Source organism: Chromobacterium paludis (genome assembly GCF_008275125.1).
In the GTDB taxonomy this organism is placed as follows: Bacteria; Pseudomonadota; Gammaproteobacteria; order Burkholderiales; family Chromobacteriaceae; genus Chromobacterium; species Chromobacterium paludis.
This window is the reverse complement of the sequence record NZ_CP043473.1, coordinates 1,145,284-1,201,448: the sequence shown is the minus strand read 5'-3', so window position 1 is coordinate 1,201,448 and position 56,165 is coordinate 1,145,284. Positions and strand designations below refer to the sequence as shown.

At 64.3% G+C, this 56,165-nt stretch carries 52 protein-coding genes (1 of these 52 running past the window's edge); 18 read left to right on the top strand and 34 right to left on the bottom strand.

The window, feature by feature from the left end:
- The 7 genes from FYK34_RS05425 to FYK34_RS05395 all read right to left on the bottom strand — a co-directional run.
- A protein-coding gene (locus tag FYK34_RS05425) for an acyl-CoA dehydrogenase (RefSeq protein ID WP_149295414.1) crosses the window boundary here: on the bottom strand, positions 1–2,217 show its 5' portion. Its footprint begins 237 nt before the window's first position; the window shows 2,217 of its 2,454 coding nt (coding positions 1–2,217); it begins with the start codon at positions 2,215–2,217; its stop codon lies off the left edge, out of view.
- Between the two features lie 77 nt (positions 2,218–2,294).
- A complete protein-coding gene (locus FYK34_RS05420) occupies positions 2,295–2,936 on the bottom strand; it encodes a TetR/AcrR family transcriptional regulator (RefSeq protein ID WP_149295413.1) in 642 nt (213 codons plus the stop codon).
- 196 nt (positions 2,937–3,132) lie between these two features.
- A complete protein-coding gene (locus FYK34_RS05415; RefSeq protein ID WP_149295412.1) occupies positions 3,133–4,314 on the bottom strand; it encodes an O-succinylhomoserine sulfhydrylase in 1,182 nt (393 codons plus the stop codon).
- Between the two features lie 124 nt (positions 4,315–4,438).
- Positions 4,439–4,810: a DUF488 domain-containing protein gene (locus FYK34_RS05410; RefSeq protein WP_149295411.1), complete on the bottom strand. Its 372-nt coding sequence runs from the start codon at positions 4,808–4,810 to the stop codon at positions 4,439–4,441.
- 116 nt (positions 4,811–4,926) lie between these two features.
- On the bottom strand, positions 4,927–6,060 hold the full coding sequence (gene yiaY / locus FYK34_RS05405; protein ID WP_149295410.1) for an L-threonine dehydrogenase: 1,134 nt from the start codon (positions 6,058–6,060) through the stop codon (positions 4,927–4,929).
- Positions 6,061–6,188: 128 nt separating this feature from the next.
- On the bottom strand, positions 6,189–6,890 hold the full coding sequence (locus FYK34_RS05400) for a MarC family protein (protein WP_149295409.1): 702 nt from the start codon (positions 6,888–6,890) through the stop codon (positions 6,189–6,191).
- A 105-nt stretch (positions 6,891–6,995) separates the two neighbouring features.
- Positions 6,996–8,522: an amino acid permease gene (locus FYK34_RS05395; protein ID WP_149295408.1), complete on the bottom strand. Its 1,527-nt coding sequence runs from the start codon at positions 8,520–8,522 to the stop codon at positions 6,996–6,998.
- A 606-nt stretch (positions 8,523–9,128) separates the two neighbouring features.
- Here FYK34_RS05395 and FYK34_RS05390 point away from each other — a divergent pair.
- Genes FYK34_RS05390 through FYK34_RS05375 form a run of 4 tightly spaced genes read left to right on the top strand, consistent with a single transcriptional unit; the run spans position 9,129 to position 17,994 of the window.
- Complete coding sequence (locus FYK34_RS05390) at positions 9,129–10,355, top strand: MdtA/MuxA family multidrug efflux RND transporter periplasmic adaptor subunit (RefSeq protein ID WP_149295407.1); 1,227 nt, start codon at positions 9,129–9,131, stop codon at positions 10,353–10,355.
- A gap of 15 nt (positions 10,356–10,370) precedes the next feature.
- Complete coding sequence (locus tag FYK34_RS05385; RefSeq protein WP_149295406.1) at positions 10,371–13,472, top strand: MdtB/MuxB family multidrug efflux RND transporter permease subunit; 3,102 nt, start codon at positions 10,371–10,373, stop codon at positions 13,470–13,472.
- Complete coding sequence (locus tag FYK34_RS05380) at positions 13,469–16,573, top strand: multidrug efflux RND transporter permease subunit (protein ID WP_149295405.1); 3,105 nt, start codon at positions 13,469–13,471, stop codon at positions 16,571–16,573. Before FYK34_RS05385 ends, FYK34_RS05380 begins: the two co-directional genes overlap by 4 nt.
- Before the next feature lie 5 nt (positions 16,574–16,578).
- The gene (locus tag FYK34_RS05375) at positions 16,579–17,994 is read left to right on the top strand and encodes an efflux transporter outer membrane subunit (RefSeq protein WP_149295404.1); all 1,416 of its coding nucleotides are present in this window, start codon (positions 16,579–16,581) and stop codon (positions 17,992–17,994) included.
- Between the two features lie 185 nt (positions 17,995–18,179).
- Here the strand turns inward: FYK34_RS05375 and FYK34_RS05370 are convergent, their stop codons facing one another.
- Positions 18,180–18,884 (bottom strand): glutathione S-transferase C-terminal domain-containing protein, encoded by a 705-nt coding sequence (locus tag FYK34_RS05370; protein WP_149295403.1) that lies wholly within the window; start codon positions 18,882–18,884, stop codon positions 18,180–18,182.
- Between the two features lie 183 nt (positions 18,885–19,067).
- On the opposite strand from FYK34_RS05370, the gene kdsA reads away from it, so the two are divergent.
- On the top strand, positions 19,068–19,916 hold the full coding sequence (kdsA, locus tag FYK34_RS05365; protein WP_149295402.1) for a 3-deoxy-8-phosphooctulonate synthase: 849 nt from the start codon (positions 19,068–19,070) through the stop codon (positions 19,914–19,916).
- Positions 19,917–19,922: 6 nt separating this feature from the next.
- Here the strand turns inward: kdsA and FYK34_RS05360 are convergent, their stop codons facing one another.
- Positions 19,923–20,693, bottom strand: a complete 771-nt coding sequence (locus FYK34_RS05360; RefSeq protein ID WP_149295401.1) for a class I SAM-dependent methyltransferase — start codon at positions 20,691–20,693, stop codon at positions 19,923–19,925.
- Between the two features lie 457 nt (positions 20,694–21,150).
- On the opposite strand from FYK34_RS05360, the gene FYK34_RS05355 reads away from it, so the two are divergent.
- Positions 21,151–22,551, top strand: a complete 1,401-nt coding sequence (locus FYK34_RS05355; RefSeq protein ID WP_149295400.1) for an ABC-F family ATP-binding cassette domain-containing protein — start codon at positions 21,151–21,153, stop codon at positions 22,549–22,551.
- An 11-nt stretch (positions 22,552–22,562) separates the two neighbouring features.
- On the opposite strand, the gene FYK34_RS05350 is transcribed toward FYK34_RS05355, so the two are convergent.
- Positions 22,563–23,189 (bottom strand): 3'-5' exonuclease, encoded by a 627-nt coding sequence (locus FYK34_RS05350; RefSeq protein ID WP_149295399.1) that lies wholly within the window; start codon positions 23,187–23,189, stop codon positions 22,563–22,565.
- On the bottom strand, positions 23,186–23,389 hold the full coding sequence (locus tag FYK34_RS05345; RefSeq protein WP_149295398.1) for a hypothetical protein: 204 nt from the start codon (positions 23,387–23,389) through the stop codon (positions 23,186–23,188). The genes FYK34_RS05350 and FYK34_RS05345 overlap by 4 nt, the downstream gene beginning before the upstream one ends.
- A 336-nt stretch (positions 23,390–23,725) precedes the next feature.
- Between FYK34_RS05345 and FYK34_RS21050 the strand changes: the two genes are divergently transcribed.
- Both FYK34_RS21050 and FYK34_RS21045 read left to right on the top strand, forming a co-directional pair.
- Positions 23,726–24,853 (top strand): methyl-accepting chemotaxis protein, encoded by a 1,128-nt coding sequence (locus tag FYK34_RS21050; RefSeq protein ID WP_168209650.1) that lies wholly within the window; start codon positions 23,726–23,728, stop codon positions 24,851–24,853.
- The gene (locus FYK34_RS21045) at positions 24,813–25,589 is read left to right on the top strand and encodes a PilZ domain-containing protein (protein ID WP_269203863.1); all 777 of its coding nucleotides are present in this window, start codon (positions 24,813–24,815) and stop codon (positions 25,587–25,589) included. The genes FYK34_RS21050 and FYK34_RS21045 overlap by 41 nt, the downstream gene beginning before the upstream one ends.
- Before the next feature lie 53 nt (positions 25,590–25,642).
- Here FYK34_RS21045 and arfB read toward each other — a convergent pair whose 3' ends face one another.
- From arfB to FYK34_RS05315, 3 genes are all read right to left on the bottom strand, one after another.
- Complete coding sequence (gene arfB, locus FYK34_RS05325; RefSeq protein WP_149295397.1) at positions 25,643–26,050, bottom strand: alternative ribosome rescue aminoacyl-tRNA hydrolase ArfB; 408 nt, start codon at positions 26,048–26,050, stop codon at positions 25,643–25,645.
- 100 nt (positions 26,051–26,150) lie between these two features.
- Entirely contained in the window at positions 26,151–27,680 is a 1,530-nt protein-coding gene (locus FYK34_RS05320; protein ID WP_149295396.1) for a thioredoxin family protein, read from the bottom strand.
- Between the two features lie 208 nt (positions 27,681–27,888).
- The gene (locus FYK34_RS05315) at positions 27,889–28,305 is read right to left on the bottom strand and encodes an OsmC family protein (RefSeq protein ID WP_149295395.1); all 417 of its coding nucleotides are present in this window, start codon (positions 28,303–28,305) and stop codon (positions 27,889–27,891) included.
- Between the two features lie 114 nt (positions 28,306–28,419).
- Between FYK34_RS05315 and tsaD the strand changes: the two genes are divergently transcribed.
- Both tsaD and FYK34_RS05305 read left to right on the top strand, forming a co-directional pair.
- Entirely contained in the window at positions 28,420–29,445 is a 1,026-nt protein-coding gene (tsaD, locus tag FYK34_RS05310; protein WP_149295394.1) for a tRNA (adenosine(37)-N6)-threonylcarbamoyltransferase complex transferase subunit TsaD, read from the top strand.
- A 141-nt stretch (positions 29,446–29,586) separates the two neighbouring features.
- A complete protein-coding gene (locus tag FYK34_RS05305; RefSeq protein WP_149295393.1) occupies positions 29,587–31,485 on the top strand; it encodes an ATP-binding cassette domain-containing protein in 1,899 nt (632 codons plus the stop codon).
- Between the two features lie 272 nt (positions 31,486–31,757).
- Here FYK34_RS05305 and FYK34_RS05300 read toward each other — a convergent pair whose 3' ends face one another.
- The 20 genes from FYK34_RS05300 to rpoE form a co-directional block, all read right to left on the bottom strand.
- Positions 31,758–32,279: a 2'-5' RNA ligase family protein gene (locus tag FYK34_RS05300; protein WP_149295392.1), complete on the bottom strand. Its 522-nt coding sequence runs from the start codon at positions 32,277–32,279 to the stop codon at positions 31,758–31,760.
- Entirely contained in the window at positions 32,272–32,415 is a 144-nt protein-coding gene (locus tag FYK34_RS20405; RefSeq protein ID WP_168209830.1) for a VOC family protein, read from the bottom strand. The genes FYK34_RS05300 and FYK34_RS20405 overlap by 8 nt, the downstream gene beginning before the upstream one ends.
- Positions 32,416–32,427: 12 nt before the next feature.
- Positions 32,428–32,736, bottom strand: a complete 309-nt coding sequence (locus FYK34_RS05295; protein ID WP_168209648.1) for a DUF2628 domain-containing protein — start codon at positions 32,734–32,736, stop codon at positions 32,428–32,430.
- Between the two features lie 122 nt (positions 32,737–32,858).
- Positions 32,859–33,608 carry a competence/damage-inducible protein A gene (locus tag FYK34_RS05290; RefSeq protein ID WP_149295390.1) on the bottom strand — a complete coding sequence of 250 codons (750 nt, stop codon included), beginning with the start codon at positions 33,606–33,608 and terminating at the stop codon, positions 32,859–32,861.
- Positions 33,609–33,638: 30 nt separating this feature from the next.
- Complete coding sequence (locus FYK34_RS05285) at positions 33,639–34,142, bottom strand: hypothetical protein (protein WP_149295389.1); 504 nt, start codon at positions 34,140–34,142, stop codon at positions 33,639–33,641.
- Positions 34,142–35,230 carry a beta-N-acetylhexosaminidase gene (gene nagZ, locus FYK34_RS05280; RefSeq protein WP_168209647.1) on the bottom strand — a complete coding sequence of 363 codons (1,089 nt, stop codon included), beginning with the start codon at positions 35,228–35,230 and terminating at the stop codon, positions 34,142–34,144. The genes FYK34_RS05285 and nagZ overlap by 1 nt, the downstream gene beginning before the upstream one ends.
- A gap of 153 nt (positions 35,231–35,383) precedes the next feature.
- Positions 35,384–35,764 carry a holo-ACP synthase gene (gene acpS / locus FYK34_RS05275; protein WP_149295388.1) on the bottom strand — a complete coding sequence of 127 codons (381 nt, stop codon included), beginning with the start codon at positions 35,762–35,764 and terminating at the stop codon, positions 35,384–35,386.
- Positions 35,764–36,495 (bottom strand): pyridoxine 5'-phosphate synthase, encoded by a 732-nt coding sequence (pdxJ, locus tag FYK34_RS05270; protein WP_149295387.1) that lies wholly within the window; start codon positions 36,493–36,495, stop codon positions 35,764–35,766. Before pdxJ ends, acpS begins: the two co-directional genes overlap by 1 nt.
- 25 nt (positions 36,496–36,520) lie before the next feature.
- Positions 36,521–37,258, bottom strand: coding sequence for a DNA repair protein RecO (recO, locus tag FYK34_RS05265; RefSeq protein ID WP_149295386.1), 738 nt, complete (start codon positions 37,256–37,258; stop codon positions 36,521–36,523).
- Positions 37,255–37,542 (bottom strand): hypothetical protein, encoded by a 288-nt coding sequence (locus FYK34_RS05260; RefSeq protein WP_149295385.1) that lies wholly within the window; start codon positions 37,540–37,542, stop codon positions 37,255–37,257. Before FYK34_RS05260 ends, recO begins: the two co-directional genes overlap by 4 nt.
- Complete coding sequence (gene era / locus FYK34_RS05255; protein WP_149295384.1) at positions 37,542–38,432, bottom strand: GTPase Era; 891 nt, start codon at positions 38,430–38,432, stop codon at positions 37,542–37,544. The genes FYK34_RS05260 and era overlap by 1 nt, the downstream gene beginning before the upstream one ends.
- Entirely contained in the window at positions 38,429–39,139 is a 711-nt protein-coding gene (gene rnc, locus FYK34_RS05250) for a ribonuclease III (protein WP_168209646.1), read from the bottom strand. Before rnc ends, era begins: the two co-directional genes overlap by 4 nt.
- A 7-nt stretch (positions 39,140–39,146) precedes the next feature.
- Complete coding sequence (locus FYK34_RS05245; protein WP_149295383.1) at positions 39,147–39,509, bottom strand: DUF4845 domain-containing protein; 363 nt, start codon at positions 39,507–39,509, stop codon at positions 39,147–39,149.
- A gap of 33 nt (positions 39,510–39,542) precedes the next feature.
- Positions 39,543–40,523, bottom strand: a complete 981-nt coding sequence (gene lepB / locus FYK34_RS05240; protein ID WP_149295382.1) for a signal peptidase I — start codon at positions 40,521–40,523, stop codon at positions 39,543–39,545.
- Entirely contained in the window at positions 40,524–42,317 is a 1,794-nt protein-coding gene (lepA, locus tag FYK34_RS05235) for a translation elongation factor 4 (RefSeq protein WP_149295381.1), read from the bottom strand.
- 153 nt (positions 42,318–42,470) lie between these two features.
- Positions 42,471–42,710 carry a glutaredoxin family protein gene (locus tag FYK34_RS05230; protein ID WP_149295380.1) on the bottom strand — a complete coding sequence of 80 codons (240 nt, stop codon included), beginning with the start codon at positions 42,708–42,710 and terminating at the stop codon, positions 42,471–42,473.
- On the bottom strand, positions 42,711–44,120 hold the full coding sequence (locus tag FYK34_RS05225; RefSeq protein WP_149295379.1) for a DegQ family serine endoprotease: 1,410 nt from the start codon (positions 44,118–44,120) through the stop codon (positions 42,711–42,713).
- Positions 44,121–44,310: 190 nt separating this feature from the next.
- Positions 44,311–45,276 (bottom strand): MucB/RseB C-terminal domain-containing protein, encoded by a 966-nt coding sequence (locus FYK34_RS05220; protein WP_149295378.1) that lies wholly within the window; start codon positions 45,274–45,276, stop codon positions 44,311–44,313.
- Positions 45,276–45,758, bottom strand: coding sequence for a sigma-E factor negative regulatory protein (locus FYK34_RS05215; RefSeq protein WP_149295377.1), 483 nt, complete (start codon positions 45,756–45,758; stop codon positions 45,276–45,278). The genes FYK34_RS05220 and FYK34_RS05215 overlap by 1 nt, the downstream gene beginning before the upstream one ends.
- A gap of 2 nt (positions 45,759–45,760) precedes the next feature.
- On the bottom strand, positions 45,761–46,360 hold the full coding sequence (gene rpoE / locus FYK34_RS05210; protein ID WP_149295376.1) for an RNA polymerase sigma factor RpoE: 600 nt from the start codon (positions 46,358–46,360) through the stop codon (positions 45,761–45,763).
- 243 nt (positions 46,361–46,603) lie between these two features.
- Here rpoE and prpB point away from each other — a divergent pair, with 243 nt between their 5' ends.
- The 8 genes from prpB (at position 46,604) to dapA (ending at position 56,140) form a co-directional block, all read left to right on the top strand.
- Complete coding sequence (gene prpB / locus FYK34_RS05205) at positions 46,604–47,482, top strand: methylisocitrate lyase (RefSeq protein WP_149295375.1); 879 nt, start codon at positions 46,604–46,606, stop codon at positions 47,480–47,482.
- Positions 47,483–47,533: 51 nt separating this feature from the next.
- Positions 47,534–48,682 carry a bifunctional 2-methylcitrate synthase/citrate synthase gene (gene prpC, locus FYK34_RS05200; RefSeq protein WP_149295374.1) on the top strand — a complete coding sequence of 383 codons (1,149 nt, stop codon included), beginning with the start codon at positions 47,534–47,536 and terminating at the stop codon, positions 48,680–48,682.
- Between the two features lie 124 nt (positions 48,683–48,806).
- A complete protein-coding gene (gene acnD / locus FYK34_RS05195) occupies positions 48,807–51,410 on the top strand; it encodes a Fe/S-dependent 2-methylisocitrate dehydratase AcnD (RefSeq protein ID WP_149295373.1) in 2,604 nt (867 codons plus the stop codon).
- A 434-nt stretch (positions 51,411–51,844) separates the two neighbouring features.
- Positions 51,845–52,183, top strand: coding sequence for an endonuclease domain-containing protein (locus tag FYK34_RS05190; protein ID WP_149299779.1), 339 nt, complete (start codon positions 51,845–51,847; stop codon positions 52,181–52,183).
- A 52-nt stretch (positions 52,184–52,235) separates the two neighbouring features.
- Entirely contained in the window at positions 52,236–53,420 is a 1,185-nt protein-coding gene (prpF, locus tag FYK34_RS05185) for a 2-methylaconitate cis-trans isomerase PrpF (RefSeq protein ID WP_149295372.1), read from the top strand.
- A gap of 200 nt (positions 53,421–53,620) precedes the next feature.
- Positions 53,621–53,974, top strand: a complete 354-nt coding sequence (locus tag FYK34_RS05180) for a cupin domain-containing protein (RefSeq protein ID WP_149295371.1) — start codon at positions 53,621–53,623, stop codon at positions 53,972–53,974.
- A gap of 173 nt (positions 53,975–54,147) precedes the next feature.
- Positions 54,148–55,017 (top strand): DMT family transporter, encoded by an 870-nt coding sequence (locus FYK34_RS05175; RefSeq protein WP_149295370.1) that lies wholly within the window; start codon positions 54,148–54,150, stop codon positions 55,015–55,017.
- Between the two features lie 220 nt (positions 55,018–55,237).
- Entirely contained in the window at positions 55,238–56,140 is a 903-nt protein-coding gene (gene dapA, locus FYK34_RS05170; protein ID WP_149295369.1) for a 4-hydroxy-tetrahydrodipicolinate synthase, read from the top strand.
- The last annotated feature ends 25 nt before the right edge of the window (positions 56,141–56,165 follow it).

The following is a 56,165-nucleotide window of genomic DNA, read 5'->3' as shown; positions in this document are numbered from 1 at the left end:
GATGGCGTTCAGGGCATGGCCCAACACCCCCACGGCGTCGCTTTCCTCCTGCGGAATGTACATGCCGCGGGTCAGGCGGTCGCGCGTGCCGCCCGGCTCCATCATGGCGCGCGCCACCTTGGTGCCGGTGCGGTCGGACGCCGGTTTCAGCGTCAGGCCCCACGGGAAGATCACGCGGCGCAGCACCCAGGCCAGCGCGCGGCTGGGCAGGTTGGCCAGGAAGCCGTCCATCGCCACCTGCACGTCGTACAGCGCGTTTTCCACAGCCCAGCTCATCACGGCGATGTCTTCCTTCGGCGCGCCATCGCGCTCGAAGCGCTTCAGCGAAGCCGTGGCGATGTACAGGCCGGACAGCATGTCGCCCAGACGGGCCGACAGCTTCTCGCGGAACTTCAGCGAGCCGCCCAGGCTGAACATCGCCATGTCGGACAGCAGCGCGAAGGCGCTGGAGAAACGAGTCACGCGTTTGTAGTACGCCGCAGTGACGCCGCCCTTCGGGCTTTTGGCGAAACGGGAGCAGGTCAGGCCCAGCCACAGCGAGCGCACGAAGTTGCTGATGACGAAGTTGATGTGGCCTGTGATGGCCTTGTCGAACTCGGCGCCGTCATTGGCCATGGCGGCCTTCATCTCGCGCAATACAAACGGATGGCAGCGGATCGCGCCCTGGCCGTAGATGATCATCGAACGGGTCAGGATGTTGGCGCCTTCCACGGTGATGCCGATGGGAATGGCCTGGTAGCCGCGCGCCAGATAGTTGCGCGGGCCCAGCACCACGGCCTTGCCGCCATGCACGTCCATCGCATCGTTCAGCGTTTTGCGCATGCGCTCGGTATTGTGGTACTTCAGGATGGCGGACAATACGGACGGCTTTTCGCCATTGTCCAGGCCGGTCAGGGCCAGATCCTGCGAGGCTTCCATTTGATAGGTGAAGCCGCCGATGCGGGCCATGGCCTCGTCCACGCCCTCGAACTTGCCGATGGGCAGGCCGAACTGGTCGCGCACTCGGGCGTAGGCGCCGGTGGTCCAGGTGGTCAGCTTGCCGCAAGCCACGGACATGGCCGGCAGCGAGATGCAGCGGCCGACGGACAAGCACTCAACCAACATGCGCCAGCCTTGGCCGGCGTATTCGCGGCCGCCGATGATCCATTCCAGCGGAATGAACACATCCTTGCCCCAGGTCGGACCGTTCATGAAGGCGGAACCGCCCGGGAAGTGGCGGCGACCGATTTCGACGCCGACGTGCTCGGTCGGAACCAGCGCGCAAGTGATGCCGATTTCTTCCTTGTCGCCCAGCAGATGGTCCGGGTCATACATCTTGAACGCGAGGCCCAGGATGGTGGCCACCGGCGCCAGGGTGATCCAGCGCTTTTCCCAGCTCACCCGCACGCCCAGCACATTCTCGAAATGCTCGCCGGTGCGCGGATGGGTATAGGAGCCGCGGCAAACCACGCCGAAGTCCGGAATGGCGCCGGCGTCGGAGCCGGCGTAAGGGCTGGTCAGCGCGAAACACGGCACTTCCTTGCCCTTGGCCAGGCGCGGCAGATAGTAGTCCTTCTGCTCTTCCGTGCCGTAGTGCTGCAGCAGCTCGCCCGGGCCGAGCGAGTTCGGCACCATCACCGACACGGCCGCCGTGCCGCCGCGAGTGGCGATCTTGGTCACTACCTTGGCGTGGGCGTAGTTGGAGAACTCCAGGCCGCCGTACTTCTTCTTGACGATCATGCCCAGGAATCCATGATCCTTGATGAACTGCCACACTTCCGGCGGCAGGTCCTTCAGCTCATGGGTGATCTTCCAGTCATCTATCATCGCGCACAGCTGCTCGGTCGGGCCGTCGATGAAGGCCTGTTCTTCGGCCGTCAGCTTCGGGTCCGGAAAGGACAGCAGGCGATTGTAGTCCGGCTTGCCGGAGAACAGGTCGCGGTCCCACCACACCGTGCCGGCGTTGATGGCTTCCTGCTCGGTTTGCGACATGGCCGGCGTGATCTTTTTGAACACGCCGAACACCGGACCGGTGAATACGGCGCGGCGCAGCGGCGCGATGTTCAGCACCGCGGCGACCACGGCCGACACCGCCCAGACGGCGGTGGAGACCTGACAGTGGAAAACGAATTGGAGCGCGGCGAGCCAGGCGGCGAAACCCACGGTCCAGGCCAGAACCGGCGCGGTGCAGTAGGCCAGCGCGACGATCAGCGCGATCAGAATTACGGCAGCAATCATTTTGTGTTTACCCTCGTGTTGACCCCTCAGCTCCGCGCACCGCCTTGCTGTTACTATCCTTGGCGGACGGCGCGGAATCAGCTTTCTATGGGCGAGACCAAACCTGCAATCACGAAAGGCACCAGATACTTGACGATCATGTCCGGATCCCGGGCGGTGACGACTTGACTGCGCGTGAAGATTTTCAGCACGTCGTTGCCGGCAAAGGCGTTGAACATGACGCTGAAGGCGAGGTGCATGCGCCAGGCGAGCTGCTCCTGCTCCAGATGCGGGAGCGCGCGCTGGAAGGCCTGCGTGTAGCGTTGGACGAACACGCTGTACTGCTGCGAGATGGTCTCGCGCAGCAGGCGGTGGTTTTCCACCAGCGTGCGCGACAGCAAGCGCACGAACATGGCCCCGCCGCGGGACGGGTCCTTGGACAACGTCAGGCACGGCCGTATGAACGACAGCACCAGTTGTTCCAGCGGCAAGGGGCCTTCCTGCGCCTCCAGCCTATCCAGCTCCGCCAGGCAGTCTTCCAGCAAGGGCGCCAGCCTGCGCATGAACACGGATTCGAACAACGCGTCCTTGGAACCAAAGTGATAATTCACCGCGGCCAAATTCACCTCGGCCTGCTGGGTAATCATGCGCAGCGAGGTTGCCTCGAAGCCGTGCTCCACGAACAGACGTTCCGCGACGTCCAGGATGCGGGTTGCGGTATCGGGGCGACTTCCCTCCATGATCTCCAGAGCCTTTATTGTATTTTGTGGTTTAGTCTTGCTCATCTCAGCTTTCGAACAAGCGTTTCAAACTTACGTTTTAACTTGATCAATGTCAAGGCGTATCCCGCGCCGTCGGCATCAATCTCTCAGGGCAAACAAAAACGGCAGTCCTCATTTTAGACTGCCGTTTGAATGAAACACGCGTTAAAAGGGCTTAGTCAAGGCCCAAGGCCAGGTCTCGCTGCAAGTCCGACACATTTTCCAGGCCGACACTGACGCGCAACAGCCCTTCGACGATGCCCGCCTTCTCGCGCGCCTCGGCCGTCACGCGGGCATGGGTGGTGCTGGCCGGATGGGTGATGGTGCTCTTCACATCGCCCAGATTGGCCGTGCGCGAGATGATGCGCACGCTGTCCACCACCTTCCAGGCTGCCTCGCGCCCGCCCCGGACCACGAAGGACACCACCGCGCCGCCGCTTTTCTGCTGGCGCTGCGCCAACTCGTGCTGCGGATGGCTGGCCAGGCCCGGATAGTAGACGCGCTCCACATTGGGCTGCGCCTCCAGCCAGCGCGCCAGTTCCAGCGCATTGGCGCTGTGCTTCTCCATGCGCAAGTGCAAGGTTTCCAGGCCGGACAACAGGGTCCAGGCATTGAACGGCGACAAGGATGGCCCCGCCGTGCGCACGTGCAGATAGATTTGCTCGATCAACTGATCGCTGCCCACCACCGCGCCACCCATCACGCGGCCATGGCCGTCCAGGAACTTGGTGGCGGAATGCATGACCAGGTCCGCGCCCAGTTTCAAGGGCCGTTGCAAGGCCGGCGAGCAGAAGCTGTTGTCCACCACCAGCAGCGCGCCGTGGGCATGGGCGATGGCGGCGATGGCGGCGATGTCCGCCACCTCGGTCAGCGGATTGGACGGCGTTTCCAGGAACAGCAGCCTGGTTTCCGGCCGCAGCGCCGCGCGCCAGGCATCCGGATCGCGCGCGTCGACAAAAGTGGTTTCCACGCCGAACTTGGCGAGCAGGCCGGAAAACAGATTGATGGTGGAGCCGAACAGGCTTCGCGAGGAGACGATGTGGTCGCCTGCCTTCAGCAAGGCCATCATCACGGCCTGGATCGCCGCCATGCCGGTGGCGGTGGCGATGGCGCGCTCGCCGCCCTCCATCTGCGCCAGGCGCTGCTGAAACGCAGACACCGTGGGATTGGTGAAACGGGAGTAGGTATAGCCGTCGATCTCGCCCAGGAACAGCTTGGCGGCCTCGGCGGCGGAAGCGTAAGTAAAACTGGAGGTCAGATAAAGGCCCTGGCTGTGCTCGCCATGCTCGCTCAGGGTCAGGCCGGCGCGGATGGCCAGGGTCTCGGGATGAAGGTTTTCGTATTGCGGGTCGGGCATGCGCGTCTCTCTTTCTTCGCCGGCGCCAGGCCGGCTTTCCATACCCGCCTATCTTGCCTGAAATCGGCCCGCTTGCTAAATGACATCGGGCGCTATGCCCGCGCCCGGCCAGGCATTTGGCGCGTCAGGCTGCCAAGCCATGCGCTTCCCGCTGCCGCAGGAACTGCTCCAGCGCGCGCACCGCCGTGTACGGGCCGTCGCCGCAATCATGCAGCAGCACCAGCTCGCCCTGCTCCAAGGCCAGGCTCAACGCCTCCCAACGCGCGGGATTCGCCGCCAGGTCAGACCAGTAAACTTCGCAGAAAGTCGGCCAACGGTTCGGATCGGCATGCATCCACGCCACCAACTCCTCAGTCGGCATGACCCGACGCAGCCAATGCTCGGGCTGCAGCGCCGTCTTCGGCCACTGGCGCGGCCACTTGGGCGACAGCAAAAAACCGGTCGCGGGGGGAATCTTGCACTGACGGACAGACACCAGACGTATAGCGGCGCTCATGATGAACCTCCCTGTCCGCGGACCGCCGCCTGAGCTGGCCGGCCACCCGGGGGCGGTGATGCCGCGGCCCAGAGCGGGCCGCGGCGTGGCCCGGCCAAACCTGCCGGGCAGCGCGGCTACATGGCCGCGCGGAAAATCGCGCAAACCTCCTCATGGCTGGCCTTGCGCGGGTTGGTCAAACCACAGGCATCCTTCAGCGCGTTGTCGGCCAGGGTCGGAATATCGGCCTCCTTCACGCCCAGTTGCGCCAGCCCGGCCGGAATGCCCACATCGGCCGACAGCCGCTTGATCGCCGCGATGGCGGCTTCCGCGCTGCGCACCGGCTCGCCCAGCGCGATGGCCACATCGCCCAGGCGCTCGCCAGCCACAGCGGCGTTGAAGGCCTGCACATGCGGCAGCAGCACCGCGTTGCACACACCATGCGGCAAGTCATAGAATCCGCCCAGCTGGTGCGCCATCGCGTGTACATAGCCCAGGGACGCGTTGTTGAACGCCATGCCGGCCAGGAACTGGGCGTAGGCCATCTGCTCGCGCGCTTCCATGTCCTGGCCATTCTTCACCGCGCGGCGCAGGAAGCCGGCGATCAGCTCGACAGCCTTCAAGGCGCAGGCGTCGGTGATGGGGGTGGCGATGGTGGAGACATAGGCCTCCACGGCATGGGTCAGCGCGTCCATGCCGGTGGCGGCGGTCAGGGATGCCGGCATGCCGGCCATGGTTTCGGGATCGTTGACGGACAGAATCGGCGTGGTGTGCTTGTCCACGATGGCCATTTTGATGTGGCGCGACTCGTCGGTGATGATGCAAAAGCGGGTCATCTCGGACGCGGTGCCGGCCGTGGTGTTGATCGCCACCAGCGGCAGCTGCGGCTTGGCGGACTTGTCCACGCCTTCGTAGTCTTGGATCTTGCCGCCGTTCACCGCCACCAGCGCGATGCCCTTGGCGCAGTCATGCGGCGAGCCGCCGCCCAGCGACACCACCACGTCGCACTGCTTTTCCTTGAGCAAGGCGAGGCCGGCGTTGACGTTGGCGCAGCTGGGATTGGGATGCACGCCATCGAAGATCACCGGCTCGATGTCGGCCTGGCCCAGCATGTCGGCCACCTTGGCAGCCAGGCCAGTCTTGACCAAGCCCTGGTCGGTGACGATCAGCGCGCGGCGGAAGCCGTGGCCGCGCATGGTGTCGATGGCCTGCTGCAGGCAGCCTGCGCCCATCAGGTTCAGCGAGGGAATGAAGAAAGCGCTTGTGCTCATTGTCCGTCTCCGTGAATGGACTCTAGATGTTGAACACAGTCTGCGCCGCCCGCTTCCGCCTGGTTTTGCCTCAAATCAATAAACGCCCTGCCCTTGGCAAGCGACCAGCATTTCTACTTAGCGCCCGCTCAATGCAGCAGCGCGGCGTTCTCATGCAGCCACTGCGAGGCCAGTTCGCCGAAGCCGTCCCACATGATCTGCACACCCAGGCACAACAGGATAAAAGCCGATAGCCGCAGGAAGACGATGGAGCCGGTGGGCCCCAGATAGCGCAGCAGTTTGTCGGCATGGGCATAGCACAGATACACCAGCACGCTGCTGGCCAGCACGGCGGCCGAGCCGGCCAACGGCGCGACGGCGTAACGGACGATGCCCTTGCCGCTGCCGGTCAGCGTGGCGCCTATGGTGATGGCCACGGAAATCGACCCGGGCCCTACCGTCAGCGGAAACGTCAGCGGATAGAAGGCGCGCTGCTTCAGCTCGGCCGAGTTATCGGCCCGCGTCGGCTCCGCCGATGTCTGGCTGGATTCCGCCGGCGTGTCGTTCAGCATGCGCCAGGCGGCAAAGGTGATCAGCAGGCCGCCGGACATCTGCACCACCGGCAGCGACACCCCGAAAAAGGACAGCACATAGCCGCCCACATACATGCTGCCCACCAGCAACAGCGCGCAGTACAAGGCGATGCGGCGCGCCAGGAAGCGGCGTTGCTGCGGCGTATTGCGCGCCGTCATCGAGATGAAGATGGGCACCAGGCCGGGCGGGTTCATGATGGGCAGCAGCGCCGCCATCACGAAAAGAAACTTGGTCATGAACAGGGACAGCAACTGCATACGGCGCTCCGCTGGCGGATGTTTAAAATGTTATGAGGCTGGCGAATGAAACCATAAAAAAAGCCCGCTTGCCAGCGGGCTTGGTCAAAATTCCGCAAGCGATCATCAGGCCTGCGCGGCGGCCAGTTTGCCGCCCTCGTTTTCCGCCTTCAGATCCAGCGCCTTGCGGTGCGCCTCGGCCAGTTCGATCTTCTCCAGCGGCACCATTTTGGTCTTGTGCTTGGCGCGGTAACCCCACCACAGCGCCAGGAACAGCGGAATGCCCAGATAGGTGGCGATCACCCCGTTCCAATCCACCTTGGCGGCGGTGAAGGCGGTGTAGTTCTGGCCCAGCATGATCAGCAGACACAGCGCGAAAGCGAACAACGGTCCCAACGGAAACCACTTGGCGGTGTAAGGCAGGTCGGCCAGGCTGTAGCCCTGCTTCACATACGCGCGGCGGAAGCGGTAATGGCTGATGGCCACGCCCAGCCAGGCGATGAAGCCGGTCATGCCGGACGAGTTCAGCAGCCACATATAGACGGCATCGCTCTTGAACAGCGAGGTCAGGAAGCACAGGCAGGCCACCACGGTCGTCGCGTACAGCGCGTTGCGCGGCACGCCGCCGTCGGTCAGCTGGCCGAACATCTTGGGCGCCATGCCGTTCTTGGACATCGCGTACAGCATGCGGGTGGACGCGTACATGCCGGAATTGCCGGCGGACAGGATGGCGGACAGGATCACCGCGTTCATCATGCTGGCGGCGAAGGCCAGGCCGGCGCGGCTGAACACCAGGGTGAACGGGCTGGCGCCCACGTCCTTCATATCGTTCTTCAGCAAGGACGGATCATTGTGCGGCAGGATCAGGCCGATGATCAGGATGGACAGCATGTAGAACATCAGGATGCGCCAGAAAATCTGACGCACGGCGCGCGGGATGGTGCGCCCCGGATTGGCGGATTCGCCGGCGGCCACGCCGATCAATTCCGTGCCCTGGAAGGAGAAGCCCACCACCATGGCCACGCCGACGAAAGCGGCCAGGCCGCCGACGAAGGGACCCTGGCCCTGCATCATCACATTGAGGCCAGGCGCGATGCGATGCGGATCCGGCTCGGTCATGATGCCCAGGATCATCAGGAAGCCAATGACGATGAAGGCGAGGATGGTGGCCACCTTGAGCATGGAGCACCAGAACTCGGCCTCGCCAAAGCCCTTCACCGAAAAGAAGTTCAAGGCAAAGATGATGACGAGGAAGCCGCCGCTCCACACCACGCCCGGCACGCCGGGGAACCAGTAATTCATGATGATGGCGGCCGCGGCCAACTCCACCGCCACGGTGATGGCCCAGTTGTACCAGTAGTTCCAGCCTTGGGCGAAGCCGAAGGCGGGATCGACGAAGCGCGATCCATAGACCTGAAACGAGCCGGATACCGGCATGAAGGCCGCCATCTCGCCCAGGCTGGTCATCAGGAAGTAAACCATCAGGCCCACCAGCGCATAGGCCAGCAAGGCGCCGCCGGCGCCCGCGCCGGAAATGGTGGCGCCGGAGGCCAGGAACAGGCCGGTGCCGATGGAGCCGCCGATGGCGATCATCGACAGGTGACGCGCCTGCAGGGAGCGGCGCAGCTCCGGAGCGTCTTGTTTCTTGTCCATATCCAACTCTCTTCTGCGTATTTCTCGCCGCGCGGCTCACGCCGGGCAGCCCCCGGTCTTGCGCGGGGTCGAATCATGAAAGCGGCAAAGAATGACACCGATCGTTCGCATTGACTAGCCTGAATCCGATGTTTGCCTTAAAAAACGAAAATGTCATGTTCGAAACGGAAAACTCTTAACCGCCAGACCGCCCAGCTGGCAAGCGCTTGCGCCCGCCGCGCGCGCCGCTTCCCGCCCTGGGCGCGAAGTGTTGCATGCAGCCCAACAGCGGCGCGAAGACCGCGCCTCGCGGCGACACGCGCCAAGCCCCCCATCCGGCTCACCCTCGCCAAGCAACCAATCCTCTTCATAATACCTTGATGTAAAACACGTTTTCCAACCGCATCCGATCCCCATTCAAAAAAGAAAGCATACAGTCGCTTTAAGTTAACAATTTCCAATACAAAATCCATCGCCAGTCAAACCAGACTCACAATGTTCGATTATGCTGAGCATCGAAATATTGGCACATAATGCCGATAGTCTTGCATACAATCGGCAATGATCTTGAAATTTGTCATGCCGCGCGCAATCCATAACAAGCCAACGTCGTTCCGGAGCATTTGCATGTCAACCCCAGCGCCCGCCGCCTCCCGCCGCCTTCCGATTGCTCTCATCGTCATCGCCCTGCTGGGCGGCGGCTGGTGGTGGCATCAGCATCAACAGAGCGCCCAACAAGAGTCCGCCAAACACAAGGGCGGCATGCCGCTGGCCGTGGGGGTCGCCGCCGTCAGGACGATGGACGCGCCGCTGCAACTGAACGCGCTGGGCACCGTCAATTCCGCCAACGCCGTGACCGTGCGCAGCCGGGTGGACGGGCAGTTGGTCAAGGTTCACTTCACTGAAGGCGAGCAAGTCAAACAGGGACAATTGCTGGCCGAGCTGGACCCGCGCGCCTACCAGGCGGCGCTGACCCAGGCAGAGGGCCAGCTGCAGCGGGACCAGGCCTTGCTGGAAAACGCGCGCATCGACCTGGCGCGCTACAAGCAGCTGCTGGAACAGAATTCCATCTCCAAACAGCAAGTGGACACGCAGCAGGCGCTGGTTCACCAGTACGAGGGCACGGTCAAGGTGGACCAGGGATCGGTCGCCGCGGCGCGCGTCAACGTCGACTACACCCGCATCGTCGCGCCGATTTCAGGCCGCGTGGGCCTGCGCCAGGTAGACCCGGGCAATATCGTGCATGCGGGCGACGCCAACGGCCTGGTCACCCTGACCCAGACTCAGCCCATCAACGTGGTATTCGCCATTCCGGAGGCCAGCCTCAGCGCGGTGCTGCAGGCCAGCCAGGCCAATCCAAAACTGCGCGTGGAAGCCTGGGACCGCGACAACCGGCACAAGCTGGCGGACGGCAAGCTGCTGGCGCTGGATAACCAGCTCAACACCAGCACCGGCACCATCAATATCAAGGCCAGCTTCGCCAACGAAAAGCAGGCCCTGTTCCCGAATCAGTTCGTCAACGTCAATCTGCAGCTGGGCGTGCGCAAAGATGCCGTGGTGGTTCCCACCGTGGCCGTGCAGCTGGGCAAGATGGGCAACTACGTCTACACCGTCGGCGACGACTCCACCGTCAGCATCGCCAAAATCCAGCCCGGCCCCGTGTCCGGCGACTACACCATCGTCGAGGACGGCCTCAAACCCGGCCAGCGCGTGGTGGTGGACGGCGTGGACAAGCTGCGCGACGGCGCGGCGGTCAAGGTGATAGACCGCGCCGCCCAGGCCAAGGAAACGGCCAGCGCCGGCAAGGCCCACAAGAAGCACGGCGGCAAGCACCCCGCCTCCCCGGCCAATTAAACGCAAGGAACTGGCATGAATCCGTCCCGTCAGTTCATTCTGCGGCCGGTGGCCACCACCCTGCTGATGGTGGCCATCCTGCTGACCGGCCTGGTCGCCTGGCGCATGCTGCCGGTTTCGGCGCTGCCCGAGGTGGACTACCCCACCATACAGGTGGTGACGCTGTATCCCGGCGCCAGCCCGGACGTGATGACCTCCTCGGTCACCGCGCCGCTGGAGCGCCAATTCGGCCAGATGCCCGGCCTGTCCCAGATGTCCTCGTCCAGCTCCGGCGGGGCGTCCGTCATCACGCTGCAATTCAGCCTGGACCTGACGCTGGACGTGGCGGAGCAGGAGGTGCAGGCGGCCATCAACGCTTCCAGCAATCTGCTGCCGTCCGACCTGCCCAGCCCGCCGATCTACAACAAGGTCAACCCGGCTGATACGCCGGTGCTGACCGTCGCCGTCAGCTCGCCCACCCTGCCCTTGACCAAGCTGGAAGACCTGGCCGACACGCGGCTGGCGCAAAAGCTGTCGCAAGTGCCGGGCGTGGGCCTGGTCAGCATCAGCGGCGGCCAGCGGCCCGCCGTGCGCATCCAGAGCAACCCCAAGGCGCTGGCCGCGCGCGGCTTGACCCAGGAAGACATCCGCACCGCCATCGCCGCCGCCAACGTCAACCAAGCCAAGGGCAGCTTCGACGGCCCGCTGCAGGCGTCCGCCATAGACGGCAATGACCAGCTGCAATCGGCGGACGAGTATCGCAAGGTCATCATCGCCTACCGCAACGGCGCGCCGGTCTACGTGCAGGACGTGGCCAAGGTGGTGGACGGCGCGGAAAACGCGCGCCTGGCCGCCTGGGCCGGCGACACTCCGGCCATCATCCTCAACGTGCAGCGCCAGCCCGGCGCCAACGTGATCCAGGTGACGGACCGCATCAAGGCGCTGCTGCCGCAGCTGAAGGAAACCCTGCCCGGCTCGGTGGACGTCAAGGTGCTGAGCGACCGCACCGTGACCATACGCGCCTCGGTGGCGGACGTGGAATTCGAACTGATGCTGGCCATCGCCCTGGTGGTGATGGTGATCTTCGTCTTCCTGCGCAATGTGCCGGCCACCATTATCCCGGCGGTGGCGGTGCCGCTGTCGCTGGTGGGCACCTTCGGCGTGATGTATCTGGCGGGCTTTTCCATCAACAACCTGACGCTGATGGCGCTGACCATCGCCACCGGCTTCGTCGTCGACGACGCCATCGTGATGATCGAAAACATCGCCCGCTACATCGAAGAGGGCGAGAAGCCGCTGGAGGCCGCGCTGAAGGGCTCCAAGCAGATAGGCTTCACCATCATCTCGCTGACCATCTCGCTGATCGCGGTGCTGATCCCGCTCTTGTTCATGGGCGACGTGGTGGGCCGGCTGTTCCGCGAATTCGCCGTCACGCTGGCGGTGTCCATCCTGATTTCCGCCTTCATCTCGCTGACGCTGACGCCGATGATGTGCGCGCGCCTGCTCAAGCACGTGCCGGAAGAACAGCAAGGGCGCTTCTACCACGCCAGCGGCCGTTTCTTCGACCGCGTCATCGCGCGCTACGGCGACATGCTCAATTGGGTGCTGGACCGGCAGAAAACCACCTTGCTAGTGGCCATCGGCACCCTGGCGCTGACCGCGGGGCTGTATGTCGCCGTGCCCAAGGGCTTCTTCCCGCTGCAAGACACCGGCGCCATCCAGGGCATCAGCGAGGCCTCGCAGTCCGTGTCCTTCAGCGCCATGGCCAAGCGGCAGGAAGCGCTGGCCGCCGTGCTGCTGAAAGACCCGGCGGTGGACAGTCTGTCGTCCTTCATCGGCGTGGACGGCACCAACACCACGCTGAACAGCGGCCGCCTGCTGATCAGCCTGAAGCCCAAGGACCAGCGCGACGACATCCGCGCCGTGCTGGCCAGGCTGCAGGCCCGCGCCGACGCCCTGCCCGGCATGTCGCTCTATTTGCAGCCGGTGCAGGACCTGACCATAGACGCGCGCGTCAGCCGCACCCAGTACCAGTTCACCTTGCAGGCCACCAGCCAGGACGAGTTGTCCGCCTGGGTGCCCAAGCTGGTGCATCGCCTGCAGCAGGAGCCGGCCCTGGCCGACGTGGCAAGCGACCTGCAGGACAAGGGCCTGCAAGCCTACGTCAAGATCAACCGCGACGTCGCCTCCCGGTTGGGTGTCACTACCGCCGCCGTCGACAACGCGCTGTACGACGCCTTCGGCCAGCGGCTGATTTCCACCATCTTCACCCAGACCAGTCAATACCGCGTGGTGCTGGAAGTGGAGCAAAACCATCAACGCGACCCGCTGTCGCTGAAAGGCATCTACGTGCCCACCGCCAGCGGCACGCCGGTGCCGCTGGACGCCGTGGCGACGATAGAAGAGCGGCCCGCCTCGCTGGCCATCAACCACCTGGGCCAGTTCCCCACCGCCACCATCTCCTTCAACCTGCGCCAGGGCGCATCGCTGGGCGAGGCGGTGGACGCCATCCGCCAGGCCGAGGCCGACCTGGGCCTGCCGGCCAGCCTGGACACCAAGTTCCAGGGCGCGGCCATGGCCTTCCAAGCCTCGCTCAGCAACACGCTGTGGCTGATCCTGGCCGCCATCGTCACCATGTACATCGTGCTGGGCGTGCTGTATGAGAGCTATATCCACCCCATCACCATCCTGTCCACCCTGCCCTCCGCCGGCATCGGCGCCTTGCTGGCGCTGATGGTGACGGGCTCGGACCTGTCGGTGATCGCCATCATCGGCATCATCCTGCTGATAGGCATCGTCAAGAAAAACGCCATCATGATGATAGACTTCGCGCTCGAAGCCGAGCGCGAACAGGGCATGGCGCCGCGCGAGGCCATCTACCAGGCCTGCCTGCTGCGTTTCCGCCCCATCCTGATGACCACCATGTCGGCGCTGTTGGGCGCGCTGCCCCTGATGCTGGGCAGCGGCATGGGCGCGGAGCTGCGCCAGCCGCTGGGCATCACCATGGTGGGCGGTCTGATGGTGAGCCAGGTGCTGACCCTGTTCACCACGCCGGTGATCTATCTGGCGTTTGACCGCCTGGCGCGCCGCTTCGGCCGCAAGGCCAAGCCGGAACTGGCGGCCGAGGGCGAAGCATGATCCCGTCCGAACCGTTCATCCGCCGCCCGGTGGCCACCACGCTGTTGACGCTGGCCATCCTGCTGGCCGGCGCCATCGCCTTCAAGCTGCTGCCGGTATCGCCGCTGCCGCAGGTGGACTTCCCCACCATCTCGGTCTCGGCCAAGCTGCCCGGCGCCAGCCCGGAAACCATGGCCGCCACCGTGGCCACGCCGCTGGAGCGCGCCCTGGGCCGCATCGCCGGCGTGACGGAGATGACGTCCAGCAGCTCGCTGGGCTCCACCAATGTGACGCTGCAGTTCGACCTGGACCGTGACATCAACGGCGCGGCGCGCGACGTGCAGGCTGCCATCAACGCCGCCCGCAGCCTGCTGCCTTCCGGCATGCCGTCCAATCCCACCTACCGCAAGGTCAATCCGGCCGACGCGCCCATCATGATTCTGGCGCTGACCTCGGACAGCCTGAGCCGCGGCCAGATGTACGACGCGGCGGACTCCATCCTGGCGCAGAAGTTGTCGCAGCTGGACGGCATCGGCAACGTGATCATAGGCGGCGGCGCCCAGCCGGCGGTGCGGGTGGAAATGAACCCGATGCAGCTGAACCACTACGGCATAGGCATGGAGGCCGTGCGCTCGGCCATCGCCACCACCAATGCCAACCGTCCCAAGGGCTATCTGGAGAACGAGGACAAGCACTGGCAGGTGCAGGCCAACGATCAGGCCAACAAGGCCAGCGACTACCTGCCGCTGATCATCAGCTACAAGAACGGCGCCGCGGTGCGCATAGAAGACGTGGCCGAGGTAAAGGACTCCGTGGTGGACCTGCGCAACGCCGGCATGCTAGGCAAGCAGCCGGCGGTGATGCTGATCCTGTTCCGCCAGCCCGGCGCCAACATCATCGAGACCGTGGACCGAGTCAAGGCGATGCTGCCCACCCTGCAGGCCTCCATCCCCGCCGCCATCAAGATCAACGAGGTGATGGACCGCACGCCCACCATCCGCGCCTCCTTGCGCGAGGTGGAGACCGCGCTGACCATCTCCATCGGCCTGGTCATCCTGGTGGTATTCCTGTTCCTGCGCAGCGGGCGCGCCACCGCCATTCCGGCCATCACCGTGCCGGTATCGCTGGTGGGCACTTTCGCCGTGATGTACCTGGCCGGCTTCTCGCTGAACAACCTCAGCCTGATGGCGCTGACCATCGCCACCGGCTTCGTCGTGGACGACACCATCGTGGTGCTGGAAAACATCTCGCGCCATATCGAAAACGGCATGAAGCCGTTTCAGGCCGCGCTGCGCGGCGCGCGCGAGGTGGGCTTCACGGTATTGTCCATCAGCATCTCGCTGATCGCGGTGTTCCTGCCCATCCTGCTGATGGGCGGCATCATCGGCCGGCTGTTCCGCGAGTTCGCCGTGACGCTGTCAGCCGCCATCCTGGTGTCCTTGCTGGTCTCGCTGACCACCACGCCCATGCTGTGTTCGCGCTGGCTAAAGGCGCATGACGCGCGCAAGGAGCCGGGCAAGTTGTTCCAATGGAGCGAGCGCGCCTTCGACGCCATGCTGGACGGCTACCGCCGCTCGCTATCCTGGGCGCTGGCCCACAGCCGCTTCATGATGCTGGTCCTAGGCGCCACCATCGCGCTCAACGTTTTCCTGTACGCCGTGATCGCCAAGGGCTTTTTCCCGCAGCAGGACACCGGCCGGCTGATGGGCATGATACGCGCCGACCAAAGCATCTCCTTCCAGGCCATGGAGAAAAAGCTGCAGCGCTTCATCGACGTGGTGAGCGCGGACCCGGCCGTGGACAAGGTGGTGGGCTTCACCGGCGGCGGCAAGCGCAACGGCGCCAATATGTTCGTCAGCCTGAAGCCGCTGTCCCAGCGCAAGGACAGCGCGGAGCAGGTGATTGCCCGCCTGCGCAAGAAGCTGTCGCATGAACCGGGCGCCCAGCTGTTTCTGCAATCGGTGCAGGACATCCGCATCGGCGGCCGCTCCAGCAACGCGCAATACCAGTACACGCTGCAAGGCGACGACCTGAACGCGCTGCGCGAATGGACGCCCAAGGTGCAGCTGGCGATGAGCAAGATCCCCTTCCTGACCGACCTCAACAACGACCAGGAAGTCAAAGGCCTGCAAACCACGCTGAACTTCGACCGCGCGGCGATGGCGCGGCTGGGCTTGACCCAGGCCCAGGTGGATGCCGTGCTCAGCGATGCCTTCGGCCAGCGCCAGGTTTCCACCATTTACAACCCGCTGAACCAGTACCACGTGGTGTTGGAAGTGGCGCCGCAGTACTGGCAAAGCCCGGAAGCCTTGCGCAACATCTACCTGCAGACGCCGGGCGGCCAGCCCACCCCGCTGTCGGCCATCGCCAGCTGGCAGCCCACCAGCGCCGCGCTGTCGGTCAACCACCAGAGCCAGTTCGCCGCCACCACGATTTCCTTCAACCTGCCGCCGGGCTATTCATTGTCCGACGCCACCACCGCCATAGACGCCGCCATCGCCGACATCGGCCTGCCCAGCTCCATCTATGCCAGCTTCCAGGGCACGGCCAAGTCCTTCCAGGCCTCGCTGAACAGCCAGCCCTGGCTGATCCTGGCCGCGCTGATCGCCGTCTACATCGTGCTGGGCATGCTGTATGAGAGCGTGGTCCACCCCATCACCATCCTGTCCACCCTGCCCTCGGCCGGCGTGGGCGCGCTGTTGGCGCTGATGGCCACCGGCGGCGAGTTCAACATCATCGCCTTGATCGGCATCCTGCTGCTGATAGGCATCGTCAAGAAGAACGCCATCATGATGATAGATTTCGCACTGACGGCGGAGCGGGAGCAGAAGCTGCCGCCGGAGCAGGCCATCTTCCAGGCCTGCCTGCTGCGCTTCCGCCCCATCATGATGACCACGATGGCCGCGCTGTTCGGCGCCCTGCCGCTGGCCCTGGGCCGCGGCGACGGCGCCGAGCTGCGCACGCCGCTGGGCATCTCCATCGTCGGCGGCCTGCTGCTGAGCCAGCTGTTGACGCTGTACACCACGCCCATCGTCTACCTGTACCTGGACCGCTTCCGCCTGTGGTGCCTGCAATGGCGCCGCGGCCAAGGCCGCGCGCTGGCCGGCGGCCGTGAGGATTGATCGCCATGCATAAAACAACAAGATTGCTCAAACCCTCCCTGAGCGCCATCCTGATCGCGCTGGCCCTGGCCGGCTGCGCCGCCGGCCCGGACTATGTCAAGCCCAAGCTGGACCTTCCCGCCGCCTTCAAGGAAGACGGCCGCTGGAAAACCGCCGAACCGCAAGACGCGCTGCCGCGAGGCGATTGGTGGACGGTATATCAGGATGCCGCGCTGAACCGGCTGATGGACACGCTGAACCGGCAAAGCCCCACCATCGCCCAGGCGGAGGCGCAATACCGCGAGGCACAGGCCCAGCTGCGCCAGGCCGAGTCCAGCCTTTTTCCCTCGGTCTCCGCCACCGCCTCGCGCAGCCATGGCGTGAGCACGGCCGGCAACCCCAGCGCCACCTCCTACAATCTGGGCCTGTCCGCCAGCTGGGAAGTGGACCTGTGGGGCGCGGTGCGGCGCGCGGTGGAGGCCGGAGAGGCCAAGCAGCAAGCCTCGGCCGCCCAGCTGGCCGCCATCCGCCTGAGCAGCCAGGCCCAGCTGGCCACCGCCTACCTGCAACTAACCGTGGCCGACGCGCAACTGGCCAATCTGCGGCAGAGCGAGCAACTATTGGCCAATAGCCTGCAACTGACGCGCAATCAATACGCCGCCGGCATTGTCGGCGACGACGCGGTGGCCTCGGCCGAGAGCCAATGGAAAACCGCCCAGGCCGCCGTGGTGGACAAGCGGCTGACCCGCGCCCAGCTGGAACACGCCATCGCCGCCCAACTGGGCCTGGCGCCGGCCAGCTTCTCCCTGTCCGCAGCCGCGCAAACGCCGCGCCTGCCGCAGTTGCCGCCCGGCCTGCCGTCCACGCTGCTGGAGCGGCGCCCGGACATCGCCGCCGCCGAGCGCAATATGGCCCTGGCCAACGCGGAAATCGGCATCGCCAAAACCGCTTACTTTCCCACCCTGACCCTGGGCGCCAGCGGCGGCTACCGCGGCGCCAGCTTCGCCGACTGGGTCAGCCTGCCCAACCGCGTCTGGTCCATCGGCCCCTCGCTGGCCTTGAGCCTGTTCGACGCCGGCCTGCGCCGCGCCCAAACCGAACAGGCCGTCGCCGCTTACGACGCCAGCGTGGCCAGCTACCGCCAGACCGTGCTCGCCGCGCTGCAGGGCGTGGAGGACAATCTTTCCGCGCAAAGCCTGCTGCATGAGGAGGCCGGTCTGCAAAGCGACGCCTTGGCCGCGGCCAAGCGGGCGGAAACCATCGCGCAGAACCAGTACCGCGCCGGCACCGTATCCTATCTGAATGTCCTGACTACCCATAACAGCCGCATCAACGCGGAAAACACCCTGTGGAACGTCAAGAGCCGCCAGTACGCCGCCAGCGTCGCGCTGATCGCCGCGCTGGGCGGCGGCTGGCAGGCCGCTGACCATGCGCAAAAATAAGAAAACCGGGCTTCACGCCCGGTTTTGAATTTCTCCGCCCCGGCTATCGCAGCCTGGCCCGGGGTAGCCGCCGGTGGGCGCCAAGTAGCCACGCCAGAGAGGAGAATGGCCATTCAGCCTGCGACACGCCGCAACTCCTCGTAAAAGGCATCCCGGCGCGACCGTCCGGCAAATCTCAACCGTACTTAGGCGGGCGACGGAATCCCCAGCCCGCGCGCCACCTCCGGCCGCGAGACAAAGTCATTCAACACGCGCTGGACATTGGGAAAGTCATCGAAGCCCACCAAATCGCCAGCCTCGTAATAACCCACCAGATTGCGCACCCACGGCCAGATGGCGATGTCGGCAATGGTGTACTCGTCGCCCATGATCCACTGGCGTCCTGCCATTCTTCCCTCCAGCACGCCAAGCAGGCGGCGCGCCTCCGCGACGTAGCGGTCGCGCGGTCGCTTGTCCTCGTAGTCCTTGCCTGCGAACTTGTGGAAGAAACCCAGCTGGCCGAACATCGGCCCGACGCCGCCCATCTGGAACATCAACCACTGGATGGTTTCATAGCGCGCGGCCGGATCGGCCGGCAGCAGCTTGCCGGTTTTCTCGGCCAGATAGATCAGGATGGCGCCGGACTCGAACAAGCCCAGCGGCTCGCCATTCGGCCCGTTGGGGTCCAGGATGGCCGGAATCTTGTTGTTCGGACTCAACGACAGAAACTCGGGCGACATTTGCTCGTTGCGCTCGAAGCTGACCATATGCGCCTCGTATGGCAAGCCGGTCTCCTCCAGCATGATGGAAACCTTGACGCCGTTCGGCGTAGGCAGCGAATACAGTTGCAGCCGGTCGGGATGCTGGGCCGGCCATTTGCCGGCGATGGGGAAGGCGCTCAGATCGGCCATGATTCCGTCCTTGGTTGAATATCCAGTCACTTACTATACCAATGCGGCATATCGCCGTCTTCCATCCTTCACCCTGGCGCGCCGGCCCGGGATGGTCCGCGCGGCAGCGCGGGTATATCATGTCGTTTTGCTCAATCGGCTGCGCGATCGCGCGCCGCCGCGCACGAACACAGGAAGACTCCCTTGATCAACGTTACCCTTTCCCCGTCCGTCACTGTCGGCAACGCCGCCCCGTTCACGCTGTTCGGCGGCATTAATGTGCTGGAATCGCGCGACCTGGCGCTGCGCGCCGCCGAGGAATACGTCCGCGTCACCCAGAAGCTGGGCATCCCCTACGTGTTCAAGGGCAGCTTCGACAAGGCCAACCGCTCCTCCATCCACTCCTACCGCGGCCCGGGCCTGGAGGAAGGCATGAAGATCCTGCAAGCGGTGAAGGACGCCTTCGGCGTGCCGGTGATCACCGACGTGCATGAACCGTGGCAAGCCGCGCCGGTGGCCGAAGTGGCCGACGTGGTGCAACTGCCGGCCTTCCTCGCCCGCCAGACCGACCTGGTGGAGGCGCTGGCCAAGACCGGCCGCGCCGTCAACATCAAAAAGCCGCAGTTCATGAGCCCGGCGCAAATCCAGAACGTAGTGGAGAAGTTCGTCGAGGCCGGCAACGAGCAGCTGATCCTGTGCGATCGCGGCACCTGCCTGGGTTACGACAATCTGGTGGTGGACATGCTGGGCTTCGGCGTGATGAAGAAGGTCAGCGGCAACCGCCCAGTCATCTTCGACGTCACCCACGCCCTGCAGCAGCGCGAATCCGGCGCCGCAGCCTCCGGCGGCCGCCGCGCCCAAGTGGCGGACCTGGCGCGCGCCGGCATGGCCATCGGCATCGCCGGCCTGTTCCTGGAAGCCCACCCCAACCCGGCCGAGGCCAAGTGCGACGGCCCCAGCGCGTTGCCGCTGGCGCAACTGGAGCCCTTCCTGGCCCAGATCAAGGCCATCGACGACCTGGTCAAGTCCTTCCCGCCGCTGCAGATCGACTAAACGCCATCACAGCCGGCTGCAGCAGTACGCCTCCGTGCGGTAGGGGAAAGCCACTTCGCCCCTGCCGCGCAAATCCGGGTGGGTGGCGATCAAACGGCGCAAGGCCTCGGCGAAGCGCCGTTTTTCATCGTCCGGCAGCGCCGCGATGAAGCTGACGGACAAAAAGCGGTCCACGATCACCCGCTCCGGCGGGCCGACATGGCGATGTCCCAAGGTGGTCAGCTCCGGCGCGGCGAAATGGCGGCCGGCTTCGAACGGCCGGCGCCATTCTCCGGTATGGAAACGCGGCGTATCGCCCTCATACGGTTTCATCAGTTCCGTGATCTGGGCCACCCAGTCGCAAGACTCGTCGCGCACATTCCATACCAGACCCAGGCGGCCGCCGGGCTTCAACACGCGATGGATTTCCGCGAGCGCGGCTTCGCTGGCGAACCAGTGAAAAGCCTGGGCGCACACGACGGCATCCATTGACGCGTCCGGCAGCGGAATCGCCTCCGCCGTTCCCGCCATCGCCTGAACGCCAGGCAGCCTGGCCTGCAGCTGCGCCCTCATCTCATCCACCGGCTCCACCGCCGCGACCCGGCCCGCCGCATCGACCAGCAAACGGGTGAACTTGCCGGTTCCGGCCCCCAGGTCCAGAACCGCCGCCCCCTGTCCCAGGCCAAGCGCCTCGCGCAACCAAGCCGCCAACTCGGGCGCATACTCCGGCCGCCCCCTGTCGTAAGCCGCCGCCTCGCGGGAAAATCCTTGCTGCGCCTCTTCGCGTATCGCGCTCATCTCGGTTCTCCTTTTACGCATGCGTTTTAAGTCGCACTCCATCGCGCCGCCACCCGCATTGAAGTCCGGGCAGCATGCCAGCGGAGACAGTTTCACCAGCGTGGACGGCCGCACGCAGACAACCGTCCGGGCAGCATGCCAGCGGAGACAGTCGTTCCCGCGAGGCATCCTCACCTGAAAGCATTCATTTCATAGCCATGCATCACTGCCACGCCGCCCGCGAAATCCAATCCGCCACCGGCCTGGACGGCAAGAGCGAGCGCCCGACCAAGCCCCTGCCCCGCTGCGCGGCGCATTGCGCCAGCAATGATATTGACGTATTTCCGCCCACTGAGCGACAATGCCAGCCTAATCCCGCCACACAGGACTATACGACATGAGCCAACTTCTCGCGTAACGCCCCTCCGGGGCACCCATCCGCACATCCTGCGGCCCGCCCTCACGCGCGAGAACCCTCATGCCACTCATCCAATTGCAAGGCGTCAGCCTTGGCTTTTCCCATAAAACCTGCTTTGCCGATTTCAGCGCCGATGTCGACTGGTGCCAACGCATCGCCATCGTCGGCGCCAACGGCAGCGGCAAATCCTCGCTGCTGAGCATCCTCAATGGCTCGCTGGAACCGGATTCCGGGCAGCGGATCCGGCTGGACGGCCTGAGGACCGGCTTCGTGCCGCAAATCGTGCAGGCACGCGATGGCCTGAGCGGCGGCCAGGCGGTCAATCAGGCGCTGAGCCGCGCGCTGGCCGAGCACCCGGACCTGCTCTTGCTGGACGAGCCGACCAACCATCTCGATGCCGACAATCGCCGCTCGCTTGGCCGCATGCTGCGCCACTTTCCCGGCGCGCTGGTGATCGTGACGCACGACGACGCCTTGCTGGACGAGTTGTGCGACACCGTCTGGCACATCGAGCAAGGCGCCGTCGAGGTATTCTCCGGCCGCTACGCCGATTTTCTGGCCGAACGCGACCGCCAACGGCTCGCCATCGCGCAGCAATTGCATGGCCTGCGCCGGGATCAACAGGCCGCCCATGAGGCGCGCATGAAGGAGCAGGAGCGCGCCAGCAAGGCGCGCGAACGCGGCGAGCGCAGCATAGCGCAGCGCAAATGGGCCACGATCAAATCCCCGGCCAAGCTGGGCCGCGGCAACACCACGGCGGGCCGGAAACAAGCCGCCATCACGGAACAGCAGCGCGAGCTGAGCGAACGCCTGTCGGCGCTGCGCATGCCGCAAACCATCGCGCCGCGCTTCCAACTGTGCCCTGCCGCACCCGGCGCGTCAGCCGTTCTGCAGGTCCGCGACGGCAGCGTCGGTTACGCGCAAGCCGTGCTGAACGGCATCCAGCTTGACCTGGCGGCGGGGGAAAGGCTGGCATTGACCGGCAAGAACGGCTGCGGCAAGTCCACGCTGGCCAAAGCCATCGCCGGCATCGCGCCGGCGCGCCGCCTGGCCGGAGACTGGCGGACACCGCCCGCGGACCGCATAGGCTATTTGGACCAGCACTACGGCCAGCTGGAGCCAGGCCTCACCGTGCTGGAAAGCTTGCGCCGGGCCGCGCCGGACTGGCCGCTCAGCCGCCTGCGCCACTGGCTAAGCGACTTCCTGTTCTGTCAGGACGAAGAGGCGCATGCCGATGTGGCGACGCTGTCGGGCGGCGAGCAGGCGCGCCTGGCGCTGGCCTGCATCGCGGCTCGGCCGCCCAGCCTGCTGGTGCTGGATGAAGCGACCAACAACCTGGACCGCGTGGCGCGGCAGCATGTGATCGAGGTGTTGCGAGACTATCCGGGCGCCATGCTGCTGATCTCGCATGACGAGGATTTCCTGTTGCAGGTGGGACGAGTGAGACAGCAAGCCCTATGAGCGAAGGCCGCTCAAACGGCCGGACATTGAGCTTGCAGCTCCAGCAGATAGGGCTTGATCTTGGCGGCCGTCACCGTCTGCAGCTTGCATAGCAAAGCGTGATCGATGTCCGGCAGCCGGTACTGGCTGGACAGCGTGTCGCCCAGCAAGGTCAACAGATTGGCGGCCATTTCGGCATCGGCCAGCGCGCGGTGGGCGCGGCCGGTATCGGGCAGCTTGGCCCAGCGCGTCAAGGTGCCCAGCTTGTGGTCCGGCGCCTGCGGCAACAAGCGGCGCGACAACAACAGCGTGCAGGCGAAATCCTGCCGCCGCGCAATCCCAAGCAAGGACAACTCGTGATCCCAGAATTTGCGGTCGAAGCTGGCGTTGTGCGCTGCCAGCGGCGTATCGCCGACAAACCGCGCCGCCTCGGCCATCACCTCGCAAGCGGGCGGCGCGGCTTTCAGCATCGCATTGCTGATGCCGGTGAGCCGCTCTATCATCGGCGGCACCCAGACACCGGCGTTCATCAGGCTCTGGAAGCGGTCCACCACGCGGCCGTCCTCGACCATGGCCACGCCGATCTCAGTGGCGCGGCAGTCTCGACCCGGCGTGATGCCGTTGGTTTCAAAGTCGATGACGGCGACGCGCTGTCTCATGCCAGGGCAGCCTTGGCAGCCTCTTCCGGCGTCAACCCCTCAAAGAACTGGTCGGTATACCACTCCGCCTGCTCTTCGATATGCTCCTGCGCTTCGGCCTCGGTCGCGCCGGCGGCGATCAGGTGAGTCTCCACCTCCGCGCACCAGGCCAGCAACGCCAGCGTTTCCTCATCCAATTTTTCTTGGCGCTTTCCTGCCATGGCCGACTTCCTGTCTCATTGATTCAAGGCGCGCATTGTACCCGCCCCGGCCCCGCGCGACAAAACCTTGATGGCGCGCGCCGACGCGGCATTTACCTGGACTGCGCCCAGCGAGGGAAGCATGCCGTCGATATTGCCTACCGCCGGCCAACTGGCCTATAAATCGACGAAAACCACCAAGCGGAGAGCGCAATGCGGCAATTGTCAGTCCGGCAGCTCATGGTCATTGGCACCCTCACCGTCGCCGTCCCGTTGCTGATAGGCAATGCGCTGATCTAGCTCAGCAACACGGCGCTGATGCAGGCAGAGAACGAGCGGCAGGCATTGGTGAATGCCATGCTCGCGTTCAAGAATGCCCGCTACAACGTGGTGCAGATCCAGCAGTTTCTGACCGACGCCGCCGCTACCGGCGAAGGCGCGGACGCCTACAAAGACGCCGGCAGCAACCGCGATCAAGGCCAAAAAGAGCTGGACAAACTGATGCAACTGCAGCCGGATCTCGCCGCCGAACTGCAACCGCTCAAACCCCAGTTAGACCATTTGTACGAAGTGGGCCGCAATATGGCCGACGTCTACATCCGCCAGGGACGTGAGGCCGGCAACGCCATCATGAAGCAGCCGGGCGCGGGCTTCGACAATTCGGTTAGCGCCCTGGACAAAAAACTGGAGCAAGTTTCAGCCCAGCTGACGCAACGCGCCGCCGACGCCAGCAACCATCAACTCGCCATCCAGGACGACGCCTTCATGGTCAGCGTAACGGTGGCCACCGTCGCCATGCTGCTTGTCCTCATCGGCAATTTCTACCAATACCGCCGCCTCACGCGCACGCTGGGCGGCGAACCGGCCTACGCCTCCCAGATCGCCCGCGAAATCGCCGCCGGCAATCTCGCGCTGGAGGTCATCAATCGCTCGCCCGACACCGACAGTCTGCTGGGCACCATACGCGTCATGGCCGGCCAGCTGGCCAAGCACATGAGGCGGCTAGACCTTGAATCCAAGCAGGTTGCGCAGTCGTCCTTCCAAATTTCCGACATTTCCAAACACATCACCGACACTTCGCAGCAAGAGCAAAACCATTCTGAAGATGTGCGCCGCGCCACGGCCGACCTATCCGACACGGCCGAAACGGTGCGCAATATCGCCCAAAAAGTCAGCGCCCACGCCGATCAGGCGCGCAACAGCGCGGCGCAAGGCAGAGACACCATGCGCGACAACATCCAGCAGATGGGGCTGGCCGTCAGCGAGGCGCGGCAGGCGGAAACCAAAATCCTGGCGCTGGGCGAAGCCAACCAGAAAATCCAGCTGATCACCCAAACCATCGCCAGCATCACCGAGCAGACCAATCTGCTGGCGCTGAACGCGGCCATCGAAGCTCGCCCGCGCGGGCGAGCAGGGCCGCGGCTTCGCCGTGGTGGCGGACGAGGTGCGCAAGCTGGCGTACCACGCCAGCCAGGCGACGGATGAGATCACAACCATCATCGGCAACCTGAACCAGCTGATAGAGGAAAACACCCGCTCGGTGCAGGGCATCATAGAGCGCACCCATGCCGGCATGGAGAAGGCCGAACAGGCAAACGGCGCCATCTCCAGCCTGATGGAAGACATAGACAATAATGTGGCCGCCGCGCACCAGATCGGCCAGGCCAGCGTGGAGCAAATGATGCGGCTGGCGACCTTGCAGGGCCAGCTGGACAATCTGCTGACCACTTTGGGCGAGAACTCCCTGAAAGTGCACACCACCGGCGCCATCAGCCAGGATCTCTACCGCGTCACGGAAAGCCTGCGGGAGATCATGAAGGAATTCCAGTTTGACGCCTCGCAGATCGTCCGGCCGCAGGAAAACGATAATCGCAAGCCCCCCCGCATCAATCAGAACCTGCTGGTCCAGGTGCGCGAGGGCGACCGGCTGCGCGACGCGATCACGGCGGACTTCAGCCTGTCCGGCATGCAGCTGCGCCTGCCGCTGCCCCTGGAGGCGCAATTGAACAAGCCCTTGCAGTTATTGCTGCAGCTGCCGCATGACAGCAAGGAAGACTACATCAAGCAAGACCCGGTGGAGCTTACAGGCAAGGTCTTATGGAGCCGCGACACGGCCAACGGCCATCTTTACGGCCTGACCTTCCTCTCGCCCAGCGCCGAGCAGCAGGAAATGCTCAAGCGCTGCTTCGAGTACTATAGCCACAGCCCCACCTTCCATTGAGGCCCCCGGCCCTGGCCGGGCGCGCCGCCTATCACGCGGCGCTCAAACGTCGACTAATCATCCACCCGGCCGCGCAGGGATTTGATCGCCGAGCGCTGGGACTTGCCGGCCAACCGCCTTTGCTGCGAGCCATAAGTCGGCTTGGTCGCCCGGCGCGCCTTCGGCGTATGGCTGGCGCCGTCTATCAGCGCCTGCAAGCGCAGCAGCGCATCGGCGCGGTTCTGCTCCTGAGTGCGGTACTGCTGCGCCTTGATGACGATCACGCCATCCTTGCTCAGACGCTGGTCACTCAAACCCAGCAGCCTCTCGCGCAGCCAGTCCGGCAAGGACGACGCGGCGATGTCGAAGCGCAGATGGATGGCGGATGAGACCTTGTTGACGTTCTGTCCGCCCGCGCCTTGGGCGCGCATCGCGGTGATCGTCACCTCGTCCTCTTTGACGGGATAGCGGGAAACGGACATGGCGGGAAAACAGTTTCTGAAAAGCGCATTATAAGCCGCGCGGCCGCCCGCAAGCCAAAGACCCGCCGCGCCGGCATGGCGGGCGGGCCGTGCCGCGGCATCAAGACTTCAGTTGTTTCACCAGGCCGTCGCACACCGGTTTCTGCGCATCGGCTGCCGGCAGCTTTTCGCATACGCCGTTCAACTGGCCGGCCAGACGGCCGACCGCCTCCCTGTGCGCGCCGTTCTTGTTCCAGTCGCGCAGGCGCTTGGCCACCCGCTCCAGCGAACGGCGGCTGCGCTCGTAGAAGGCGCTGTCGGACTTGGCCGCGTCGGCGAACACCGCGCTGGCGGCGGCCTCGATGCGCGCCGCGTCCTGCGGCGCCAGCTCCACGGCCCCGCCCACATAGCTCGCCCCCCATTGCAGCCTTGTCGCCTGGCCTTCCGCCGCCTGGTAAGCCTTTTGATACCAATCCAGCGCCGCAGCCTTGTTGCCGCGCTCCTTGGCGTTGGAGGCCAGGATCAGCATGTGGTAGTAAGGGGCGTGAGAAGTCTTCAATTCGCCCAGCAACAGCTTGTCCGACTCATCCAGCAAGCCGGCATCGGCCAATAGCTCGCCTGCCGCGGTGATCACCGCCTGGCGCTGGTAGGGATTCACGCTGGCCTGGTCCGCAGCCGCCGCCTTGGCTCGGACATCGCTCAATAAAGCCGCCGGCACCGCCTGTTTGGGATGGCGCGCCTTGTACAGGTCCAGCGTGGTCGACACCGCGCCCAGCCGGTCGCCCCAGGCCAGGGTATCATCGTTGGACAGGCGGGCCAGCTGCGCGTCGAAGGCTGCCAATAGGCCATCGGCGTCGCCCAGCAGTTTCAGGATGTCGCCGGCGGCGTAGATCACGATGTCGGCGTTGGCGCGGCTGAGCTTGTCGTCACGCAGCACCCTGGCCAGACGCTCACGCGCCTTGCCTTTGTCGAAGGCCGGCGGCTGCTTGTCTCCGGCCAACGCGGCCAACGCCTTCAGCTGCAGCCGCGTGGCGGTGGCGGCCTGATCGGCCGGCACTCGCTGCGCCAGTTTCACCAACGTCGCGGTGACGTCGGATTCCGGAATGATCTGGCCCTGATCCACGTCCCAGGCGTAGTCCGCCAAGAGCTGCCAATCGTCCGCTGCCAGCGGCTTGCCGGCCAGCGCGTCCGCCAGCAGGGTCCGCACCGGCTTCACCGTCACCAGGCCCAGCTGCAAGGTGCGCAGATAGCGCTGCGGGTCCACCTCGCCCGGCAGGCGGGTGATCTCAGCGCCATCCGGCCGGAACAGGATCATCGTGGGATAGCCGCGCACCTTGAACTTCTCGCCCAGCTGCTGCGCATTGTCGCTGTCGCCGTCCAGATACACCGGCACAAACTGGCGCGCCGCGGCGATGAAGTCCGGCCGGTTGAAAATGGTGGATTTCACCTGATTGCACGGCGGGCACCATACCGCGCCCCAATACAGGAACACCGGCTTGTTCTCGCTGCGCGCCTTGGCGAAGGCGGCGGGCACGTCGCCCAGCTGCCAGGCGATGCCAGGCGGCAGGGCGTGGCCGTTGCTGACTTCGGCATGGGCCAGCGGCATCAGGCCGGCCAGCGCCAGGGTAATGAGCAACAGGGTACGCTTCATGTCTTGGCCTCATCTCAGACGATTGTGATGCGGCCATGCTAAACCAAATATTCACAAAGCATATAGCGCGACTGTCGATTTGTTTAGCTGCCATGTTGCAAAACCAAATCGCCCGCAGGCTGCCAAGACGCATCCCGAAGCGATCCGCACGGTGAACAGCCGAGCCTTGCGCAGCCGGCCCGCCGCATAAACCCTCCCGCCTCGCCGCTTAATCCTCGCGCAGCTCGAAGTCATGCGTGATGTCGGCCGTCTTGGCCAGCATGATGGAGGCGGAGCAGTATTTTTCCGCCGACAGCTTGATCGCCCGCTCCACCGCGTCCGGCTTCAAGCCTTTCCCTACCACCACGAAATGGAAATGAATCTTGGTGAACACCTTGGGGTCGATGTCGGCGCGGTCCGCCTGGATTTCCACCCAGCAGTCGCGCACGTCCTGGCGCGATTTCTTCAGGATGGTGATCACGTCGTAACTGGTGCAGCCGGCGGTGCCCAGCAGCACCAGCTCCATCGGCCGCGGTCCCAGGTTGCGGCCGCCGCCTTCCGGCGCGCCGTCCATCACCACCGCGTGGCCGCTGCCGGTTTCGCCCATGAAACACACGCCATCCACCCATTTCAGCCTTGCCTGCATCGTCCTGCTCCCTTTTTTGATCGAAAATGAGCATCAGACTAACATTGTCGATTGGGCGGACAAAGATTCACCGGTAGAATAGAAAGATTGTCCCGTTATATCCGAGCTGCACCCATGCTGGTATTAGGCATTGAATCTTCCTGCGACGAAACCGGCGTCGCGCTGTACGACACCGACAGCGGCCTGTTGGCCCATCAGTTGCACACCCAAATGGCCATGCACGCCGAGTACGGCGGCGTGGTGCCCGAACTGGCCAGCCGCGACCATATCCGCCGCGCCATTCCGCTGACCGAGGCTTGCCTGGCCGAGGCCGGCAAAACGCTGGCCGACCTCAACGCCATCGCCTACACCCAGGGCCCCGGCCTGGGCGGCGCGCTGATGGTGGGCGCCAGCATGGCCAACGCGCTGGCCTTCGGCCTGAATCTCCCAGTCATTCCGGTGCATCACCTGGAAGGCCACCTGCTGTCGCCGCTGCTGGCGGACCCCAAGCCGGAATTCCCCTTCCTGGCGCTGCTGGTCTCCGGCGGCCACACCCAGCTGATGGCGGTGCGCGGCGTCGGCGACTACGAAATCCTGGGCGAAACAGTGGACGACGCCGCCGGCGAGGCCTTCGACAAAACCGCCAAGCTGCTGGGCCTGCCCTATCCCGGCGGCCCGCTGTTGTCCAAGCTGGCGGAGTCCGGCAGCCCGGACCGCTTTACCCTGCCGCGCCCCATGCTGCACTCCGGCAATCTGGACATGAGCTTCTCCGGCCTTAAAACCGCGGTGCTGACCTTGGTGCGCCAGCAGGAGTCGGAACAGGGCGAACTGGACGAGCAGACGCGGATGGACATCTGCCGCGCCTTCCAGGAGGCCATCGTCGAAGTGCTGGTGAAGAAATCGCTGGCCGCGATGAAGCTGGCCGGCATGAAGCGGCTGGTGGTGGCCGGCGGCGTCGGCGCCAACAAGCAGCTGCGCGCGGCGCTGAACGAAGCCGCGGCGCGCCGCAAGTTCGAGGTGTTCTACCCGCCCCTGGCGCTGTGCACCGACAACGGCGCGATGATCGCCTTCGCCGGCGCCATGCGCCTGAAATTCGCCGAGCCGGCAGGCGGCTTCACCATCAAGCCGCGTTGGGACTTGTCCAGCCTGCCGGCGGTATAAACCTGAATATTTTATCCGCCACGACATCCACGAAAGAACACGAACAACTCCCGAAGCCGGCAGGCCGCCGCTGGATCAGCGGCTTGCTCCGCTAGTTTTATTTTTCGTGTCGTTTCGTGGATTTCGTGGCCCAATACCATCATGATCCAACTCAAAAACCTAAGCTTGCGCCGCGGCCTGAAAGAATTGCTGATCGGCGCCAACCTGACGCTGAACCCGGGCTACAAAGCCGGCCTGACCGGCGCCAACGGCGTGGGCAAATCCAGCCTGTTCGCCATGCTGCTGGGCGAATTGCACGCCGACGGCGGCGACATGCTGCTGCCCCCCAACTGGACCGTGGCCCACGTGGCGCAGGAAACGCCGGCGCTGGAGCGCAGCGCGCTCGATTACGTGCTGGACGGCGACAAGGAGTTGCGCGCGCTGGAAGCCCAGCTGGCGGACGCGGAAGATAAGCACGACGGCAACGCCATCGGCCATCTGCACGGCGAGCTGGCCAATATCGACGCCTACTCCGCGCCGTCCCGCGCCGGCAAGCTGCTGACCGGCCTGGGCTTCGACGAAGCCGCGCAACAGCGTCCGGTGGCCAGCTTCTCCGGCGGCTGGCGCATGCGGCTGAACCTAGCCCAGGCGCTGATGTGCCGTTCCGACCTGCTGCTCTTGGACGAACCGACCAACCACCTGGACCTGGAAACGGTGCTGTGGCTGGAAGACTGGCTGCAGGCCTACCCCGGCACCCTGCTGGTGATCTCGCACGATAGAGACTTCCTCGACGCCATCTGCAGCCATACCGTGGAAGTGGCCAACCAGACGCTGACCTTGTACACCGGCAACTACAGCCAGTTCGAAGTGATGCGCGCGGAAAAACTGGCGCGCCAGCAAGGCGAATACGAGAAGCAGCAGCGCCAGATCGCCCACCTGGAATCGTTCATCAACCGCTTCAAGGCCAAGGCCAGCAAGGCGCGCCAGGCGCAGAGCCGGGTCAAGGCGCTGGAAAAACTGGAGCGCATCGCGCCGGCCCACTCCGCCTCGCCGTTCGACTTCCACTTCGACAGCCCCGAGCATCTGCCCAATCCGCTGCTGAAGCTGGACAAGGCCGACGCCGGCTACGGCGACAAGACCATCCTGTCCGGCATCAGCCTGTCGGTGGAAGCCGGCGCGCGCATCGGCCTCCTGGGCGTCAACGGCGCCGGCAAATCGACGCTGGTCAAGCTATTGTCCGGCGACCTGGCGCCGCGCGCCGGCGAGCGCATCAACGCGCAGATGCTGAAGATAGGCTATTTCGCCCAGCACACGCTGGAAACGCTGCGGCCGGACGAAACGCCGCTGCAGCATATGCAGCGAATGGCGCCGACCACGCGCGAGCTGGAGCTGCGCAGCTTCCTAGGCGGCTTCAACTTCCGCGGCGACGCCGCCACCGACCCGGTCGGCCCGATGTCCGGCGGCGAGAAGGCGCGTCTGGCGCTGGCGATGATCGTGTGGCAGAAGCCCAATCTGCTGCTGCTGGACGAACCAACCAACCACTTGGACCTGGAAATGCGCCACGCGCTGACGCTGGCGCTGCAGGACTTCACCGGCGCGCTGATCGTGGTATCGCACGACCGCAGCCTGCTGGAGTCCACCACCGACGTGTTCTGGCTTATCAGCGGCGGCAAGGTGCAACCCTTCGACGGCGACCTGGAAGACTACCGCCAATGGCGCATCGCCCAACTTGCGGAGGGCAGTAAGCCATCCGACGGCGACGCCCAGGGCGTCAACCGCAAGGAGCAGAAGCGCCAGGAAGCCGAGGCGCGCCAGCAGCTGGCCAAGCAGCGCAAGCCGCTGCAAAACCGCCTGAACAAGCTGGAACAGGAGATGAACAAGCTGAGCGAGGAGAAAACCCAGCTGGAAGCCTTCCTATCCTCCAGCGAGGCTTACGACGACGCCAACCGCCAGAAAATGGCCGACAGCGTGAAGCGCCAGGGCGAGGTGTCCAGCCGGCTGGAGGCCGTGGAAGAGGAATGGATGGCGGTGCAGGAGCAACTGGAGGCGCTGGAAGCCTGATCGATCCCGGCTCAAAACCGCCATGCGAAACGCCGCTCTCAACGAGCGGCGTTTTCGTTTTTGAACACAATCCACATCGAGATGGAACAAGGTTGTGGACAAGCACGGGACAAGTCCTGATTTTCCTTTACCTTGAAAGACTTAGCCCACCTGCCCATTTTTTAATCAGCACGGGAACTTTCCCACACCTGTCCGGAACAAGCTTGGTGACAGATTGTGGACAATACCGACAAGCGCTTGAACATAAACAACAAATCAGAGCAGACTATTTTTTAAGCAAGCGCCCCAAGCGCGGACACCCCCAGGGTCATTCTACCCAGCTGCCGCCAAGGCGCTTCTCCATGCTGACGTATCATGCTCACCGCGCCAAACATCAGCGTCATCGCCCCGGGCAGGCCCGGCGTATCCAGCAATGAATTGCCCGCCGCGCGCGGATTGCGCGGATGCGCCAGGGTCAGATGCGGCGCATGCCCGCGCGCGCCACTGCCCAGCACCGCGCGCCGCATGGCCTGGAAATCCGCCTCACCCTCGATGCAAGGCAGCAGAATGCCATGCCCCAGGAAACACTCAGCCGGTCCAAATGCCAGCCGCAACGGCGCCATCCCGCGCAAACGCTCAAACAGGCGCTCCATGCTCAAGCCGGCGATTTCATCCTCGCGGCACAGCGTGACATGCGCCGCGATGAGCCCGGCTTGCACGGGATCCAATGCGCGGCGCACAACCTCCAGCGGCGCGCCCTCTACGCGCGGCACAAACAGGGTGAGCTGCTCGCGCAGCCTGGCGGCCTCAACCATGGGCCGCGCAGTTGCAAAGTTCGAACTCATTGCCGCCCGGCGAGGCCAGCACGATGGCGTTCATTTGCGGATTGCCCAGGCCATCCAGCACCACCGTCGCGCCGGCGGCCTTGGCGCGGCTCACGGCGGCCGCCAGTTGCTCCGGCGCTCAGAACCCCCTCCCGACAGACAAACCCTCGACAATCCTTTTGTATTCCACGATGGCATCTCTGGAAGATTTGGCTCGGAGCGTCTGATCGTTCACATAGCCCTTTTTCAACAAGCTCTTTCCTCGCCAGACATTGGCATAGAATCCATAAATCGAAGATACGAGAAGACCCAACACCAAACCCCAAAAGGGATGAAACTCCAAAAATCCATTGAGAAGAATGGCTAGCAACACACCGACCGCCCCTTGCCAATATAGGCGATGAAAAAATGCCCAAGCTCCGCCAAAGAAAAAGGCGAACCAGTTCATGCCCTCTTTGAGGGCTACAATTGATTTCCCGTTAACAGAGTACAGTTTCCAACTATGCACACTCCCTCCCAAGATAACCATCCATACAATCTCTCATAATACAACTGCGGAATTGAGCAGGTTCACATACTTCTGATTTCGTAACCGCGCTCCCGCAAGACTTTCCCCCACTCCGCCATGGCGATCTCCACCAGGCCAGGCTGGCCGGCGAAGCCGAATTCGATATGCATCTGCGGAATAGCCTCATTGCCGAAGTTGGGCAGGCTGGACAATTTCAGCGCGGGATAGCGGGCCGTGAACTCCTGCATCAGATCAATCAAATCACCCTCGCGGGCATGGACGGCGATGCAGCTCATTTCGATATCCGGCTGATCGTTGAACAGCTGGCGATAATGGGTATCCAGCACCCATTCGATCATGGGCCAGGCCATGCTGGGGAAGCCCGGCACAAAGTGGACATGGCCATGGGAGAAGCCGGGGACTTGGTTGACCGGATTGGGGATGATGGCCGCGCCTTGCGGAAAATGGCCCATCTGGATGCGATGGGGATAGGCTTCGTCGCCGAAGCGGCTCTCCAGCAAAACCTTGGCCTCCGGATGCAACGCCAGCGGCACGCCCAGCGCGCGGGCCGCGCAGGCGCGGGTATGGTCGTCCGGCGTGGCGCCGATGCCGCCGAAGCTGAACACCAGATCGCCGCTTTCAAAGGTCCGCCGCAAAGCGGCCTCGATGCGAGCCGGGTCGTCGCCCAGATATTCCGCCCAGGCCAGCTTGATGCCGCGCGCGGCCAAGATGCGGATCAAAGCCTGCATATGCTTGTCCTGGCGCTTGCCGGACAATAGTTCATCGCCAATGATCAGGGCGCCTATTTGCATGCTCTCCTCCAAATGAATCACGGCGCGCGGCTAGCCAGACGCTGGCCCGTCCCGCCCCATGGTTGCGCCGTCTCGCTCTAGCATGCGCCGGCAGACGGCATAGCAATCGTCGATATGGCTGTTGCCGACATAGCGCATGGCGGCGAAGCCTATGGCGGCATTGGCGGCCCAGCCCAGCACCGGCACCAGCTTCAGCGCCTGCTTGCCTGCCCAGCGCCCGGCGGCGCGCTTGACCACGGCCGCAAGCAAGCTGCGCGTGACCTCCAGCCCAAGCAGCGCGCTGCCCGCGCGGCGGATCAGTTGATACAGCAGCTGCTTGCGCGCCGCGTCGTAGCCGGCGATCTGTTCCGGCGCCACGCCGAAGCGCTGGTTGATGGCCGGAATCAGCTGCAGCAGGATGGCGACATCGGCCGCCACATCCACGCCAGGCGCGGGCAAGGCCGAAGCGCCGGCGGACAGCGCGGCGCGGCCGCGCACCATGGCGCGGCACTCGTCGCGTATCGCGTCCAGCTCGCTGAGGCTGGCCGGCAGCATCAGTGCGCCTCGCCCACCTGCGGGCCGGCCAGCGCGTCCTTGGGCATGGCCAGCTGCTTGACCACCGCCTGCGCAGCGGCAAACTCTGCCGTGGCGATGATCTGCTGCCAGTCTTCTGGGCGGCTCTTGCCCGCCATGCGCTCCAGCCGCTCCGCCAGCTTGGGCTGAGGCGGCGGCGCCAGCACCGCCAGCATTTTGTCGGCCTCGGCCGGCTGATTGCAAACCAGCACCATGTCGCAACCGGCCGCCAGCGCCGCGTCCGCGCGCTGCACATAGCTGCCCGCGCCTGCCGCGCCCGCCATGTCCAGGGCATCGGAGAAGATCACGCCGTCGAATCCCAGCTGGCCGCGCAGGATGTCTGTGAGCCAAACCCAGGAGAAGCCGGCCGGCTGGCTGTCCACCGCCGGATACAATACGTGGGCCGGCATCACCGCGCCCATGCCGGCTTCCGCCAGACGCGCGAAAGGCACCAAGTCATCGCGCGCGATCTCGGCCAGGCTTCTATCGTCCTGCGGCATCAAATGGTGGCTGTCGCCCTCCACATAGCCGTGGCCGGGATAATGCTTGCCGCAGCTCATCATGCCGCCGCGGCCCAGGCCCTGCTGCAGCGCCTCGGCCAACTCGGCCACGGCTTCCGGATGGCGATGGAAGGAACGGTTGCCTATCACCGCGCAACGGCTCCAGTCCAGATCCAGCACCGGCGTGAAGGACAGGTCTATGCCGCAGGCCGACAACTCGGCCGCCAGCACATAGCCCACGGTTTCGGCCAGCTTCAGCGCCTGCTCGCGGTCCGCGTCCCAGGCTTCGCCCAGCACATTCATCGGCGGCAGACGGGTGAAGCCGTCCAGGAAACGCTGCACGCGGCCGCCCTCGTGGTCGACGGCGATCAGCAGATGCGGCGAGCGCAAGGCGCGGATTTCCGCGGTCAGCGCGCGCAGCTGTTCGATGTTCTGGAAGTTGCGTCGGAACAGGATGACGCCGCCCACCAGCGGGTGGGACAGCCGCGCGCGCTCCTGCTCGGTCAGCGCGAAGCCGGCGACGTCCACCATCACGGGGCCGCGCGGGAGATTCAGAGTATTTTGGGTCATGGGCTTATCCTCGACCATTGAGACGGGCGGCCTGCCCAAGCGGCAGGCCATGTAAAAGCGAATGGGCGACTCATCCTGGCGTGAGCGCCTGGCATGGCTGGCGCCCCAGGCCAATGCCAGGCACGGCGGAGCGCCTCAGCGGGCTTCGCCCGACTAGGCGGATTCCAGCACGACGAAGGCCAGCGCGTGGCCGCGCTCGTCGCTGATGGAGACATGCATGCCGACGACGCCGCGCGCGGCGACGAAAGCGGCCAGCGACTCCGACAAGATCAGCAACGGCTTGCCGAGCTCATCGTGGCCGGTACCTATCGCCGTCAGCAGCGCCGGCGCTATCACCCCGGTGCCCAGCGCCTTGGCGAAGGCCTCCTTGACCGCGAAACGCTTGGCCAGAAAGCGCGCCGGATCGGAGTGGGCCTCGAACTCCGCCTGCTCCGCCGCCGTCAGGATACGCCGGCCGGCCTTGGCGCCCCAACGCCGGCACCAGTCCTCCATGCGAGAAATCTCGACCAGATCCGTGCCGATGCCGTAAATCATTACAGGCCCTGGCGGCCTTCTATCATCAGCGCCTTCATCTCGCGCACCGCCTGCGGGAAGCCGACGAACAGCGCGTGGGCGACGATGGCGTGGCCGATGTTCAGCTCCGCGATCTGCGAAATGGCGGCGATGGGCTTGACGTTGTGGTAGTTCAAACCATGGCCGGCGTTGACCACCAGCCCCAAGCTGGCGCCGAACTCGGCCGCCTCGCGGATGCGGGCCAGCTCGGCCGCGCGCTCGCTGGCGTGCGGCGCGTCGGCGTAAGCGCCGGTATGCAGCTCGATCACGCGCGCGCCGGCGTCGTAGGCTTTCTGGATTTGCTCGCGGTCCGGGTCGATGAAGATGGAGACGCGGATGCCCGCCTCGCTGAGCTTGGCGGTATAGTGGCGGACGTCGGCATAGTGGCCGCGCACGTCCAGGCCGCCCTCAGTGGTGACTTCCTCGCGCTTTTCCGGCACCAGGCAGACGTCTTGCGGAGCCACTTCCAGCGCATGAGCCAGCATTTCCGGCGTCATCGCCATTTCCAGATTCATGCGCGTCTTCAGCACCGGGCGCATCGCCTGCACATCCGCGTCCTGAATATGGCGGCGGTCCTCGCGCAGATGCAGGGTGATCAGATCCGCGCCGCTGGATTCGGCCACCAGGGCCGCCTCCACCGGACTGGGGTAGCGGGTGCCGCGCGCCTGGCGCAGCGTGGCGACATGATCGATGTTAACGCCCAACAGAATCATTTGTATCCCCTTGTGTTCGTCGCCATCAGTCAGACAGGGACTGGATGGCCTGCAATAGTTGACGCGAAGCCAGCGGCTCATCGCCCAGCAGCGCCCACAGCCAAACCCGGCTCAGCAAGCGGGCCTGGCCGCGCACCGCTGGGTCGCTGAAATCATCCGCATGAATGGCCAGCAGCGCCTCGCCGCTCAGCCTGGCGGCACGCTCGCTCAGCGCCGCGCCCGCTTGGGTGTCCGGCTCCGGCGGCGCCGCGTCCCGGCAAATATAATAACGCGCCGGCTCGATTAGGTCGCCATGCCTGTCCTTATCCAACGCCGGCGCGTAGCCCAGAACCTGGGCCAGTTTCAGCTCGTAGCGCCGCAAGGCGGCGGCCTGGGGCGCGGCGCCGGCCAGTTCGCGGACCGCGCGGTCATAAACGGCAAAAGCCCGCGGCTCGGGATCGTCCCGCGCCGTGAGCTTCATCATCAACTCATTGAGGTAAAAACCGCAAACCAGCTGCTGGCCCGACAAGGCGCGCACGCCGCCGTCCCAATCCGCGCCGTGCAGCGTCCGCAATTCGTTCTTGCCGAACCAAGACAGGGTCAGGGGCTGGAACGGCAACAGCACGCCGCGCAGGTCGGAACGCGGCCGCCGCGCGCTGCGCGCCACCAGGCTGAAGCGGCCATGATCGCGCGTCAGCACCTCCAGCAGCAGGCTGGTCTCGCGGTAAGGCTGGGCATGCAGAATATAGGCCGGCTGCCTGTCCACCCGCCCCGGCTGGCTCATGCGCAAGCATCCTCGGCCTGGCGGCGGCTGACGGCGAATTCAAATCCGGCAGCGCCTCGGCCCAGTCGCTGCCGAACCAATTGCTCCACCTGGTCGCGCCAGGCTGCAATGGCCTCCACGCTATCCCAATAGGTGAGCTGCTCCACCGCGTCGCCGCCCAGGCAACCCGGCTGCCCAGAGGCCAGGCGCAGGGCGGAAACAGACAAGCCGGCCAGAGCCGGCGAGGTGGCGATAAGCCGCACGACCCAGCAGGGCAATGCGGACGTCGCATGCAAGGGTTTCATCAGTCCAGGCCGAACTCGCGCAGGAAGCGGACATCATCAGCCCAGCCGGACTTCACTTTCACCCACACCTGCAGGAAGACTTTGCCGTCGAACAGCTTTTCCATGTCCAGGCGCGCCTCGGTGGAAATCTTCTTCAGCTTCTCGCCCGCCCTGCCAATCACGATGGGCTTCTGATGTTCCTTGTCCACCAGCACCGCAATGTGGATGCGGCGCAGGGCGCCGTCCAGCTCGAACATTTCCACTTCCACGTTCATCTCGTACGGCAGCTCTTCGCCCAGGTAGCGGAACAGCTTTTCGCGCACGATCTCCGCCGCCAGGAAGCGTTCGTTCTTGTCGGTGATCATGTCTTCCGGATACAGCGGCATGGACTCCGGCAGATGCGGACGCACTTGATCCAACAGCTCGGCCAGGCGCTGGCCATGCTTGGCGCTGACCACCTCCACGCCGGCGAACGGGAACTCGGCCGTCACCTCGTCGATGAAGGCTTGCAGCGTCAGCCTGTCCTTGGCCTTGTCCAGCTTGTTCACCACCAGGATGACCGGCGTCTTCTTGGGCAGCAGCGCCATCACCTCGCGGTCGGCCGCCGTGAAGCGCATCGCTTCCAGCAGGAACAGCACGCAGTCGACGCTGCCCAGCGAATCCTTGACGCTCTTGTTCAGCGCCTCGTTCAGCGCGCCCTTGTGATAGGTCTGGAAGCCCGGCGTGTCGACGAACACGAACTGCGCCGCTTCTTCGGTATGGATGCCGGTGACGCGGTGGCGCGTAGTCTGCGACTTCTTGGAGGTGATGCTGATCTTCTGGCCGATCAGGTGGTTCATCAGCGTGGACTTGCCCACATTGGGGCGGCCGACGATGGCGACAAAGCCGCAGTGGAATGGGGTATCGGTCATGATCTTTTCTTGCTTGCTGCGAGTTTCTGTTCCAGCAGGACGAGCGCCGCTTCGGCGGCCTGCTGCTCGGCGGCGCGGCGGCTGCCGCCGTCGCCGGTGGAAATCAGGGCCAGTTCGCCCAGGTCGCACTCCACCTTGAACCATTGTTCATGCGCCTCGCCGCTTTGCGACAGGATGCGGTACTTCGGCAACGCCAGCTTGCGCGCCTGCAGCGCTTCCTGCAAGCGGGTCTTGGCATCCTTGGCCTGGCGCGAGGTGTCTATGGTGGCCACGCGCTGCGCATACAGGCGGCGCACCACCCGTTCCGCGGCGGCGAAATCGGCGTCGAAACTGACCGCGGCGAAAGTGGCCTCCAGCGCGTCGGCCAGAATGGATGGCCGGTTGAAGCCGCCGCTCTTGAGTTCGCCCTCTCCCAGGTAGAGATAGTCGCCCAGCTTCAGCTCATGGGCGATCTCGGCCAGGGTGCTCTGATTGACCAGATTCGCGCGCAGGCGCGACAGCTCGCCTTCGCTGAGCTGCGAAAACTGATCGAACAGCATGCGAGCCACGGTGTAATTGAGAATGCTGTCGCCGACGAACTCGAAGCGCTCATTGTTGATGCTGCTGTAGCTGCGATGCGTCAACGCCTGGCGCAACAGTTCTGGCTTTTGAAATGCATAATCCAGCGCCTGAGACAGGCGCCGGAATCGATTGTCGATTTGGGTCACGGTATGGTTATTGAACGACAGGCGGCTGGCCCGCCGCTGTATCGAAATGGAACAGCAGACTGACATTGCCGACCAGCGGCACTTCGCGCTGATACTGCGCGCGCAGATAATTGCCATTGGCGCTGGTCACCACGATCAGGTTATCGCCCTTGATCGCGGAAATGTCGGCCACGGAAGCCTTCTGATCAAACTCATGGCGCAGCGTGTATTCGCCGACATTGGCTTCGGCGGCCAAGGACTGCAGCTCATGCTTGACGTTGGCGTACTCGGTGTACACCGGAATGATCCTGAAGGCCAGCAGCAGCGCCGCGCCGGCCACGGCGACAAACAACAGGATGGCGATGATGGACATGCCTTGCTGTTTCTTCATGCGTCTCTCCCGCAGAGGCCGGTTTGGCCTGGTTTATTGAATCTTGGTGCCGATGCGCGACAGGTTGCCGAAGTTCATCCAGACCATGAAGGCCTTGCCCACCATCAACTTGTCGTCGACAAAGCCCCAGTAGCGGCCGTCCGAGCTGTTGTCGCGGTTGTCGCCCATCATGAAATAATGGCCCTGCGGCACCTTGCACACGAAGCCGTCGTCATCGTAGCGGCAGTTGTCGCGGTAAGGAAAGTCCTGCACCTGGCTCAGCGCCACCACCGGCGTGCCGGCATTGTTCAATACCTTGTAGGTCTTGCCCGTCGGCAATGTCTCCGCGTACTTGTCCGCGGTGATCTGCTGCAGGCCCAGTTCCTTCTCCAGGTAGTCGTAGCTGCCATCCTGGGTGTCGGTCAGCGGCTTGCCGTTGACGGTCAGCCGCTTGTTGCGATACTCGACGGTATCGCCCGGCAAACCGATCACGCGCTTGATGTAGTTGACCTTGGGATTGGGCGGATAGTTGAACACCACCACGTCGCCATGCTGCACCTTGCCCACCGGGATCACGACATTATTGAGCACCGGCATGCGGATGCCGTAAGCGAACTTGTTGACCAGGATGAAGTCGCCCACCACCAGGCCCGGGCGCATGGAGCTGGACGGGATCTGGAACGGCTCCACCAGGAAGGAGCGCAGCAGGAACACCACGAAAATGACCGGAAAGAAGCCGCGCGAGTAATCCACGAAGTGGCCGGCCTCTACGCCGCCGGCGGCTCGCTTCTTGGCCAGCATCCACTTGTCCAGGGCCCACACCGCGCCGGTGATCAGCACGAACACCAGCATCACCGCGGTGAAGCTCATGTAGTTGGACAGGAAGCCGAAGCCGCCTATCACCATGGCCAGGTAGCCCCACTGCACGGATTGCGGCCAGTCGGCCGCGCCTTCCTGTTTCTTGCCGCCCAGCATGATCAACACGGCGCCGATCACGGCCAGCGCGACGAATACCCAGTACAAGTTTCCGCCCACTTATTTGTCCCCTACTTGAAGAATGGCGAGGAAAGCCTCTTGCGGGATTTCCACGTTGCCGACCTGCTTCATGCGCTTCTTGCCGGCCTTTTGTTTTTCCAGCAGCTTCTTCTTACGCGTGATGTCGCCGCCGTAGCACTTGGCCAGCACGTTCTTGCGCAAGGCCTTCACCGTCTCGCGCGCGATGATGTGGCCGCCGATGGCGGCCTGCACCGCGATGTCGAACATCTGGCGCGGGATCAGCTCGCGCATCTTGGACACCAGCTCGCGGCCGCGATACACGCTGGAGGCGCGGTGCACAATCAAAGACAACGCGTCCACTTTCTCGCCGTTGACCAGCACATCCAGCTTGACCAGATCGGCGCTCTGGAACTCCTTGAACTCGTAATCCAGCGAGGCATAGCCGCGGCTGGTGGACTTCAGCTTGTCGAAGAAGTCCATCACCACTTCGTTCATCGGCAGGTCATAAGTCAGCATCACCTGGCGGCCCATGTATTGCATATTGCGCTGGGAGCCACGTTTCTGGTTGCACAAGGTCATCACCGCGCCGACATAGTCCTGCGGCACCAGGATGGTGGAGGTGATGATGGGTTCGCGCAATTCGTCGTACTTGCCGGCTTCCGGCATGCGCGACGGGTTGGACACGACTTCCACCGTGCCGTCCTTCATCACCACTTCGTAGTTCACCGTCGGCGCGGTGGTGATCAGGTCCATGTCGAACTCGCGCTCCAGGCGCTCCTGCACGATCTCCAGGTGCAAGAGGCCGAGGAAGCCGCAGCGGAAGCCGAAGCCCAGCGCTTGCGACACTTCGGGTTCGAACTTCAGCGAGGCGTCATTCAGCTGCAGCTTCTCCAGCGCGTCGCGCAGCGCTTCGTAGTCATGGCTCTCCACCGGGTACAGGCCGGCGAACACCTGGGACTGCACGTCCTTGAAGCCGGGCAGCGCCTCGGCGGCCGGGTTGCTCACCAAGGTGATGGTATCGCCCACCTTGGCCGACTTCAGCTCCTTGATGCCGGCGATGACGAAACCCACTTCGCCCGCGTTCAGGCTGGCGCGCTGCACGGACTTGGGCGTGAACACGCCCACTTGTTCGCACAGGTGCTCGGCGCCGGTGGCCATGAACTTGATCTTGTCCTTGGGCTTGAGCGAGCCGTCGATCACGCGCACCAGCATCACCACGCCGACGTAGTTGTCGAACCAGGAGTCCACGATCAGCGCCTTCAGCGGGCCGTCCGGATTGCCTTGCGGCGGCGGAATCTTGTTGACCACCTCTTCCAGGATGTCTTCGATGCCGATGCCGGACTTGGCCGAGGCGCGCACGGCGTCCACGGCCTCGATGCCGATAATGTCCTCGATCTCCTGCGAGATGCGCTCCGGATCGGCGGCAGGCAGGTCGATCTTGTTCAGCACCGGCACCACTTCCACGCCCAGCTCGATGGCGGTGTAGCAGTTGGCCACGGTCTGCGCTTCCACGCCTTGCGAGGCGTCCACTACCAACAGCGCGCCCTCGCAGGCGGACAGCGAGCGCGACACTTCATAGCTGAAGTCCACGTGCCCCGGGGTGTCGATCAGGTTCAGGTCGTATACCTGGCCGTCGCGAGCCTTGTACTGCAAGGCGGCGGTTTGCGCCTTGATGGTGATGCCGCGTTCCTTCTCGATGTCCATCGAGTCCAGCACCTGCGCGCTCATTTCGCGCAATTCCAAGCCCCCGCAAAACTGAATGAAGCGGTCGGCCAGGGTGGACTTGCCGTGGTCGATATGGGCAATGATCGAAAAATTTCGGATGTTCTTCATCGGTATCCAGCAAAAGATAAGGGCACGCACGCGTGCCCGGGGCTGCTGACGGATAGCCCTTCCGGGGGACCCGCTCGGGTCCGACGGTTGCCGGAGGCCGATCAGCAAGCGGGGGCGCGCGCGCCCCCGGTTCTACTCACACTGGCGCGGATTTTAGCCGATTTCGCCCAAGTGTGCAGCCAACTTCGTTTCATCCAGATGCCAGTGGCAGATTTCGGTCTCGCCCTCCATCAGCACCGGCACCAGCTCGTTGAAGCGAGCCTCCAACGCGGGGTCGGCATCCACATCCACCACCTCCAGCTCGAAGCCGTGGCGCGCGCGCCAGGGCGCGAGCTCGGCCAGCATCTGGTGGCACAGGCTGCAGTACTCGCGGAAATACAGCGTCAGCTTCATTTACTCCCCACCCACGGTCAGCGGCACAAACTGGGTCACGCCCTGGCGCAGAATCTGCAGCGCCACATTGCCGCCCTTTTTCGCCTGCTCCATTGCGCGCTTCAACTGGGCAAAACTCTTCAGCGGCTCGCCGCCGATGCCGACGATGATGTCGCCCGGCTGAATGCCCGCGCGCATGGCCGCGCCATTGGCCGCGCGCACCAGCAGGCCATAGTCTATGCCAGCCTGCTTCAGCTGCATCGGGTTCAGCTCCTGCAAACGCAAACCGATCTGGGCCAGGCTCTGCTCGCCCGGCTCGCCCGGCTTGCGGTATTCGCGCTGAGCGATGCGGCTGTCCTCTTCCTTCAGTTCCTCCGGCACCGCGCGAATGCTGATTTGCGCGCGGCTGCGCCAAACATCCAGCGTAATCGCCTTGCCCGGGGTCTCATTGCTGATCAGTCGCTGCAGATCCGCGCTGGAGGAAACATCCTGGCCATTGACGCGCAGGATGATGTCGCCCGCTTTCAGGCCCGCCTTTTGCGCCGGCCCCTTGGGATCGACCGCATTGATCAGCGCGCCGCTGGGCTTGGACAGGCCGAACGATGCCGCCAGCTCCTTGCTCAGCTCCTGCACCACCACGCCGATGCGGCTGCGCGTGACCTTGCCCTTGGCTTTGAGCTGGTCCGCCACATTCATCGCGGTATCAATAGGAATGGCGAAAGAAATGCCCATGAAGCCGCCGGAACGGCTGTATATCTGGGAATTGATGCCCACCACCTCGCCGCTCAGATTGAACAGCGGTCCGCCGGAATTGCCCGGATTGACCGCGGCGTCGGTCTGGATGAACTGCACGGCGCTCTCGTCCGGCAGCATGCGGTTCTTGCCGGACACGATGCCGGACGTGGCGGTGTTTTCAAAGCCGAACGGCGAACCGATAGCCAGCACCCATTGACCTACCTTCAGCGCCTTGGGATTGCCGAGGCGCACCACCGGCAAGTTTTTGGCGTCGATTTTCAGCAAGGCCACGTCGGAGCGGGCGTCAGAGCCGATGACGCGGGCCTGAAACTCGCGCTTGTCCGTCAGCTTCACGGTAATCTTGTCGGCCCGCGCCACGACATGGGCATTGGTCATCACATAGCCGTCAGGCGAAATGATGAAGCCCGAACCCAGGGAGTTCTCCTGGCGCTCGCGCGGCACCTGCGGCGCGAAACGGCGGAAAAACTCGAAGAACGGGTCTCCCTCTACGCCGTCCGGCAAGCCGGACGCCATCTCTTTGACCGTGGATGTGGTACTGATGTTGACTACGGCCTTACCTTCCGACTCCACAATCGAACTGAAGTCCGGCAGGTCTGCCGCCATGGCAACAGGGACTGCGGTCACAAGGACCGATGCCGCCAGCATGGCGGACGCGATCAGCTGTTTGATCGACATGTGCGCTCCATCTTCTATGGTGGATTGAATGCGCCGGCGAACGCCGGCTATCGAACAGACAGGAAATGCAGACAGCGTCTGCACCACCCCTCCTCTAACTTTCACCTCGGCCCGCAGGCCATCCATCCTGCGCGACCGCCCGGCCAGCATGGCCTGGCGGTCGCGCCCAAGCCGGCAAAAATCACCCGGCTCAATCGCCCTTGCCATTGAAGTGCATGCCCTTGAGCAGCGCCATCATGGCCGTTTGCGGCATGTCTCCCACCGCGGTCAACTGCAAATCGCCCTGATAGCTGGTAGCCATATTGATGGCGCCGTGCAAATTGCCCACGCGTTCCATGCGCGCATTTTCCGGCGGCGGCGGCGCGACGAACACCGACAGCATCACCAGCCCATCCGACAGCACCAGATGACGCACCGACTTGCCGCCCATGCCGGGGAGCACCCGCTCGGAGGCGCGCAACAGGCGGAAACCTAGCGGCAGCCCCGTCACTTCATTCTGCACGGCCGAAGGATCGGGCGCGGCCTGCGCCTTGCCGGTCAGCAAAGTGAATTTCTGCGGCAACTTGGAACGATAACTGCGTTTATCCTTGGCGCCGCTCAACTCCACCTCGGTGAAGGTGAATTGCTCAATCGCGTCGCCGCGCGGCGATAGCGTGATCACCTTCAATGGGAGGTAGGTGGTAGGCTCTATGCACATGCGCATGGTGTAACGCTGAGGATCGCGCGGTTGCAGATCCAGCCATTGGCAATCGCGCTGCGCGACTCTGTCGCTGCCTGTGCGCTTAAGCGCATAGGAGCGGGGAATGTCATCCACATCGTCTGGCAACAAAGCGGGGAACAGGCGCATCGCGCTGATCTTGCAGGCGATCAGCGCGCGCTTGTCCTGGGCATAGCAACTCAGCTCGCCGCCATTGCGCACGACTTCGCGGGGCGGACCATCGAGCGAGCTGCGCTTTTCGCGCACATTGTCGCCCTGCCCCTGGCGCACCAGGCGGAAGGTCTCCATCATGCCATTCATCTGATGCAGATAGGTCCCGTCCAACGCCTGCTGCCGGCTGGCATTCCCGACATTGCGCAGCAGTTGCATATCGTCTTCGGCATGGGCCGCCCAGGCGGCCCCGAACATCAAAACACCTAGCAGAGGTACGACACGCATCAGTGGCGAACTCCGTTTCCGTAAGATACGCGCATCATGCTTTGATCAGCCGTCACTTCCTGGTGAGCCAGGACATAGGGATCGTACTGATCGAACTGCGCCGGCTTGACCACCTGCACCGGCACGCCGCGGTCGGCCACCGCCGCGACGGAAGCCGGCTGGCGATGGTTCAGCTGTTGCCAACCCACCACCGCGGCAAAGCTGACGCTAGCGGCCAACGCCACTGCGCCGGCGGCGCGGGCGCGACGCGGACGCATCCAGCGGCGCGGCGCCAGCACAGTGGGCTCGGTTTTCAACCGCTCCGCCACCTGGGCGCGCACGTCCAGCGACGCAAAACGATTGGCGCGCATCGCGTCGCCGATCAAATGGTAATCTTCCCAGGCCGCATCCAGGTCTTCGTCGGCGGCGATGGCAGCCAAGGCCTTGTCAGCCGCAGGCCCCTCCAGCTCGCCGTCTATCAGCGCGGAAATCGATTCTTTCATACTTACCACCTTCTGTTCTTGGCCGTATCCAGCAGCGGCCGCAGTTCAGCAGCTATCGCCTCGCGCGCGCGGAATATCCGCGAGCGCACCGTACCGATGGGGCAATCCATCACCCTGGCGATTTCGTCATAGGACAATCCCTCCATTTCCCTGAGGGTAATGGCGGTACGCAACTCCTCCGGCAAGGCTTCCACAGCGGCATTGACCGTCGCCAGAATTTCCTTGTTCATCAGCTCGGTTTCGGGCGTATTGATGTCCGGGATCTGCGACGCCATGTCGAAGCTCTCGCCATCCTCGTCCTCAATCTCACTGTTCACCACCGGGCGTCGCCCGTTGGCGCTGAGGAAATTCTTGGCCGTATTGATGCCTATCCTATACAGCCATGTGTAAAACGCGCTTTCGCCGCGAAATGACGGCAAGGCGCGATACGCTTTGATAAACGCCTCCTGCGTCACATCCTCGATGTCCGAACCATCGCGGATAAACCGCGACAAAAGCCTGGCGAGACGTCGCTGATACTTGGCAACAAGCAGATCGAAAGCTCTTTTTTCACCTCGCTGGGCACGTTCCACCAACTGTTGATCGATATCCCGATCACTCATGTCGTTGTTATGCTCCCTGGTTTGCCCACTGTTCTATGTGGTCGTTACGTGGACTGTGATCTAGACCACAGGATCCGCCCTGAGTTCCCTGAGGCGAGGACGAAGCGAAACATACCACTCCCGCCGCCAAACTTGAACCTCCGCACTTCAACTATTGCCAGCCATTTCTAGAGCCTTTACACTCCAACCAAGCACTTGCTTGAATGACAAGCTCTTCATTCCTTCCATCGTCAGGAGCACCTCATGCACACACCCGGGCAGCGTTTCCGCCAGGCCGTGGCCGCCGAAAAACCGTTGCAAGTGGTAGGCGCGATCAACGCCTATGCCGCACGTTTGGCCGAACACTCAGGTTTCAAGGCCCTGTATCTGTCCGGCGGCGGCGTGGCCGCCTCTTCCTGCGGCATTCCGGACCTGGGCATCACCACGCTGGAAGACGTGCTGATCGACGCCCGCCGCATCACCGACAACACCGATCTGCCGCTGCTGGTTGACATCGACACCGGCTGGGGCGGCGCCTTCAACATCGCCCGCGCCGTGCGCAGCCTGGAAAAAGCCGGCGTCGCCGCCGTGCATATCGAAGACCAGGTGCAACAGAAGCGCTGCGGCCATCGCCCCAACAAGGCCATCGTCACGCAGGACGAAATGGTGGACCGCATCAAGGCCGCCACCGACGCCCGCCGCGACAGCAGCTTCGTCATCATGGCCCGCACCGACGCGCTGGCCGTGGAGGGACTGGACGCCGCCATCGAACGCGCCGTCGCCTGCGTGGAAGCCGGCGCTGACATGATCTTCCCGGAGGCGATGACCGATCTGGCCATGTACCAGCGCTTCGCCGAGGCAGTGAAAGTGCCGGTGCTGGCCAATATCACAGAATTCGGCGCCACCCCGCTCTACACCACGCAAGAGCTGGCCGCTCATGGCGTGAGCCTGGTGCTGTACCCGCTGTCCGCCTTCCGCGCCATGAGCCAAGCCGCGCTGGATGTGTACGGCGCGATCCGCCGCGACGGCACCCAACAAGCCGTGCTGGGCAAGATGCAGACCCGGATGGAGCTGTACGATCACCTGGGCTACCACGACTACGAACAGAAGCTGGACTCGCTGTTCGCCGCAGGCAAGGAATAAGCGCCGCGCCCAAGTCTGCAAAGAATACGCATACCTACAAGGAGAAGCAGCATGACTGAAGTGGTAATCACCGGCAAACCGAAAAAATCCGTGGCCCTGTCCGGCGTCGCGGCCGGCAATACCGCGCTGTGCACCGTGGGCCGCAGCGGCAACGACCTGCACTATCGCGGCTACGACATTCTGGACCTGGCCGACAAGGCCGAATTCGAGGAGGTGGCCTACCTGCTGGTGCACGGCAAGCTGCCGAACCAGGCCGAGCTGACCGGCTACAAGAAGAAGCTGAAGTCGCTGCGCGGCCTGCCGGCCTCGGTCAAGGCGGTGCTGGAAGCGCTGCCGGCCAGCGCCCATCCGATGGACGTGATGCGCAGCGGCGCATCCGCCCTGGGCTGCGCGCTGCCGGAAAAAGACGATCACAACCTGGCCGGCGCGCGCGACATCGCGGACCGCCTGATGGCCTCCTTCGGCTCCATCCTGCTCTACTGGTACCACTACAGCCATAACGGCAAGCGCATCGACGTCGAAACCGACGACGACAGCATAGGCGGCCATTTCCTGCACCTGCTGCACGGCGTCAAGCCATCGGCCCAATGGGTGCGCGCCATGCACACCTCGCTGAACCTGTACGCCGAACATGAGTTCAACGCCTCCACCTTCACCGCCCGCGTCATCGCCGGCACCGGCTCCGACATGCACAGCGCCATCACCGGCGCCATCGGCGCGCTGCGCGGTCCCAAGCATGGCGGCGCCAACGAAGTGGCCTTTGAGATCCAGCAGCGCTATGAAAGCCCGGACGAAGCCGAAGCCGACATCCGCGCCCGCGTCGAGAAGAAAGAAGTGGTGATCGGCTTCGGCCACCCCGTTTATACGATTTCCGACCCGCGCAACAAGGTCATCAAGGAAGTGGCGCGCCAGCTGTCCAAGAGCAACAGCGACATGAAGATGTTCGATATCGCCGAGCGCCTGGAAAGCGTGATGTGGGACGTCAAGAAGATGTTCCCGAATCTGGACTGGTTCTCGGCCGTCAGCTACCACGCGATGGGCGTGCCCACTGCCATGTTCACCCCGCTGTTCGTGATCTCGCGCACCAGCGGCTGGGCGGCCCACGTGATTGAGCAGCGCCAGGACGGCAAGATCATCCGCCCGTCGGCCAATTACATCGGGCCGGAGGATCAGGTTTTCATTCCGCTGGAAAAACGCTGAGCTTCTCGCCAAGAGACCCACTGAAAGACGAAGACGCATTTCCAAATACCTAGGCCGTGAAGACGCAGGGCTTTTGTGGATTTCGTGGGTTTCGTGGCTAACTAGATTGACTTGTGGGATTTTAATGAACACCGCCTACCGCACCGCCCTGCCCGGCACCGGGCTAGACTACTTCGACGCCCGCGCCGCCGTGGAAGCCATCCAGCCCGGCGCCTGGGACAAGCTGCCCTACACCGGCCGCATCCACGCAGAGAACCTGGTCCGCCGCTGCGATCCGGCCATGCTGACCGAATGCCTGGAACAAATCGTCTATCGCAAGCGCGAGCGCGACTTCCCCTGGTTCCCCGCGCGCGTGGTTTGCCATGACATCCTCGGCCAGACCGCGCTGGTGGACTTGGCCGGCCTGCGCGACGCCATCGCCGACCAAGGCGGCGACCCGGCACAGGTCAACCCGGTGGTGCCGGTGCAGTTGATCGTCGATCACTCGCTGGCGGTAGAGTGCGGCGGCTTCGATCCGCTGGCTTTCGAGAAAAACCGAGCCATCGAAGACCGCCGCAACGAGGACCGTTTCCACTTCATCGAGTGGACCAAGACCGCCTTCGACAATGTAGACGTGATTCCCGCCGGCAACGGCATCATGCACCAGATCAATCTGGAGAAGATGTCGCCGGTGATCCACAGCGACAAGGGCGTTGCCTATCCCGACACCTGCGTCGGCACCGACAGCCACACCCCGCACGTGGACGCGCTGGGCGTGATCGCCGTCGGCGTGGGCGGCTTGGAAGCGGAAAACGTGATGCTGGGCCGCGCCTCATGGATGCGGCTGCCGGACATCGTCGGCGTGGAGCTCTCCGGCAAGCCCGCCGCCGGCATCACCGCCACCGACGTGGTGCTGGCGCTGACCGAATTCCTGCGCCAGCAAAAAGTCGTCGGCGCCTATCTGGAGTTCTACGGCGAAGGCGCGGCGGCGCTGACCCTGGGCGACCGCGCCACCATCTCCAATATGGCCCCGGAATACGGCGCCACCGCCGCGCTGTTCTTCATCGATGCGCAAACCATCGATTATTTGAAACTGACCGGCCGCAGCGACGAGCAGGTCAAGCTGGTGGAAACTTATGCCAAGACCGCCGGCCTGTGGGCGGACAGCCTGAAAACGGCCGAGTACGAGCGCGTGCTCAAGTTCGACCTGTCCACCGTCACCCGCAACCTGGCCGGCCCGTCCAATCCGCACAAGCGGCTGCCGGTATCGGCATTGGCCGAGCGCGGCATCGCCGGCAACCTGGCCCAGGCCCGCGAGCAAGAGGCGCAAGGCCTGCTGCCGGACGGCGCGGTGATCATCGCCGCCATCACCAGCTGCACCAATACCTCCAACCCACGCAACGTGATCGCCGCCGGCCTGCTGGCGCGCAATGCCAACAAGCTGGGCCTCGTCCGCAAGCCGTGGGTGAAGTCTTCGCTGGCGCCCGGCTCCAAGGCGGTGGAGCTGTACCTGAAGGAAGCCGGCCTGCTGTCCGAACTGGAGCAGCTGGGCTTTGGCATCGTCGCCTTCGCCTGCACCACCTGCAACGGCATGTCCGGCGCGCTGGACCCGAAAATCCAGCAGGAAATCATAGACCGCGACCTGTACGCCACGGCGGTGCTGTCCGGCAACCGCAACTTCGACGGCCGCATCCACCCCTACGCCAAACAGGCCTTCCTCGCCTCGCCGCCGCTGGTGATCGCCTACGCCATCGCCGGCACCATGCGCTTCGACATCGAAAAAGACGCGCTGGGGGTGGTGGACGGCAAGGAAATCCGCCTGCAGGACATCTGGCCGTCCGATGAAGAAATCGACGCCGTGCTGAAACAGGCTGTCAAACCGGATCAGTTCCGCCAGGTTTACGAGCCGATGTTCGCCATCCGCCAGGACAGCGGCGAGAAGGTCAGCCCGCTGTACGCCTGGCGGCCGCAGTCCACCTACATCCGCCGTCCGCCGTACTGGGAAGGCGCGCTGGCCGGCGCGCGCACGCTCAAGGGCATGCGGCCGCTGGCGCTGCTGCCGGACAACATCACCACCGACCACTTGTCGCCCTCCAACGCCATCCTGGCCAGCTCCGCCGCCGGCGAGTACCTGGCCAAGATGGGCTTGCCGGAAGAGGACTTCAACTCCTACGCCACCCACCGCGGCGACCACCTGACCGCGCAGCGCGCCACCTTCGCCAATCCGCAGCTGGTCAACGAGATGGCCGTGGTGGACGGCGAGGTGAAGAAGGGCTCGCTGGCGCGGGTTGAGCCGGACGGCAAGGTGATGCGCATGTGGGAAGCCATCGAAACCTATATGGACCGCAAGCAGCCGCTGATCATCGTCGCCGGCGCAGACTACGGCCAGGGCAGCTCGCGCGACTGGGCGGCCAAGGGCGTGCGCCTGGCCGGCGTGGAGGCCATCGTTGCCGAAGGCTTCGAGCGCATCCACCGTACTAACTTGATTGGAATGGGCGTGCTGCCGCTGGAGTTCAAGCCCGGCATCAACCGCAAAACCTTGCAGCTAGACGGCACCGAAACCTACGACGTGATAGGCCAGCGCGAACCCCGCGCCGACCTGACGCTGGTCATCCATCGCCGCGGCGGCGAGACGGTGCAAGTTGCCGTGACCTGTAGGTTGGATACTGCTGAGGAGGTGTCGATCTACGAGGCCGGCGGCGTGCTGCAGCGATTCGCGCAGGACTTTTTGGAGGGGGTGAAGGGCTAACCCCCTCTCCCCCGGCCCCTCTCCCGCAAGGGGAGAGGGGTGACTCTTTGACTACGTTTTAATATTGGATTGGTGACTACATCGCTACCAATCTTAGCAATGGAATGATTGGCGGCTTGGCGGCTTGGCGGCTTGGCGGCTTGGCGGCTTGGCGGCTTGGCGGCTTGGCGGCTTGGCGGCTTGGCGGCTTGGCGGCTTGGCGGCTTGGCGGCTTGGCGGCTTGGCGGCTTGGCGGCTTGGCGGCTTGGCGGCTTGGCGGCTTGGCGGCTTGGCGGGCAAATAGCTTAACGCGATTAAGAACAGGCACAAGCCCACTTCCCACCTCATTACTGAGAATATCGGCATCGGCTGCAGATCACGGCAGTCGCCAACGACAACATCAGCAATTTGATAGCCCCTCTCCCCTCGCGGGAGAGGGGTTGGGGAGAGGGGGGATGCGCCAGCTCGACTTCGCCAAGACACTGCGCCAAAACATGACCGATGCGGAACGGCTGCTATGGAAATATTTGCGAGCGCATCGACTAAACGGCGAGAAATTCCGCCGCCAACAACCTATCGGCCCCTACATCGTCGATTTCGTCCACTTCGGCGCGCGGCTGATCATAGAAGCGGATGGCGGCCAACATAACGAAAGTCCCAAAGACGCGATGCGCGATGTCTGGCTGCAAAAACAAGGCTTCACCATCATGCGTTTCTGGAACCACGACATTCTGCAAAACCCAGGCGCCGTCTTTGAAACGATATGGCAAACGCTAAGCGCCCAGGCGAAATAAACGTTGAGACCAACCCGCTTCAGGCCTGCGGCATACACAGGAAAGCAAACACATGACTCACGCGGCACAAATCAAGATTCCCGCCACTTATATGCGCGGCGGCACCAGTAAGGGCGTTTTTTTCCGGTTGCAGGACTTGCCGGAAGCCGCCCGCCAACCCGGCGCGGCGCGAGACCAGCTGCTGCAGCGCGTCATCGGCAGCCCGGACCCTTACGGCAAACAGATAGACGGCATGGGCGGCGCCACGTCCAGCACCAGCAAAACCGTCATCGTGGGCAAATCCACCCAGCCTGGCCATGATGTCGACTACCTGTTCGGCCAGGTGGCCATAGACAAGGCCTTCGTCGACTGGACCGGCAACTGCGGCAACCTGTCCGCCGCCGTTGGCCCCTTCGCCATCGCCAATGGCCTGATCGACCCGGCGCGCGTGCCGGACAACGGCATCTGCACCGTGCGCATCTGGCAGGCCAATATCAGCAAGACCATCATCGCCCACGTGCCCATCACCCTCGGCCAGGTGCAGGAAACCGGCGACTTCGAGCTGGACGGCGTCACCTTCCCCGCCGCCGAAGTGCAATTGGAATTCCTGGATCCGGCAGATGAGGGCGACGGCGGCGCGATGTTTCCCACCGGCAATCTGGTGGATACGCTGGAAGTGCCCGGCGTCGGCGCCTTCCCGGCTACGCTGATCAATGCCGGCATCCCCACCATCTTCGTCAACGCCGCCGACATCGGCTACACCGGCACAGAGCGGCAGGATGCGATCAATTCCGACAACGCGGCGCTGGCGCGCTTCGAAACCATACGCGCTTACGGCGCGCTGAAAATGGGCCTGATCCAGAATCTGGACCAGATCGCCAGCCGCCAGCACACGCCCAAGATCGCCTTCGTCGCGCCGCCGGCCGACTACACCGCGTCCAGCGGCAAGCTAGTGAAAGCGTCCGACATCGACGTGCTGGCGCGCGCCATGTCCATGGGCAAGCTGCATCACGCCATGATGGGCACGGCGGCGGTGGCCATAGGCACGGCGGCGGCGGTGCCCGGCACCCTGGTCAACCTGGCCGCCGGCGGCGTCAAGCGGCAGGCCGTGCGTTTCGGCCACCCGTCCGGCACCTTGCGCGTGGGCGCGGAAGCCAAGCTGGTGAACGGACAATGGACCGTCACCAAGGCCATCATGAGCCGCAGCGCCCGCGTGCTGATGGAAGGCTGGGTGCGGGTGCCGGCCGACGCCCTATAAAGCCAAACCCATCCTGCAAACCAAAGGGATGCCGGCGCATCCCTTTGGTTTTGCCTGCCCGATTGGCCCCCTGGCGACAATTCCCGGCGGCATCCGTGAGATAATGCCGCCAGGCATTCACGCGCGCCCCGCGCATCCCGTCATCATCCGGCCCGCCGCCGCGTCATGCCCGCCCTCTCAAACTTCGGAAAGCTGAACCCATGGACCATACCGCCCCCATCCTGACCTCCGCCACAGACTGGCACTGGAGTCCCACGCCGTTTCCCGGCGCGGACTTCGTCTGGCTGCGCAGGAATCCGGGCGGCGGAGGCTCGGCTTTGTTGAAGCTGGCCAAGGGCGCTCGCCTGCCGTTGCATCAGCACCCGGGCACCGAGCAGGTGTTCGTGACCGCAGGCAAACTCAAAGTGGGCGATCACGTGCTTTGCAAAGGAGACCATTTGTTCATCGACGCCCATGTGCCCCACGCAGTCGAGGCCTTGCAGGCCAGCGTCTACCTCACGCTGTCCGAAACCGACGGCGTTGAGCTGTTGGATGGCGCAAGCCGCGTCGATTAGACCCATCCACGGGGGAAGGCGCCCGCCTTCCCTTTCGCTCCGGCACGCCCGCCCGTAGCCTCAGCCGCGACAACGCATCCCCATCCCCGCGCTCATTTGATGTAACAACTGGTTTACTCCACATAGTTCCGCGTAAAATATCTCCATATAAAATAATTTCGCTGGATGAAGACATGAACAACAAGCCGATGCTCTATGCGTTCGCCGCCATCGCCATGTGGGCCTCCGTCGCCACGCTCAGCGCGCTGACGCACACCTTGCCACCGTTCTTCGTCGCCGGCATCGGCCTGATGCTGGGCAGCCTGCTGACGGTGCGCCATGTCCGCGAATGGAAAGTGCCGCTAAAGGTCTTCGCCAACGGCGTGTACGGCATCTTTGGCTTCTACTTCTTCCTGTTCAACGCCTATCGCCTGGCTCCCGTCATGGAAGCCACCGTGCTCAGCTACGTCTGGCCGCTGCTGATGGTGCTGCTGTCGCCGCTGCTGCTGCCGGGCACCCGGCTTAGCGCCAACCACATCTTGGGCAGCGTGATCGGCTTTGCCGGCGCCGCGCTGATCGTCACCGGCGGCAAGCTCTCGCTGTCCATGAACGCCATGCCCGGCTATCTGATGGCCATCGGCGCAGCCGTGGTCTGGGCCACCTACAGCCTGTTCACCCGCCGCCTGCCGGCCAGCTCCGACAATGCCGTCGGCGGCTTCTGCCTGACCGCCGGCCTGCTGGCCCTGGCCCTGCACGCCGCCACGGAGCCGGCTGCCCATCCCTCCGCCGCGCAATGGCTGATCATCGTCGTGCTGGGCCTGCTGCCCATGGGCGCCGCCTTCCTGTGCTGGAACCGCGCCATGCAACTGGGCGACCCTCGCCAGACCGGCGCCTTGGGCAATACCACGCCGCTGCTGTCCACGCTGCTGCTGGTCGCCTCCGGCCAGGCCACGTTGAACGGCAGCGCCGCCATCGCCATCGCCATGATCGTGGGCGGCGCGGCGCTGGGCACCATGCCGGCCGATAAGCTGCGCCTGCCGTGGATTCAAGCGCGTCGCGCCTAAGCGAGCGACGGATATCATTGCGGCGGCGAGACTGACGCGATGCGGATGCAAAACCCGATGCCGGATCAATATTGACGCAAGCATGGGCCGCGCCGGCTTCCTGGTCGGCAAGATGCAAGGAACAGACAACGCATCCGCGAGCCTCGCCCGCGGCTTCCCGCCTGCAGGCGCTAGGCGTATCATTTCCCGCTGTCTTCATACAAAACAATAAGGGGCCGACATGGCGCGATACTGGGGCAAGGTGCTGACGGCGATGGTCACGCCGTTTGACGCCGAAGGTCGATTGAATCTGGACATGGCGTGCCGACTGGCGCGCCATTTGTCCGAAAACGGCAGCGACGGCCTGGTCTTGGCCGCCACCACCGGCGAGGCGCCCACGCTCCGCGATGACGAGCGTTTCGAGCTGATCCGCGCCGTCAGTGAAGCCGTGACCATTCCGGTGCTGGCCGGCACCGGCAGCAATGACACCCGCCATGCGCTGGAATTGACGGCCAGGGCCGCGGACGCCGGCGCGGACGGCGTGTTCCTGATCTCCCCCTACTACAACCGTCCGCCGCAGGCCGGCATCGAGGCGCACTTCCGCGCGCTGGCCGCCGCCACCCGCCTGCCGGTGATGCTGTACGATGTGCCGTGCCGCACCGGCCGCCGCATCGCCCATGACGTGTTGCTCCGACTGTTCCGCGAAGTCGACAATATCGTCGCGTTCAAGGACGCCACCGGCGACCCCGCCGCCGCCGCGCGGCTGATCGCGGAAGCCGGCGAACATTTCGAGCTTTACTCCGGCGACGATGCCTTGACCCTGCCGCTGCTGGCCGTCGGCGCGGTGGGCGTGGTGGGCACCTCCACCCATTGGACAGGGCAGGCCTTCGGAGCCATGATCGCCGCCTACCAGCAAGGCGACGTGCTGCGCGCGCGCGCCATCAACGCCGCGCTGCAGCCCTCGTTCGCCTTTGCCAACACGGAGGACTCGGTGTTCTCGATGTCGGTCAAGGCCATGCTGCGCAGCCAGGGACTGCCGGTGGGAGAATGCCGCCTGCCGCTGCCGCCCGCACCAGCCGGCGTGCAGGAAAACGCCGCGCAGGTCTGGCAGGACCTGCAGGCCCGGCTGGCGCGCCTGGACTGAACGCCTCACGATTGGAATAAAAAAG

Excerpts from the sequence above, each read along its gene's own strand:
- FYK34_RS05380 (WP_149295405.1), top strand. The coding sequence starts at position 13,469 with ATGATCCCGTCCGAACCGTTCATCCGCCGCCCGGTGGCCACCACGCTG.
- prpB (WP_149295375.1), top strand. The coding sequence starts at position 46,604 with ATGCACACACCCGGGCAGCGTTTCCGCCAGGCCGTGGCCGCCGAAAAA.
- FYK34_RS05245 (WP_149295383.1), bottom strand. The coding sequence starts at position 39,509 with ATGAAGAAACAGCAAGGCATGTCCATCATCGCCATCCTGTTGTTTGTC.
- FYK34_RS05225 (WP_149295379.1), bottom strand. The coding sequence starts at position 44,120 with ATGTCGATCAAACAGCTGATCGCGTCCGCCATGCTGGCGGCATCGGTC.
- FYK34_RS05355 (WP_149295400.1), top strand. The coding sequence starts at position 21,151 with ATGCCACTCATCCAATTGCAAGGCGTCAGCCTTGGCTTTTCCCATAAA.
- FYK34_RS05290 (WP_149295390.1), bottom strand. The coding sequence starts at position 33,608 with ATGCAAATAGGCGCCCTGATCATTGGCGATGAACTATTGTCCGGCAAG.
- FYK34_RS05420 (WP_149295413.1), bottom strand. The coding sequence starts at position 2,936 with ATGGAGGGAAGTCGCCCCGATACCGCAACCCGCATCCTGGACGTCGCG.
- FYK34_RS05285 (WP_149295389.1), bottom strand. The coding sequence starts at position 34,142 with ATGCTGCCGGCCAGCCTCAGCGAGCTGGACGCGATACGCGACGAGTGC.
- FYK34_RS05315 (WP_149295395.1), bottom strand. The coding sequence starts at position 28,305 with ATGCAGGCAAGGCTGAAATGGGTGGATGGCGTGTGTTTCATGGGCGAA.
- pdxJ (WP_149295387.1), bottom strand. The coding sequence starts at position 36,495 with ATGATTCTGTTGGGCGTTAACATCGATCATGTCGCCACGCTGCGCCAG.
- rpoE (WP_149295376.1), bottom strand. The coding sequence starts at position 46,360 with ATGAGTGATCGGGATATCGATCAACAGTTGGTGGAACGTGCCCAGCGA.
- prpC (WP_149295374.1), top strand. The coding sequence starts at position 47,534 with ATGACTGAAGTGGTAATCACCGGCAAACCGAAAAAATCCGTGGCCCTG.
- FYK34_RS05350 (WP_149295399.1), bottom strand. The coding sequence starts at position 23,189 with ATGAGACAGCGCGTCGCCGTCATCGACTTTGAAACCAACGGCATCACG.
- FYK34_RS05300 (WP_149295392.1), bottom strand. The coding sequence starts at position 32,279 with ATGGTTGAGGCCGCCAGGCTGCGCGAGCAGCTCACCCTGTTTGTGCCG.
- FYK34_RS05395 (WP_149295408.1), bottom strand. The coding sequence starts at position 8,522 with ATGGACAAGAAACAAGACGCTCCGGAGCTGCGCCGCTCCCTGCAGGCG.
- recO (WP_149295386.1), bottom strand. The coding sequence starts at position 37,258 with ATGAGCCAGCCGGGGCGGGTGGACAGGCAGCCGGCCTATATTCTGCAT.
- FYK34_RS05220 (WP_149295378.1), bottom strand. The coding sequence starts at position 45,276 with ATGCGTGTCGTACCTCTGCTAGGTGTTTTGATGTTCGGGGCCGCCTGG.
- FYK34_RS05230 (WP_149295380.1), bottom strand. The coding sequence starts at position 42,710 with ATGAAGCTGACGCTGTATTTCCGCGAGTACTGCAGCCTGTGCCACCAG.
- era (WP_149295384.1), bottom strand. The coding sequence starts at position 38,432 with ATGACCGATACCCCATTCCACTGCGGCTTTGTCGCCATCGTCGGCCGC.
- dapA (WP_149295369.1), top strand. The coding sequence starts at position 55,238 with ATGGCGCGATACTGGGGCAAGGTGCTGACGGCGATGGTCACGCCGTTT.
- FYK34_RS05400 (WP_149295409.1), bottom strand. The coding sequence starts at position 6,890 with ATGCAGTTGCTGTCCCTGTTCATGACCAAGTTTCTTTTCGTGATGGCG.
- FYK34_RS05390 (WP_149295407.1), top strand. The coding sequence starts at position 9,129 with ATGTCAACCCCAGCGCCCGCCGCCTCCCGCCGCCTTCCGATTGCTCTC.
- FYK34_RS05260 (WP_149295385.1), bottom strand. The coding sequence starts at position 37,542 with ATGAAACCCTTGCATGCGACGTCCGCATTGCCCTGCTGGGTCGTGCGG.
- acpS (WP_149295388.1), bottom strand. The coding sequence starts at position 35,764 with ATGATTTACGGCATCGGCACGGATCTGGTCGAGATTTCTCGCATGGAG.
- FYK34_RS05295 (WP_168209648.1), bottom strand. The coding sequence starts at position 32,736 with ATGAACTGGTTCGCCTTTTTCTTTGGCGGAGCTTGGGCATTTTTTCAT.
- FYK34_RS05375 (WP_149295404.1), top strand. The coding sequence starts at position 16,579 with ATGCATAAAACAACAAGATTGCTCAAACCCTCCCTGAGCGCCATCCTG.
- FYK34_RS05360 (WP_149295401.1), bottom strand. The coding sequence starts at position 20,693 with ATGAGCGCGATACGCGAAGAGGCGCAGCAAGGATTTTCCCGCGAGGCG.
- FYK34_RS05345 (WP_149295398.1), bottom strand. The coding sequence starts at position 23,389 with ATGGCAGGAAAGCGCCAAGAAAAATTGGATGAGGAAACGCTGGCGTTG.
- FYK34_RS05320 (WP_149295396.1), bottom strand. The coding sequence starts at position 27,680 with ATGAAGCGTACCCTGTTGCTCATTACCCTGGCGCTGGCCGGCCTGATG.
- acnD (WP_149295373.1), top strand. The coding sequence starts at position 48,807 with ATGAACACCGCCTACCGCACCGCCCTGCCCGGCACCGGGCTAGACTAC.
- FYK34_RS05175 (WP_149295370.1), top strand. The coding sequence starts at position 54,148 with ATGAACAACAAGCCGATGCTCTATGCGTTCGCCGCCATCGCCATGTGG.
- nagZ (WP_168209647.1), bottom strand. The coding sequence starts at position 35,230 with ATGACCCAAAATACTCTGAATCTCCCGCGCGGCCCCGTGATGGTGGAC.
- FYK34_RS05180 (WP_149295371.1), top strand. The coding sequence starts at position 53,621 with ATGGACCATACCGCCCCCATCCTGACCTCCGCCACAGACTGGCACTGG.
- FYK34_RS05370 (WP_149295403.1), bottom strand. The coding sequence starts at position 18,884 with ATGGCCGATCTGAGCGCCTTCCCCATCGCCGGCAAATGGCCGGCCCAG.
- FYK34_RS21050 (WP_168209650.1), top strand. The coding sequence starts at position 23,726 with ATGCTCGCGTTCAAGAATGCCCGCTACAACGTGGTGCAGATCCAGCAG.
- tsaD (WP_149295394.1), top strand. The coding sequence starts at position 28,420 with ATGCTGGTATTAGGCATTGAATCTTCCTGCGACGAAACCGGCGTCGCG.
- prpF (WP_149295372.1), top strand. The coding sequence starts at position 52,236 with ATGACTCACGCGGCACAAATCAAGATTCCCGCCACTTATATGCGCGGC.
- FYK34_RS05215 (WP_149295377.1), bottom strand. The coding sequence starts at position 45,758 with ATGAAAGAATCGATTTCCGCGCTGATAGACGGCGAGCTGGAGGGGCCT.
- FYK34_RS05385 (WP_149295406.1), top strand. The coding sequence starts at position 10,371 with ATGAATCCGTCCCGTCAGTTCATTCTGCGGCCGGTGGCCACCACCCTG.
- FYK34_RS05410 (WP_149295411.1), bottom strand. The coding sequence starts at position 4,810 with ATGAGCGCCGCTATACGTCTGGTGTCTGTCCGTCAGTGCAAGATTCCC.
- FYK34_RS05415 (WP_149295412.1), bottom strand. The coding sequence starts at position 4,314 with ATGCCCGACCCGCAATACGAAAACCTTCATCCCGAGACCCTGGCCATC.
- FYK34_RS05190 (WP_149299779.1), top strand. The coding sequence starts at position 51,845 with ATGCGCCAGCTCGACTTCGCCAAGACACTGCGCCAAAACATGACCGAT.
- lepA (WP_149295381.1), bottom strand. The coding sequence starts at position 42,317 with ATGAAGAACATCCGAAATTTTTCGATCATTGCCCATATCGACCACGGC.
- FYK34_RS05305 (WP_149295393.1), top strand. The coding sequence starts at position 29,587 with ATGATCCAACTCAAAAACCTAAGCTTGCGCCGCGGCCTGAAAGAATTG.
- arfB (WP_149295397.1), bottom strand. The coding sequence starts at position 26,050 with ATGTCCGTTTCCCGCTATCCCGTCAAAGAGGACGAGGTGACGATCACC.
- yiaY (WP_149295410.1), bottom strand. The coding sequence starts at position 6,060 with ATGAGCACAAGCGCTTTCTTCATTCCCTCGCTGAACCTGATGGGCGCA.